Annotated in this window: 47 protein-coding genes and 1 pseudogene (1 of these 48 running past the window's edge); 17 read left to right on the top strand and 31 right to left on the bottom strand. The window is 58.2% G+C overall.

Annotated features, from left to right (window positions below):
- Both envZ and ompR read right to left on the bottom strand, forming a co-directional pair.
- Positions 1-312, bottom strand: the 5' end (the start) of a protein-coding gene (gene envZ / locus ABLU73_RS24765) for a two-component system sensor histidine kinase EnvZ (RefSeq protein ID WP_004202158.1). 1,044 nt of this gene lie to the left of the window's left edge; 312 of the gene's 1,356 nt are visible here — the first part of the coding sequence; the start codon lies at positions 310-312; the stop codon falls past the left edge of the window.
- Entirely contained in the window at positions 309-1,028 is a 720-nt protein-coding gene (gene ompR / locus ABLU73_RS24760; protein WP_001157751.1) for a two-component system response regulator OmpR, read from the bottom strand. Before ompR ends, envZ begins: the two co-directional genes overlap by 4 nt.
- A gap of 227 nt (positions 1,029-1,255) precedes the next feature.
- On the opposite strand from ompR, the gene greB reads away from it, so the two are divergent.
- From greB to feoC, 5 genes are all read left to right on the top strand, one after another.
- Positions 1,256-1,729 carry a transcription elongation factor GreB gene (gene greB, locus ABLU73_RS24755; protein ID WP_002920503.1) on the top strand — a complete coding sequence of 158 codons (474 nt, stop codon included), beginning with the start codon at positions 1,256-1,258 and terminating at the stop codon, positions 1,727-1,729.
- Positions 1,730-1,829: 100 nt separating this feature from the next.
- Positions 1,830-4,160, top strand: a complete 2,331-nt coding sequence (locus ABLU73_RS24750; protein ID WP_165708065.1) for a Tex family protein — start codon at positions 1,830-1,832, stop codon at positions 4,158-4,160.
- A gap of 412 nt (positions 4,161-4,572) precedes the next feature.
- The gene (gene feoA / locus ABLU73_RS24745) at positions 4,573-4,800 is read left to right on the top strand and encodes a ferrous iron transporter A (protein ID WP_004202154.1); all 228 of its coding nucleotides are present in this window, start codon (positions 4,573-4,575) and stop codon (positions 4,798-4,800) included.
- Positions 4,801-4,828: 28 nt separating this feature from the next.
- Positions 4,829-7,147 carry a Fe(2+) transporter permease subunit FeoB gene (gene feoB, locus ABLU73_RS24740; protein WP_348850479.1) on the top strand — a complete coding sequence of 773 codons (2,319 nt, stop codon included), beginning with the start codon at positions 4,829-4,831 and terminating at the stop codon, positions 7,145-7,147.
- Between the two features lie 9 nt (positions 7,148-7,156).
- Positions 7,157-7,396 carry a [Fe-S]-dependent transcriptional repressor FeoC gene (feoC, locus tag ABLU73_RS24735; protein WP_004202151.1) on the top strand — a complete coding sequence of 80 codons (240 nt, stop codon included), beginning with the start codon at positions 7,157-7,159 and terminating at the stop codon, positions 7,394-7,396.
- Positions 7,397-7,483: 87 nt separating this feature from the next.
- Here the strand turns inward: feoC and ABLU73_RS24730 are convergent, their stop codons facing one another.
- Together ABLU73_RS24730 and bioH are read right to left on the bottom strand one after the other, a co-directional pair.
- The gene (locus ABLU73_RS24730) at positions 7,484-7,753 is read right to left on the bottom strand and encodes a YdgH/BhsA/McbA-like domain containing protein (RefSeq protein ID WP_004202149.1); all 270 of its coding nucleotides are present in this window, start codon (positions 7,751-7,753) and stop codon (positions 7,484-7,486) included.
- A 120-nt stretch (positions 7,754-7,873) separates the two neighbouring features.
- Positions 7,874-8,647 (bottom strand): pimeloyl-ACP methyl ester esterase BioH, encoded by a 774-nt coding sequence (bioH, locus tag ABLU73_RS24725; RefSeq protein WP_017899964.1) that lies wholly within the window; start codon positions 8,645-8,647, stop codon positions 7,874-7,876.
- 39 nt (positions 8,648-8,686) lie between these two features.
- Between bioH and gntX the strand changes: the two genes are divergently transcribed.
- The 3 genes from gntX (at position 8,687) to gntT (ending at position 11,648) form a co-directional block, all read left to right on the top strand.
- A complete protein-coding gene (gene gntX, locus ABLU73_RS24720; RefSeq protein WP_048295667.1) occupies positions 8,687-9,361 on the top strand; it encodes a DNA utilization protein GntX in 675 nt (224 codons plus the stop codon).
- 58 nt (positions 9,362-9,419) lie between these two features.
- Positions 9,420-9,995 (top strand): Fe-S biogenesis protein NfuA, encoded by a 576-nt coding sequence (gene nfuA / locus ABLU73_RS24715; RefSeq protein ID WP_004202143.1) that lies wholly within the window; start codon positions 9,420-9,422, stop codon positions 9,993-9,995.
- Positions 9,996-10,331: 336 nt separating this feature from the next.
- Positions 10,332-11,648, top strand: coding sequence for a gluconate transporter (gene gntT / locus ABLU73_RS24710; protein WP_004202142.1), 1,317 nt, complete (start codon positions 10,332-10,334; stop codon positions 11,646-11,648).
- Between the two features lie 102 nt (positions 11,649-11,750).
- Here the strand turns inward: gntT and malQ are convergent, their stop codons facing one another.
- Positions 11,751-13,844 (bottom strand): 4-alpha-glucanotransferase, encoded by a 2,094-nt coding sequence (malQ, locus tag ABLU73_RS24705; protein ID WP_043522588.1) that lies wholly within the window; start codon positions 13,842-13,844, stop codon positions 11,751-11,753.
- Positions 13,845-13,854: 10 nt separating this feature from the next.
- On the bottom strand, positions 13,855-16,245 hold the full coding sequence (malP, locus tag ABLU73_RS24700) for a maltodextrin phosphorylase (RefSeq protein ID WP_004202140.1): 2,391 nt from the start codon (positions 16,243-16,245) through the stop codon (positions 13,855-13,857).
- Positions 16,246-16,869: 624 nt separating this feature from the next.
- Between malP and malT the strand changes: the two genes are divergently transcribed.
- Positions 16,870-19,575, top strand: coding sequence for an HTH-type transcriptional regulator MalT (malT, locus tag ABLU73_RS24695; RefSeq protein WP_004202139.1), 2,706 nt, complete (start codon positions 16,870-16,872; stop codon positions 19,573-19,575).
- Positions 19,576-19,590: 15 nt separating this feature from the next.
- Here malT and ABLU73_RS24690 read toward each other — a convergent pair whose 3' ends face one another.
- Genes ABLU73_RS24690 through glpE form a run of 3 tightly spaced genes read right to left on the bottom strand, consistent with a single transcriptional unit; the run spans position 19,591 to position 21,609 of the window.
- Positions 19,591-20,349, bottom strand: a complete 759-nt coding sequence (locus ABLU73_RS24690; protein ID WP_002920548.1) for a DeoR/GlpR family transcriptional regulator — start codon at positions 20,347-20,349, stop codon at positions 19,591-19,593.
- Between the two features lie 49 nt (positions 20,350-20,398).
- Positions 20,399-21,229 carry a rhomboid family intramembrane serine protease GlpG gene (gene glpG / locus ABLU73_RS24685; protein WP_017899968.1) on the bottom strand — a complete coding sequence of 277 codons (831 nt, stop codon included), beginning with the start codon at positions 21,227-21,229 and terminating at the stop codon, positions 20,399-20,401.
- Positions 21,230-21,279: 50 nt separating this feature from the next.
- Positions 21,280-21,609 (bottom strand): thiosulfate sulfurtransferase GlpE, encoded by a 330-nt coding sequence (glpE, locus tag ABLU73_RS24680; RefSeq protein ID WP_004202138.1) that lies wholly within the window; start codon positions 21,607-21,609, stop codon positions 21,280-21,282.
- 204 nt (positions 21,610-21,813) lie between these two features.
- Here glpE and glpD point away from each other — a divergent pair, with 204 nt between their 5' ends.
- Positions 21,814-23,322 (top strand): glycerol-3-phosphate dehydrogenase, encoded by a 1,509-nt coding sequence (gene glpD / locus ABLU73_RS24675; protein WP_004202136.1) that lies wholly within the window; start codon positions 21,814-21,816, stop codon positions 23,320-23,322.
- Between the two features lie 89 nt (positions 23,323-23,411).
- Here glpD and glgP read toward each other — a convergent pair whose 3' ends face one another.
- From glgP to asd, 6 genes are all read right to left on the bottom strand, one after another.
- A complete protein-coding gene (glgP, locus tag ABLU73_RS24670; protein WP_004202135.1) occupies positions 23,412-25,859 on the bottom strand; it encodes a glycogen phosphorylase in 2,448 nt (815 codons plus the stop codon).
- A 17-nt stretch (positions 25,860-25,876) separates the two neighbouring features.
- Positions 25,877-27,310, bottom strand: coding sequence for a glycogen synthase GlgA (glgA, locus tag ABLU73_RS24665; RefSeq protein ID WP_004202133.1), 1,434 nt, complete (start codon positions 27,308-27,310; stop codon positions 25,877-25,879).
- The gene (gene glgC / locus ABLU73_RS24660) at positions 27,310-28,605 is read right to left on the bottom strand and encodes a glucose-1-phosphate adenylyltransferase (protein WP_002920566.1); all 1,296 of its coding nucleotides are present in this window, start codon (positions 28,603-28,605) and stop codon (positions 27,310-27,312) included. The genes glgA and glgC overlap by 1 nt, the downstream gene beginning before the upstream one ends.
- A 79-nt stretch (positions 28,606-28,684) precedes the next feature.
- Positions 28,685-30,661 (bottom strand): glycogen debranching protein GlgX, encoded by a 1,977-nt coding sequence (glgX, locus tag ABLU73_RS24655; RefSeq protein ID WP_243813804.1) that lies wholly within the window; start codon positions 30,659-30,661, stop codon positions 28,685-28,687.
- Positions 30,658-32,844 carry a 1,4-alpha-glucan branching enzyme gene (glgB, locus tag ABLU73_RS24650; RefSeq protein WP_017899970.1) on the bottom strand — a complete coding sequence of 729 codons (2,187 nt, stop codon included), beginning with the start codon at positions 32,842-32,844 and terminating at the stop codon, positions 30,658-30,660. The genes glgX and glgB overlap by 4 nt, the downstream gene beginning before the upstream one ends.
- Before the next feature lie 237 nt (positions 32,845-33,081).
- Positions 33,082-34,188, bottom strand: coding sequence for an aspartate-semialdehyde dehydrogenase (gene asd, locus ABLU73_RS24645; RefSeq protein WP_049093784.1), 1,107 nt, complete (start codon positions 34,186-34,188; stop codon positions 33,082-33,084).
- Between the two features lie 103 nt (positions 34,189-34,291).
- Between asd and ABLU73_RS24640 the strand changes: the two are divergent.
- Positions 34,292-34,654: pseudogene (locus ABLU73_RS24640) on the top strand (hypothetical protein).
- On the opposite strand, the gene gntU reads toward ABLU73_RS24640, so the two are convergent.
- The 5 genes from gntU to ABLU73_RS24615 all read right to left on the bottom strand — a co-directional run bounded on the left by gntU (position 34,651) and on the right by ABLU73_RS24615 (position 39,791).
- Positions 34,651-35,991, bottom strand: a complete 1,341-nt coding sequence (gntU, locus tag ABLU73_RS24635; RefSeq protein ID WP_004202127.1) for a gluconate transporter — start codon at positions 35,989-35,991, stop codon at positions 34,651-34,653. The pseudogene ABLU73_RS24640 and the gene gntU sit on opposite strands and share 4 nt — an antisense overlap.
- Positions 35,991-36,521, bottom strand: coding sequence for a gluconokinase (gene gntK, locus ABLU73_RS24630; protein WP_004202126.1), 531 nt, complete (start codon positions 36,519-36,521; stop codon positions 35,991-35,993). Before gntK ends, gntU begins: the two co-directional genes overlap by 1 nt.
- 180 nt (positions 36,522-36,701) lie before the next feature.
- The gene (gene gntR / locus ABLU73_RS24625; protein WP_002920777.1) at positions 36,702-37,697 is read right to left on the bottom strand and encodes a gluconate operon transcriptional repressor GntR; all 996 of its coding nucleotides are present in this window, start codon (positions 37,695-37,697) and stop codon (positions 36,702-36,704) included.
- Between the two features lie 239 nt (positions 37,698-37,936).
- Positions 37,937-38,632 carry a pirin family protein gene (locus ABLU73_RS24620; protein WP_002920779.1) on the bottom strand — a complete coding sequence of 232 codons (696 nt, stop codon included), beginning with the start codon at positions 38,630-38,632 and terminating at the stop codon, positions 37,937-37,939.
- A 121-nt stretch (positions 38,633-38,753) separates the two neighbouring features.
- Positions 38,754-39,791: an oxidoreductase gene (locus ABLU73_RS24615; RefSeq protein ID WP_049004487.1), complete on the bottom strand. Its 1,038-nt coding sequence runs from the start codon at positions 39,789-39,791 to the stop codon at positions 38,754-38,756.
- Positions 39,792-40,055: 264 nt separating this feature from the next.
- On the opposite strand from ABLU73_RS24615, the gene ABLU73_RS24610 reads away from it, so the two are divergent.
- Together ABLU73_RS24610 and yhhY are read left to right on the top strand one after the other, a co-directional pair.
- Entirely contained in the window at positions 40,056-40,697 is a 642-nt protein-coding gene (locus tag ABLU73_RS24610) for a polymer-forming cytoskeletal protein (protein ID WP_160125030.1), read from the top strand.
- Positions 40,698-40,936: 239 nt separating this feature from the next.
- Entirely contained in the window at positions 40,937-41,413 is a 477-nt protein-coding gene (gene yhhY, locus ABLU73_RS24605) for an N-acetyltransferase (protein ID WP_074195325.1), read from the top strand.
- An 89-nt stretch (positions 41,414-41,502) separates the two neighbouring features.
- Here the strand turns inward: yhhY and ggt are convergent, their stop codons facing one another.
- A complete protein-coding gene (gene ggt, locus ABLU73_RS24600) occupies positions 41,503-43,248 on the bottom strand; it encodes a gamma-glutamyltransferase (protein ID WP_348850478.1) in 1,746 nt (581 codons plus the stop codon).
- Between the two features lie 123 nt (positions 43,249-43,371).
- Between ggt and ABLU73_RS24595 the strand changes: the two genes are divergently transcribed.
- Positions 43,372-43,692, top strand: a complete 321-nt coding sequence (locus ABLU73_RS24595; RefSeq protein WP_004202118.1) for a DUF2756 family protein — start codon at positions 43,372-43,374, stop codon at positions 43,690-43,692.
- 24 nt (positions 43,693-43,716) lie between these two features.
- Here the strand turns inward: ABLU73_RS24595 and ugpQ are convergent, their stop codons facing one another.
- The 10 genes from ugpQ to livK form a co-directional block, all read right to left on the bottom strand.
- The gene (gene ugpQ / locus ABLU73_RS24590) at positions 43,717-44,457 is read right to left on the bottom strand and encodes a glycerophosphodiester phosphodiesterase (RefSeq protein ID WP_049093789.1); all 741 of its coding nucleotides are present in this window, start codon (positions 44,455-44,457) and stop codon (positions 43,717-43,719) included.
- Entirely contained in the window at positions 44,454-45,524 is a 1,071-nt protein-coding gene (locus ABLU73_RS24585) for a sn-glycerol-3-phosphate import ATP-binding protein UgpC (RefSeq protein WP_017899977.1), read from the bottom strand. The genes ugpQ and ABLU73_RS24585 overlap by 4 nt, the downstream gene beginning before the upstream one ends.
- 1 nt (position 45,525) lies before the next feature.
- Positions 45,526-46,371 (bottom strand): sn-glycerol-3-phosphate ABC transporter permease UgpE, encoded by an 846-nt coding sequence (gene ugpE / locus ABLU73_RS24580; protein WP_004202115.1) that lies wholly within the window; start codon positions 46,369-46,371, stop codon positions 45,526-45,528.
- The gene (gene ugpA, locus ABLU73_RS24575) at positions 46,368-47,255 is read right to left on the bottom strand and encodes a sn-glycerol-3-phosphate ABC transporter permease UgpA (protein ID WP_004202113.1); all 888 of its coding nucleotides are present in this window, start codon (positions 47,253-47,255) and stop codon (positions 46,368-46,370) included. The genes ugpE and ugpA overlap by 4 nt, the downstream gene beginning before the upstream one ends.
- A 106-nt stretch (positions 47,256-47,361) precedes the next feature.
- On the bottom strand, positions 47,362-48,678 hold the full coding sequence (gene ugpB / locus ABLU73_RS24570) for a sn-glycerol-3-phosphate ABC transporter substrate-binding protein UgpB (RefSeq protein WP_004174008.1): 1,317 nt from the start codon (positions 48,676-48,678) through the stop codon (positions 47,362-47,364).
- Positions 48,679-48,949: 271 nt separating this feature from the next.
- Entirely contained in the window at positions 48,950-49,663 is a 714-nt protein-coding gene (gene livF, locus ABLU73_RS24565; protein WP_004145133.1) for a high-affinity branched-chain amino acid ABC transporter ATP-binding protein LivF, read from the bottom strand.
- Position 49,664: 1 nt separating this feature from the next.
- The gene (gene livG / locus ABLU73_RS24560) at positions 49,665-50,432 is read right to left on the bottom strand and encodes a high-affinity branched-chain amino acid ABC transporter ATP-binding protein LivG (RefSeq protein ID WP_002920803.1); all 768 of its coding nucleotides are present in this window, start codon (positions 50,430-50,432) and stop codon (positions 49,665-49,667) included.
- Positions 50,429-51,706 (bottom strand): branched chain amino acid ABC transporter permease LivM, encoded by a 1,278-nt coding sequence (livM, locus tag ABLU73_RS24555; protein WP_004202111.1) that lies wholly within the window; start codon positions 51,704-51,706, stop codon positions 50,429-50,431. The genes livG and livM overlap by 4 nt, the downstream gene beginning before the upstream one ends.
- A complete protein-coding gene (gene livH, locus ABLU73_RS24550) occupies positions 51,703-52,629 on the bottom strand; it encodes a high-affinity branched-chain amino acid ABC transporter permease LivH (RefSeq protein WP_002920807.1) in 927 nt (308 codons plus the stop codon). The genes livM and livH overlap by 4 nt, the downstream gene beginning before the upstream one ends.
- A gap of 61 nt (positions 52,630-52,690) precedes the next feature.
- Positions 52,691-53,800, bottom strand: coding sequence for a high-affinity branched-chain amino acid ABC transporter substrate-binding protein LivK (gene livK, locus ABLU73_RS24545; RefSeq protein WP_002920808.1), 1,110 nt, complete (start codon positions 53,798-53,800; stop codon positions 52,691-52,693).
- 423 nt (positions 53,801-54,223) lie between these two features.
- Between livK and panM the strand changes: the two genes are divergently transcribed.
- The 3 genes from panM to ABLU73_RS24530 all read left to right on the top strand — a co-directional run bounded on the left by panM (position 54,224) and on the right by ABLU73_RS24530 (position 57,511).
- Entirely contained in the window at positions 54,224-54,607 is a 384-nt protein-coding gene (gene panM, locus ABLU73_RS24540; RefSeq protein WP_048295678.1) for an aspartate 1-decarboxylase autocleavage activator PanM, read from the top strand.
- Positions 54,608-54,919: 312 nt separating this feature from the next.
- Positions 54,920-55,462: a LemA family protein gene (locus ABLU73_RS24535; protein WP_043522571.1), complete on the top strand. Its 543-nt coding sequence runs from the start codon at positions 54,920-54,922 to the stop codon at positions 55,460-55,462.
- A gap of 3 nt (positions 55,463-55,465) precedes the next feature.
- Positions 55,466-57,511, top strand: coding sequence for a DUF2207 domain-containing protein (locus ABLU73_RS24530; protein ID WP_043522569.1), 2,046 nt, complete (start codon positions 55,466-55,468; stop codon positions 57,509-57,511).
- Positions 57,512-57,671: the final 160 nt, after the last annotated feature.

Raw genomic sequence — 57,671 nt, 5'->3', positions numbered from 1 at the left:
ATGCTGCGCCCAGCGCAGGCCTGCGTCTTCCGCCGCTTCATTGGAATAGAGCGAAATCCCCAGCTCGCGATAAATTTCACGGCGAAACGCCGGGGGCACCACCAGCTGGGTGCCATCCTCCAGCTGCAGCTTATCAGTCATCAGCATACGCACTTCGTAGGCCAATACTTTATTAAACTGCTGGAGACTTGGCAGGATCGCGAAATTCAGTACTACCAGATAGGTCGTCACCAGGCTGACGAACAGCAAGGTGACGATCAGGAGCAGCGTGCGAGCAAAGGAGCTGCGCGGCGAAAAGCGCACGCGTTTCATGCCTTAGAACCGTCCGGGACGAAGACGTAGCCCAGACCCCAGACGGTCTGGATATAGCGCGGATGCGCCGGGTCCTCTTCCACCATGCGGCGCAGGCGGGAGATCTGTACGTCGATGGAACGCTCCATCGCAGAGTATTCGCGGCCGCGAGCGAGGTTCATTAACTTATCGCGCGACAGCGGCTCACGAGGATGGCTTACCAGCGCCTTCAGGACCGCAAACTCGCCGCTGGTCAACGGCATCGGCTCGTCTTCACGGAACATCTCGCGGGTGCCCAGGTTCAGTTTGAATTTACCAAAGGCGATAACCGCCTCTTCCTGCGACGGCGCGCCCGGCAGCTCGTTCGCCTGACGGCGCAGCACCGCCCGGATGCGGGCCAGCAGTTCACGCGGGTTGAACGGCTTCGGAATGTAGTCGTCGGCCCCGATCTCCAGGCCCACGATACGATCAACCTCTTCGCCTTTCGCCGTCACCATAATGATCGGCATCGGGTTGCTCTGGCTGCGCAGACGGCGGCAAATCGAGAGACCATCTTCCCCAGGCAGCATCAGATCCAGCACCATCAGGTGGAAGGATTCGCGGGTTAACAGACGATCCATCTGTTCGGCGTTCGCCACGCTACGAACCTGGAAGCCCTGCTCGGTCAGATAACGTTCGAGCAGCGCACGCAGGCGCATGTCGTCATCCACAACCAGAATCTTATAATTCTCTTGCATTGTTTGTACTCCCAAAGGTTCACTGCAATAGTCAGTGCGTATTCTCAAAAAAGCCCGGCGCGCTCACCAGCTAAATCTGGTATATATTCCAGGCTAAATTGTTACAAAGCATATTTAACAGCAGGTTAAGTATACATTTAATCATAAGACACAGTATTTATCCTGTCGGTATTATTACGCGCTACAAATTGTGCGCAACGACAGACTGTCAGAAGGTTGAACTCACGATGAAAACGCCGCTGATCACCCGCGAGGGATATGAAAAACTGAAGCAGGAGATGGACTACCTGTGGCGCCAGGAGCGCCCGGAAGTGACCAAAAAGGTAACCTGGGCCGCCAGCCTTGGCGACCGCAGCGAGAACGCGGATTACCAGTACAACAAAAAGCGCCTGCGCGAGATCGATCGCCGGGTCCGCTATCTGACCAAATGTCTGGAACAGTTAAAGATCGTCGATTACTCCCCACAGCAGGAGGGCAAAGTCTTCTTCGGCGCCTGGGTAGAGATTGAAAACGATGAAGGCGATATCAAGCGCTTTCGCATCGTCGGTTACGATGAAATTTTTGGCCGCAAAGACTATATCTCCATCGACTCGCCGATGGCGCGCGCACTGTTAAAAAAAGAGGTTGGCGATCTGGCCATCGTCAACACGCCGGCGGGCGAAGCCAGCTGGTATGTCAACGAGATCGAATACGTTAAATAGACAAGAACTTTCCGAGAGACGCCCGGCGCGACTGGCATTTTCAGCCGTCAGTCCGTATAACTAGTCCCTGATTTTTGACCCTAAAGATGAATTAAAAGCCATGATGAATGATTCGCTCTGCCGCATTATTGCGGGTGAACTTCAGGCCAGAGCCGAACAGGTAGAAGCTGCCGTTCGCCTGCTTGATGAAGGGAACACCGTGCCGTTTATTGCACGTTATCGTAAAGAAGTCACCGGAGGTCTGGATGACACGCAGCTGCGTAATCTGGAAACCCGCCTCGGCTATCTGCGCGAACTGGAAGACCGTCGTCAGGCGATCCTCAAATCCATCGCTGAACAGGGCAAACTGACCGACGCGCTGGAAAAAGCCATCAACACCACGCTCAGCAAAACTGAACTGGAAGATCTCTACCTGCCGTATAAACCGAAGCGCCGCACCCGCGGGCAAATCGCTATCGAAGCGGGGCTGGAGCCGCTGGCTGACCTGCTGTGGAACGAACCGTCCCACGATCCGGAAACGGAAGCCGCAAAATATATTGATGCCGATAAAGGCGTGGCCGACAGCAAAGCGGCGCTGGATGGCGCGCGCTATATCCTGATGGAGCGTTTTGCCGAAGACGCCGCGCTGCTGGCGAAGGTCCGTGACTATCTGTGGAAAAACGCCCACCTGGTCTCCACCGTCGTCAGCGGCAAAGAAGAGGAAGGCGCCAAATTCCGCGACTACTTCGATCACCATGAACCGATCGCCACCGTGCCGTCGCATCGCGCGCTGGCGATGTTCCGCGGTCGCAACGAAGGCGTCCTGCAGCTCTCTTTAAACGCTGACCCGCAGTTTGACGAGCCGCCGAAAGAGAGCCACTGCGAGCAGATTATTATCGACCATCTGGGCCTGCGCCTGAATAACGCCCCGGCGGACAGCTGGCGTAAAGGCGTCGTCAGTTGGACCTGGCGGATCAAAGTCCTGATGCATCTCGAAACCGAGCTGATGGGTACCGTGCGCGAGCGCGCCGAAGACGAAGCTATTAACGTCTTCGCCCGCAACCTGCACGACCTGCTGATGGCTGCGCCCGCCGGGCTGCGCGCTACCATGGGCCTTGACCCGGGCCTGCGCACCGGGGTGAAAGTGGCCGTGGTTGACGGTACCGGCAAACTGGTGGCCACCGATACCATCTACCCCCACACCGGCCAGGCGGCTAAAGCGGCGATTGTCGTGGCGGCGCTGTGCGAGAAGCACAACGTCGAGCTGGTGGCGATCGGCAACGGCACCGCCTCGCGTGAAACCGAGCGTTTCTTCCTCGACGTGCAGAAACAGTTCCCGAAGGTCACCGCCCAGAAGGTGATCGTCAGCGAAGCCGGGGCTTCCGTTTACTCCGCCTCCGAGCTGGCGGCGCAGGAGTTCCCTGACCTCGACGTGTCGCTGCGCGGCGCGGTCTCCATTGCCCGCCGTCTGCAGGATCCCCTGGCCGAGCTGGTGAAAATCGACCCGAAATCCATTGGCGTCGGCCAGTATCAGCACGATGTCAGCCAGACCCAGCTGGCGCGTAAGCTGGACGCGGTGGTGGAAGACTGCGTGAACGCCGTTGGCGTTGACCTGAACACCGCCTCCGTGCCGCTGCTGACCCGCGTGGCCGGCCTGACCCGCATGATGGCGCAGAACATCGTCGCCTGGCGCGACGAGAACGGCCAGTTCCAGAACCGCCAGCAGCTGCTGAAGGTCAGCCGCCTGGGGCCGAAAGCCTTTGAACAGTGCGCCGGCTTCCTGCGTATCAACCACGGCGACAACCCGCTGGATGCCTCCACCGTTCACCCGGAAGCCTACCCGGTGGTCGAACGCATTCTGGCCGCTACCCAGCAGGCGCTGAAAGATCTGATGGGCAATAGCAGTGCGCTGCGCCACCTGAAGGCCGTGGATTTCACCGATGAGAAGTTCGGCGTACCGACCGTGACCGACATCATCAAAGAGCTGGAAAAACCGGGCCGCGACCCGCGTCCGGAGTTTAAGACAGCGAAGTTCGCAGACGGCGTAGAGACCATGAACGATCTGCTGCCGGGGATGATTCTGGAAGGGGCCGTCACCAACGTCACCAACTTCGGCGCATTTGTCGATATCGGCGTCCATCAGGACGGACTGGTCCACATCTCGTCGCTTTCTGACAAGTTTGTTGAAGATCCGCACACCGTGGTGAAAGCGGGCGACATCGTGAAGGTCAAGGTCATGGAAGTCGATCTGCCGCGTAAGCGTATCGCCCTGACCATGCGTCTCGACGAGCAGCCGGGCGACAGCAACGCCCGCCGCGGCGGCGGTCAGGATCGCCCGCAGGGCAACCGCCCGGCCGCGAAAGCCGCCAAACCTCGCGGTCGCGAAGCGCAGCCTGCCGGCAACAGCGCGATGATGGATGCCCTCGCGGCGGCGATGGGTAAAAAACGCTAATCCCACCCTGCCCCTTTTCAGGGGCAGTTTTCTTTTCATGACCAGGCCATCGCCATCACGCGCAAAACAGGTTCAGTTGTTTCTGATAACCTGTTTTTATTCCACGCCTGAAGACAGCGAAATTAATATTTTCATTTCGTTAACTTAAGAAACCTTAATTAAACATTAGATCGCCGAAATAATATTTCGTGCATTTTCGATCACAGACAGATTTTGCGGCACATCAATAAAAAAGTGATTTCCGCTTTAAAAATAGCGTTGATCGCATCATATGTATTGATGATAAAAACCATTCTCATTATCATCACTTTCAGAATGATTTTTTCTTTTTTCGTTGGCTATGGTATCCGGCGCGGTGACATCCCGACGCCCGGTCAATTCATCTTCGGTTAGCGATAGACAAGTAGGCCCTATGCAATTCACACCTGATAGTGCGTGGAAAATCATTGGATTCTCCCGCGATATTAGCCCAGCATACCGTCAGAAATTGCTCTCCCTCGGCATGCTGCCCGGATCCTCTTTTCATGTGGTGCGCGTGGCGCCGCTCGGCGATCCTGTTCATATTGAAACCCGACGCGTCAGTCTGGTATTACGCAAAAAAGATCTCGCCTTAATCGAACTGGAAGCGGTTGCACAATAACGGCTGGCCCGGCACAAGAGTCTGAAATATGAAAAAATTAACCGTTGGTTTAATTGGTAATCCTAATTCCGGCAAGACCACTTTATTTAATCAACTGACCGGCGCCCGCCAGCGCGTGGGCAACTGGGCCGGGGTCACCGTTGAGCGTAAAGAGGGCGTGTTCGCCACCACTGACCACCAGGTCACGCTGGTTGACCTCCCCGGGACCTACTCTCTGACCACCATCTCTTCGCAGACCTCGCTGGACGAGCAGATCGCCTGCCACTACATCCTCAGCGGCGAGGCCGACATGCTGATTAACGTGGTCGACGCCTCCAACCTCGAGCGAAACCTCTATTTGACGCTGCAGCTGCTTGAGCTGGGGATCCCCTGCGTCGTGGCGCTGAACATGCTGGATATTGCCGAAAAGCAGCAGGTGCGTATCGATATCGATGCCCTCGCCGCGCGCCTCGGCTGCCCGGTCATTCCGCTGGTTTCGACCCGCGGACGCGGGATCGAAGCGCTGAAGATTGCCCTCGACCGTCATCAGGCGAACAGCGATATTGAGCTGGTCCATTATCCGCAGCCGCTGCTGCGCGAAGCTGACCTGCTGGCGCAGCAGATGTCAGCGCAGATCCCGGTCAAGCAACGGCGCTGGCTCGGTCTGCAGATGCTGGAGGGCGACATCTACAGCCGGGCCTATGCCGGCGACGCCGCCGATAAACTGGATATCACCCTGGCGAATCTTAGCGACGAGATCGACGACCCGGCGCTGCATATCGCTGACGCGCGCTATCAGACCATCGCCGCCATTTGCGACGCCGTCAGCAACACCCTGACCGCCGAGCCAAGCCGCTTTACCGCGGCGATGGACAAGGTGATCCTCAACCGCTTCCTCGGGTTGCCGATTTTTCTCTTTGTCATGTATCTGATGTTCCTGCTGGCGATCAACATCGGCGGCGCGCTGCAGCCGATTTTTGACGCCGGCTCGGTCGCGGTCTTTATTCACGGTATTCAATGGCTGGGCTACACCCTGCACTTCCCGGAGTGGCTGACCGTGTTCCTCGCCCAGGGGATCGGCGGCGGTATCAACACCGTGCTGCCGCTGGTGCCGCAGATCGGCATGATGTATCTGTTCCTCTCTTTCCTTGAGGACTCCGGCTACATGGCGCGCGCCGCCTTTGTCATGGACCGCCTGATGCAAGCCCTCGGCCTGCCGGGAAAATCCTTTGTCCCGTTGATTGTCGGTTTCGGCTGTAACGTGCCGTCGGTGATGGGCGCCCGCACCCTCGACGCCCCGCGCGAACGTCTGATGACCATTATGATGGCGCCGTTTATGTCCTGCGGCGCGCGGCTGGCGATCTTCGCCGTCTTCGCGGCCGCGTTCTTTGGTCAGAACGGCGCGCTGGCGGTCTTCTCGCTCTACGTGCTGGGCATTGTGATGGCCATTCTCACCGGCCTGATGCTGAAGCACACCATTATGCGCGGCGAAGCCTCGCCGTTCGTGATGGAGCTGCCGGTGTACCACGTCCCGCATATCAAGAGCCTGATTATCCAGACCTGGCAGCGCCTGAAAGGCTTTGTGCTGCGCGCCGGGAAGGTGATCGTCATTGTCAGCATCTTCCTCAGCGCGCTGAACAGCTTCTCGCTGAGCGGTAAGGTCGTCGACAACATCAACGACTCCGCGCTGGCCTCGGTGAGCCGGGTCATTACTCCGGTGTTTAAACCGATCGGCGTACATGAAGATAACTGGCAGGCCACCGTGGGCCTGTTTACCGGCGCGATGGCGAAGGAGGTGGTGGTCGGTACGCTGAACACCCTCTATACCGCCGAAGATATCCAGAACGAGGAGTTCAATCCGCAGACCTTCAGCCTCGGCGAAGAACTGCTGGCGGCCGTCGACGAGACATGGCAGGGACTGAAAGACACCTTCAGCCTCAGCGTCCTGGCCAACCCCATCGAAGCCAGCAAAGGCGATGGCGAAATGGCCACCGGCGCGATGGGCGTGATGGGCAGTAAATTTGGCAGCGCCGCGGCGGCTTACAGCTACCTGATCTTCGTTCTGCTCTACATCCCCTGCATCTCGGTGATGGGCGCCATCGCCCGCGAATCGAGCCGCGGCTGGATGACCTTCTCCATTCTGTGGGGACTGAATATCGCCTATTCGCTCTCGACGCTCTACTACCAGACCGTCAGCTTTAGCGACCATCCGCGCTACAGCCTGGCGTGTATCCTGGCGGTGGTATTGTTCAACGTGGTGCTCTTCGGTCTGCTGCGTCGGGCGCGCAGCCGGGTTGACGTCTCGCTGCTGGCCACCCGTAAAACGCCGACCTCCTGCTGTTCCAGCCCGGCTGGCGATTGCCACTAAGGAGGAGCGGTGGCGTCGTTAATGGAAGTCCGCGATATGCTGGCCCTGCAGGGCCGCATGGAGGCGAAACAGCTCAGCGCCCGCCTGCGGACGCCTCAGCCGCTGATTGACGCCATGCTCGAACGCATGGAAGCCATGGGCAAGGTGGTACGGATCAGCGAAACGAGCGAGGGTTGCCTCTCCGGCAGCTGTAAAAGCTGTCCTGAAGGGAAAGCGGCGTGCCAGCAGGAGTGGTGGGCGCTGCGATGAAGGGAGTAAGGCCAGCCAGCGCCATGGGGTAAAACGAGTGTGACAGCAGAGAAAAACGGGCCAACAGGCCCGTTTTTTATGACTGGATTATTTATACACGTCAGCGTTAGCGTGAACGGTTTTTTCGTTTTTCTGCCCGGCAATCACCACAAAGTATTTTCCACCCAGCTCATCAGCTTTTTTCGACAGATCGCGTCGGGCGTCCATCGGCGAGGTCGTCCTTGAGGTCGTGATGCTGCCGACCTTGGTCAGATTCATCTTCGCCACGTCCTCTTTTTGGATCTCTTTCGCTGCGAATGCGCCAAAAGACAGACAGCCAATCACCAGAGATGCAACCATTCCTGTAACAAGTTTCATAGCCTCTACTCTCCATTAGGTTGTTATTGTAGGTCACGGTGGCGGAATGAAATAATCAACCACCGTAACAACCTAAGTATTGCTGTGAATGGCCCTTTTACCATGGCGCGGCAAAAAAAATTACTCCAGCCGTTTTTTCAGCGCCATCAGCGGCTCGCAAAAGGCCGCGGGATGGGAAACAAACGGCGCATGCGCTGCCTTGTCAAAGAGAATTGACTCGCTTTCCGGCCATAGCTTATCCAGCAGCGGGACAATCTTGCGCGGCACCAACCCGTCCAGTCGACCGTACAGCCGCAGAAACGGCATCGGCAGCCCGACCAGCGCCTGGCGCAGATCGACGGTTCTGAGGATCTCCAGACCGCCGTTCAGCGCCTCAGCGGAAGGCATCGGCAGCGAGAGCACCGCCTGCTTTAACGCCCGCGCATCCTGACGGGCGCTCTCCGTGCCCATGGTTTGCAGTGCGAGGAACCGCTCGACGGTGCGCTGGAAATCCTCGCTCAGCTGCTGCTGAAATCCGGCCAGCACCTCCGGCTTGATGCCGGGCCAGTCCTCATGAGCCGCGAAACAGGGGGAAGAGGCAACCGTTACCAGCGCCTGCACCCGTTGCGGACGCATAATCGCGACCTGGCTGGCCACCAGCCCGCCCAGGCTCCAGCCCAGCCACACCGCCTGAGGCGGAGCCTGCTCCAGCACCCGCTGCGCCATCGCCTCCAGCGACATCGCCCCAAACCCGCCGCTACGGCCATAGCCAGGCAGGTCCACCAGGTGAAGGGTAAAATGCGAAGCCAGCTGCGGCGTGATGCAATCCCAGACCTGAGCGTTCAGTCCCCAACCGTGCAGCAGCACAAGATGACAATCACCTTCGCCGATTGTTTGCCACCAGATGTCGTTCATCCGTTACCGTTCTCTTTTTTACTGGACAGAAGGCCAAATATGCTAACAGCACACAGCTTATGCTGGCTATGCCAAATGCCGCTGGCGGTCGCCCGCTGGGGGATCTGCTCTCGCTGCAGCCGCGCCCTGCTCGCCTGCCCCCCGCTCTGCCCGCAGTGCGGCCTGCCGGCGGCAATGTCCCGGCATCCCTGCGGCCGCTGCCTGCAAAAGCCGCCGCCCTGGCATCGAATGGTGGCGGTCAATGACTATCGTTCGCCGCTGAGCGACCTGGTGCGGCAGCTGAAGTTTCACCATCGTCCGGAACTGGGCCCCGCCCTGGCGCGCCTGCTGCTGCTGCGCCTTAAACAGCGCGACGATTTGCCGCCGGTAGACGCGCTGGTCGGCGTGCCGCTGTGGCATCGCCGCCGCTGGCGCCGGGGTTATAATCAGTGCGATGAGCTGTGCCGACCGTTGGCCCGCTGGCGTGGGTGCGTCTGGCGTCGCGACGGCCTGACGCGCCAGCGAGCGGGCGCCGTGCAGCATTCGCTCAATGCCCGCCTGCGCAGGCAGAACCTGAAAAATGCCTTTCAGCTTGAATTTGCCGTCCAGGGACTCCATATCGCTCTGGTGGATGATGTCGTCACGACCGGCAGCACCGTCGCCGAGATATCCCGCCTGCTTTTGCGAAACGGCGCCGCGACGGTTCAGGTATGGTGTATATGCCGTACCTTGTAGACCCCCGCTGATGGGCGTATTATAACCCAGTAAAATAGTCAACTATTAGGCCAACGCTATGATCCGTATTTCCGATGCTGCACAAGCGCACTTTGCCAAACTGCTGGCAAATCAGGAAGAAGGGACGCAAATTCGCGTATTTGTGATTAATCCCGGCACCCCAAACGCTGAGTGCGGCGTATCCTACTGCCCACCGGATGCGGTGGAAGACACCGACACGGCGCTGAAATTTGAACAGCTGACCGCCTATGTCGATGAGCTCAGCGCGCCCTATCTGGAAGACGCTGAAATTGATTTTGTCACCGACCAGCTTGGCTCGCAGCTGACCCTGAAAGCGCCGAACGCCAAAATGCGCAAAGTCGCTGACGATGCCCCGCTGATGGAGCGCGTCGAGTACCTGCTGCAGTCGCAGATTAACCCGCAGCTGGCCGGCCACGGCGGTCGCGTGTCGCTGATGGAGATCACCGACGACGGTCTGGCTATCCTGCAGTTCGGCGGCGGATGCAATGGCTGCTCGATGGTCGACGTAACCCTGAAAGAAGGTATTGAAAAACAGCTGCTGAACGAGTTTCCGGAGCTGAAAGGGGTTCGCGATCTGACCGAGCACCAGCGCGGCGAGCACTCCTACTACTAAGCCTTTCCTCCGGCGGCACCCTGTCGCCGGCTCTCCTTGCTCCTTTCTGTGTTACCGCGCAACATCTCCCACTAAACGACCGGCAAAAACCGGGGAAAGAGTATGACTTAAGTCTCATATTTAACATTTTCCCCGGTCAGGTGATTCTCAACCCTCACATGTTACCCGTATCATCCACTTCAGGCACCACCGGCAAAAAAATAGCCAGCTATCCTTTCTCTGGGTAAGGATAATGCAAGCGTTTACGGTGCCAGACTATTTTGCTCCCTGACGGAGCGGATGCTCTACAGGTTCAAACTTTGACGTTACCCATAACAAATTAAGGCCAGGTAAATCATGCCATTAGTCATCGTTGCTATCGGGGTTGCCCTGTTATTGCTGTTAATGATCCGTTTCAAAATGAACGGCTTCATTGCGCTGGTTCTGGTGGCGCTCGCCGTCGGATTAATGCAGGGTATGCCACTGGATAAAGTGATCGTTTCCATCAAAAATGGCGTTGGCGGCACCCTTGGCAGCCTCGCGCTGATCATGGGCTTCGGCGCTATGCTCGGTAAGCTGCTGGCAGACTGCGGCGGCGCTCAGCGTATCGCCACCACGCTTATCAATAAGTTCGGTAAGAAGCATATTCAATGGGCGGTGGTCCTGACCGGCTTCACCGTCGGTTTCGCCCTGTTCTATGAAGTGGGCTTCGTACTGATGCTGCCGCTGGTGTTTACCATCGCCGCCTCGGCCCGTATTCCGCTGCTGTACGTCGGCGTACCGATGGCCGCCGCGCTCTCCGTCACCCATGGCTTCCTGCCGCCGCACCCGGGTCCGACCGCGATCGCCACCATCTTCCACGCCGATATGGGTAAAACGCTGCTCTACGGCACCATTCTGGCTATCCCGACGGTTATTCTCGCCGGCCCGGTTTTCGCCCGTTTCCTGAAAGGCATTGATAAGCCGATCCCGGAAGGCCTGCATAACCCGAAAGTGTTCACTGAAGAAGAGATGCCTGGCTTTGGCGTCAGCGTCTGGACCTCGCTGGTTCCGGTGATCCTGATGGCGATGCGCGCCGTGGCCGAGATGATCCTGCCGAAGGGCCACGCCTTCCTGCCGATTGCCGAATTCTTCGGCGACCCGGTCATGGCCACCCTGATTGCGGTACTGATCGCCCTGTTCACCTTCGGTTTGAACCGCGGCCGCTCCATGGAGCAGATCAACGACACCCTGACCTCTTCTATTAAAATCATCGCCATGATGCTGTTGATCATCGGCGGCGGCGGCGCCTTCAAACAGGTGCTGGTGGATAGCGGCATGGATAAATACATCGCTTCTATCATGCACGAATCGAATATGTCTCCGCTGTTTATGGCATGGTCCATCGCCGCGGTACTGCGTATCGCGCTGGGTTCGGCGACCGTTGCCGCCATCACCGCGGGCGGGATCGCCGCGCCGCTGATCGCCACCACCGGTGTCAGCCCGGAGCTGATGGTTATCGCGGTCGGCTCCGGCAGCGTTATCTTCTCCCACGTGAACGATCCGGGCTTCTGGCTGTTCAAAGAGTACTTTAACCTGACCATCGGCGAGACCATCAGGTCCTGGTCGGTACTGGAAACCATTATCTCTGTCTGCGGCCTGGTAGGCTGTCTGCTGCTGGGGATGGTGGTGTAAGGCCACTCCCGCTACAGAAAAAGGCCGGTCCGCATGATGCGGACCGGCCTTTTTTATCGGACATCCTCTTCGCCGCGCAGAGGAGCGCGCGGCGGGGTGTCATCAGGAGGCGGCTTTTTTGCTCGCCGCCTTGCGCCGTTTATCCAGATCCTTAATCAGCTTATTGACCTGTTCATCGGCAAACATCTGCTCAAGGGTGACGGAAAGCTTCCGGCGCCAGTTCGGGTACTCGGTGCTGGTGCCCGGAATATTGACCGGCGACGCCATCTCCAGCCAGTCTTCCGGCTGCAGGCCCAGCAGGGCGCTGTTGCTGTCGGCAATATAACGTTGCATCCCCCGGTTGAGGATCCCCGTCATGCTCATCAGGGAGGCCTTATGACCGGCACGCTTGGGCAGACAGCCGTACTTATGCAGCGCATCCAGCAGCCCTTGTTTCGCCAGCTCACGGTCCTGGTACAGCCCGCGCAGCACCACCTCATCAGGATAGAGACCCAGCGCTTTACCTAACGTCAGATCGCCGCTTTCCCAGTAGCCGCGGAGGGTGGGCAGGTCGTGCGTCGTCGCCACAGCCATTGATTGCTCCGGGTACAGCGCAGGCGCGCGGAACGTTTTCTCTGCATCGCTCTCAAAATAGAGCACCTTATAAGAATAGACGCCGCTGTTGCGTAACTTGCTGACGATCTCCACCGGTACCGTGCCCAGATCTTCGCCGATCACCATGCAGCGATGACGCTGGCTTTCCAGCGCCAGAAGCGACAGCAGATCGTCGACGGGATACTGAACGTAAGCGCCATGGTCGGCGGTTTCACCATAGGGGATCCACCACAGACGCAGCACCGACATCACGTGATCGATGCGCAACGCGCCGCAGTTCTGCATATTGGCGCGCAGCAGGTCGATAAACGGCTCATAGGCGCGAGCGGCAATAATATGCGGATCCATCGGCGGCAGGCCCCAGTTCTGGCCCAGCGGACCCAGAATATCCGGCGGCGCGCCCACGGACGCTTTCAGGCAGTACAGCTCACGGTCGCACCAGGTCTCCGAGCCGCCTTCGGCGACGCCCACCGCCAGATCGCGGTAGAGGCCGATCGGCATCCCATCGCGCTGGCTGGTTTCCCAGCAGGCGGCAAACTGGCTCCAGGCCAGCCACTGCAGCCAGAGATAGAAACTGACGTCGTCCTCATGCTCGACGCAGAAGGCTTTCACCTCCGGGCTGTCGATATCCTGAAAGGCCTTCGGCCAGGCCGGCCAGCCCCAACGCAGCGGGTCCTGTTGAACCTGCCAGGCGTGCAGCGCATCGAAAGCGGCCTGCCAGTAAAGGCTTTCCCCTTCACGCAGAACAAACTCGCGGAACGCCGTCATCTGCTCATCTTCACGACGAGAGAATCGTTGCCACGCCATACGCAGCGCGGTCATTTTCAGCGTGGTGACCGCGGTATAGTCCACATCATCCGTTTGCCGCGCCGCCTGCAAGGCCTGCTGCGTCGCTGCGGACTGCCACCACGCCTGCGCCTCTTCGCTACGCTGGAAATCGTCAACCGCATTGACGTCGATGTAGATAACGTTCAGCCAGCGACGTGAAGACGGGCTATAGGGGCTGGCGCTCTCCGGGTTCGCCGGATAGAGGGCATGGATCGGGTTGAGACCAATAAACGACCCGCCGCGGCGGGCGATTTCCGGCAGCATGGCGCGCAGATCGCCAAAATCGCCGATCCCCCAGTTTTTCTCCGAACGCAGGGTATACAGCTGCACGCAGGTGCCCCACAGCTTTTTCCCCTCTTTCAGCGGCTGCGGCTCATAGCAGCGAGCCGGAGCGACGATGGTCCGGCAGTGCCAGCGCTCCCCCTCCTGGGTGAGCGTAAGGGAGTGATACCCCTCCGGCAGTTTGGCCGGCAGCGGCAGCGTCTCGCCGCCGCGGGTTTTACCCTGATACTGCTTACCGTCCTCAGTGGTCAGGATCCACTGATACTCACCGCGTCCTGCCACCGGCAGCGACATTTTTTTGCCGTGGGTGAAGATCTTCACGTTCGGCAGCGGGTTAACCGCCACTTTCGTGGCGGCGGTTGAGCGATGCATCGCATCCAGTAGACGCTGTTTGGTGACAGCCGCGATAGACTGCGGCTTGCCGTGCGCGTTGATATAGCTGGGGCTGATGCCCGCCGCCAGCGCGGCATTATCGAGGCGTTTACTCTCCATAGGCCTTCCTTTAGCGTTTCGCCTGCCAGATACGTTGCTGATAATCGCGGATCGAGCGGTCGGAGCTGAACATGCCGCAGCGCGCGGTGTTGAGAATTGTCGCGCGGGTCCAGGCCTCCTGGTCGCGATACAGCTCATCTACCCGTTTTTGCGCCGCCACGTAGGCTTCGAAATCGGCCAGCACCAGATACGGGTCGCCGCCCTGCAGCAGGCTGTGCAGCATCTGGTCGAAGGCATGCTTGTCGCCGTTGCTATAGGTGCCGTTCTCCAGCTCCTTAAGCACCGCATCAAGCAGTTTGTCTTTTTTACGCCATTTCAGCGGATCGTAGCCTTTCGCTTTCAGGGCTTTCACTTCTTCTACCGTGTGGCCGAAGATAAAGATGTTCTCTTCACCGACCTGCTCGGCGATTTCCACGTTGGCGCCATCCAGCGTCCCGACGGTCAGCGCGCCATTCAGCGCCAGTTTCATGTTGCCGGTGCCAGAGGCTTCTTTGCCCGCGGTGGAGATCTGCTCGGAGATATCTGCCGCCGGGATCAGTTTTTCCGCAGCCGAAACACAGTAGTCCGGCAGGAAGACCACTTTCAGCTTATCGCCGACTTTCGGGTCGTTGTTGATCGCTTCCGCTACCTTGTTGATGGCGAAAATAATGTTCTTCGCCAGATAGTAGCCCGGCGCCGCTTTCGCGCCGAACAGGAAGACGCGCGGTACGCGATCGGCCTGCGGGTTTTCGCGGATCTCTTTGTACAGCGCAAGGATATGCAGCAGGTTGAGGTGCTGACGCTTGTACTCGTGCAGACGTTTGATCTGAATGTCGAAAATCGCCTGCGGGTTGATCTCAATCCCGGTACGCTGCTTCACAAACTCGGCCAGATGAACTTTGTTGGCCTGCTTAATATCGCGATAGGTCTGACGGAATGCCGCATCGTCAGCGTATTTTTCCAGATTGATCAGCTGGTCAAGGTCATTGGCCCACTCTTTTTTCAGCGTCTCATCCAGCAGCGTGGCCAGCGCCGGGTTGCACTGCTTGATCCAGCGGCGCGGTGTGATGCCGTTGGTCACGTTATGGAATTTGTTCGGCCACAGCTGGTTATATTCCGGGAACAGATCTTTCACCACCAGGTCCGAGTGCAGCGCCGCTACGCCGTTGACGGCAAAACCGCCCACCACGCACATGTTGGCCATCCGCACCTGCTTGTTATGCACCACCGCCAGTTTCGCCCAGACCTGCTTATCGCCCGGCCAGGTTTTGTCCACCAGCAGTTTAAAGCGGTCGTTAATCTCTTTAATGATCTGCATATGGCGCGGCAGCAGCGCTTTCACCAGCTTCTCATCCCAGCACTCCAGCGCTTCCGGCATCAGGGTATGGTTGGTGTAAGCAAAGGTTTTACTGGTGATCGCCCAGGCGTCATCCCAGCTCAGCTGGTGCTCGTCGATCAGCACGCGCAGCAGCTCCGGGATGGCGATGGTCGGGTGCGTATCGTTCAGCTGGATCACTTCGTAATCCGCCAGCTCGGCCAGCTTGCGGCCTGCCAGATGATGACGACGCAGGATATCGGCCACTGAGCAGGCACACTGGAAGTACTGCTGCATCAGGCGCAGTTTTTTACCGGCCTGATGGTTGTCATTCGGGTACAGCACCTTGGTCAGTTTTTCCGCGTCGATGCCCTGCTGCTCGGCGCGCAGGAAATCGCCGTCGTTGAATTTGGTCAGGTTAAACGGATGAGCATGTTTGGCCTGCCACAGACGCAGCGGCTGGGCGACGTTGTTGCGATAGCCTAGCACCGGCAGGTCCCAGGCTTCGCCGGTAATGACGAACGCCGGCTGCCACTCGCCGTTTTTACTGACTTTGCCGCCGATACCGACCTGGACATCCAGCGCGTCGTTATGGCGGAACCACGGGTAGCTGCTGCGGCCCCAGTCGTCCGGAGCTTCCTTCTGCTGGCCGTCGTCAAAGGACTGGCGGAACAGACCATACTGGTAATTGAGGCCGTAACCGGTCGCCGACTGCCCCACGGTCGCCATGGAGTCGAGGAAGCAGGCTGCCAGACGGCCCAGGCCGCCGTTACCCAGCGCCGGGTCGGTCTCTTCTTCCAGCAGATCGGTGAGGTTGACGTCATAGCCTTTCAGCGCGTCGCTCACGCCCTCGTACCAGCCCAGGTTGAGCAGGTTGTTGCCGGTCAGGCGGCCAATCAGAAACTCCATCGAGATGTAGTTAACGTGACGCTGTCCTTGCGCTGGTTTTGCCACCGGCTGCGCCGACAGAAGTTCCGCCAGCGCTCCGCTGACGGCGCGCCACCATTGACGCTGCGTCATCTCGGAAGCGGACTGTAAACCAAAACGCTGCCACTGACGCGTCAGTGCAGCCTGAAACTGAGCTTTGTTAAATGAAGTCTGTGACATAATGAGATCCGGGTCCTTTACTAAAACGATGGCGCTAGTGTGCCGACCTCCCGATTCATCGTCCTCATCCCGACGGGGATTAGACAGGGAGGAGTGCCGGGGATGAGCGAAAAGTGTGATCCTGACCACTATAGTGTGGGTGAGAAGGCCAAAATATGCTGTAAAAATCACCGCAGTATGACAGTCGAGATGCCATTTCTGCCGACCAAAAATTTGTTACAGGCCAATACGCGGCAAAAATTTTCCCGCCCTTCGCAGGGTTATTAAAAAAATAAATAGAGACCTCCGGGAAAATAAGCACATTTCATCACATTAACCCGCAAAAAAGATTACTTCTAAGAAATCACTGACAATAATTTAATAAAAACAAACAACTACTTCAGACATAAATTTAATCTCTCCCCGCTCCGCTCACCACCGGCTAAAAACCGCTGACGACGAGTCCTGCCTGCGATTTTTCCCCATTCGCAACCAATGTCGAAATTTGTGACATAGAGCAAATTCAAGAGCATAAACTTCGGACATAACTTGCAATAAATTTCATAATCACCGACCTTATTAGATATTAATTACGAAGCGCAAAAAAAATCGCAACCTCTCTCTTGCACAGCGAAATGTAGAACTATGTTGATTCCGTCCAAATTAAGTCGTCCGGTCCGCCTTGAACACACCGTGGTTCGTGAGCGTTTACTGGCGAAACTTTCCGGCGCGAACAATTATCGTCTCGTGCTGATCACCAGTCCTGCCGGGTACGGTAAAACAACGCTCATTTCTCAGTGGGCCGCAGGTAAAAACGATCTTGGGTGGTTTTCGCTGGACGAAGGCGACAACCAGCAGGAGCGTTTTGCCAGTTATCTGATCGCGGCGATCCAGCAGGCCACCGGCAACCACTGCGCGGCCAGTGAAGCGATGGTGCAAAAGCGCCAGTACGCCAGCCTCTCCTCTCTTTTTGCGCAGCTGTTTATTGAACTCGCCGACTGGCAGCGCCCGCTGTACCTCGTCATTGATGATTACCATCTGATCAATAATCCGGTGATCCATGACGCGATGCGCTTTTTCCTCCGCCATCAGCCGGAGAATATGACCCTCGTGGTCCTGTCGCGGAATCTGCCGCAGCTGGGGATTGCCAACCTGCGCGTCCGCGATCAGCTGCTGGAGATTGGCAGCCAGCAGCTGGCCTTTACCCACCAGGAAGCGAAACAATTTTTCGACTGCCGTCTGACGTCGCCTATCGAAGCCGACGACAGCAGCCGGCTGTGCGACGACGTCGCCGGGTGGGCCACCGCGCTGCAGCTCATCGCCCTCTCCGCCCGCCAGAATAACTCCTCCGCCCAACACTCCGCCCGCCGACTCGCCGGGATTAACGCCAGCCATCTGTCGGATTATCTGGTGGATGAAGTGCTGGATAACGTCGACGCCCGCACGCGCAACTTTTTGCTGAAGAGTTCGCTGCTGCGCTCAATGAACGACGCGTTAATCGTTCGCGTCACCGGCGAAGAGAATGGCCAGATGCAGCTGGAGGAGATCGAACGTCAGGGGCTGTTCCTGCAGCGGATGGATGATTCCGGCGAATGGTTCCGCTATCACCCGCTGTTTGGCAGTTTCCTGCGCCAGCGCTGTCAGTGGGAGCTGGCGGTTGAACTGCCGGAGATCCACCGCGCCGCGGCGGAAAGCTGGATGGCGCAAGGCTTCCCCAGCGAGGCTATCCACCATGCGCTGGCGGCCGGCGATGCCAAAATGCTGCGCGATATCTTGCTCAATCACGCCTGGGGCATGTTTAACCATAGCGAACTGGGCCTGCTGGAGCAGTCGCTGTCGGCGCTGCCCTGGTCAAATCTGCTGGAAAATCCGCGCCTGATCCTGCTGCAGGCCTGGCTGATGCAGAGCCAGCATCGCTACAGCGAAGTCAACACCCTGCTGGCGCGCGCCGAGCAGGAGATGAGCGTCGAAATGGATACCGCGATGCATGGCGATTTCAACGCCCTGCGCGCGCAGGTGGCGATTAACGACGGCGACCAGGACGAGGCGGAACGTCTGTCGATGGTGGCCCTGGAAGAGCTGCCGCTGGCCAACTATTACAGCCGCATCGTCGCCACCTCGGTACATGGCGAAGTCCTCCACTGTAAGGGTAAACTGACCAAATCTCTCGCCGTGATGCAGCAGACCGAACAGATGGCCCGCCGTCACGACGTGTGGCATTACGCCCTGTGGAGCATCATTCAGCAAAGCGAAATTCTGTTCGCCCAGGGCTTCCTGCAGGCCGCCTGGGAGAGCCAGGAGAAAGCCTTCCAGCTGGTACGCGAACAGCATCTTGAGCAGCTGCCGATGCATGAGTTCCTGTTGCGCATCCGCTCTCAGCTGCTGTGGGCATGGGCGCGCCTCGACGAAGCTGAAGCCTGCGCCCGTCAGGGGATGGAGGTCCTCTCAACTTATCAACCACAGCAGCAGCTACAGTGCCTGGCGCTCATGGTGCAATGCTCGCTGGCGCGCGGCGATCTGGATAATGCCCGCAGCCACCTGAACCGACTGGAGAACCTGCTCGGTAATGGTCACTATCACAGCGACTGGGTCTCCAACGCCGACAAGGTGCGGGTGATCTACTGGCAGATGACCGGCGATAAAACCGCGGCGGCCAACTGGCTGCGCCAGACGCCGAAGCCGGAATTCGCCAATAACCACTTCCTGCAGAGCCAATGGCGCAATATTGCCCGCGCGCAGATCCTGCTGGGCGATTTCGAACCCGCGGAAATGGTGCTGGAAGAGCTGAACGAAAATGCGCGTTCGCTGCGTTTGATGAGCGATCTCAACCGCAACCTGCTGCTGCTCAACCAGCTGTACTGGCAGGCAGGACGCAAGAGCGAAGCGCAGAAAGCCCTGCTGGAAGCCCTGACGCTCGCCAACCGCACCGGCTTTATCAACCACTTTGTGATTGAGGGCGAGGCGATGGCCCAGCAGCTGCGCCAGCTGATCCAGCTGAACACCCTGCCGGAGCTGGAGCAACACCGCGCCCAGCGTATTCTGCGCGACATTAACCAACATCATCGCCACAAATTCGCCCACTTTGACGAAGGGTTCGTCGAGCGGCTGCTGAATCACCCGGAGGTGCCGGAGCTTATCCGCACCAGCCCGCTGACCCAGCGCGAATGGCAGGTGCTTGGCTTAATCTATTCCGGCTACAGCAACGAGCAGATTGCCGGCGAGCTTGACGTGGCGGCCACCACCATCAAGACCCACATTCGCAATCTGTATCAGAAACTGGGCGTCGCCCACCGTCAGGACGCGGTGCAGCATGCCCAGCAGTTGCTTAAGATGATGGGATACGGCGTCTGACGACGCCGTTGCCGTTTAGCACAGCTCGAGCTGGAGGTTGTTATCGGTAATGACCTTCAGCACGCCCGCCGGGGGCAGCACGTCGGTATAGACCGCATCGACCATGCTGATGCTTCCCATGTTGACCATCGCGTTACGGCCAAACTTAGTATGGTCCACCACCAGCATCACGTGGCGTGAATTCTCAATGATCGCGCGCTTGGTGCGCACTTCATGATAATCAAACTCCAGCAGCGAGCCATCGCTGTCGACGCCGCTGATGCCGAGAATGCCGAAGTCGAGACGGAACTGCGAGATAAAATCGAGGGTAGCTTCTCCGATGATCCCGCCGTCGCGGCTGCGCAGTTCGCCGCCGGCAAGAATAATGCGGAAGTCCTCTTTCACCATCAGCGTGTTGGCGACGTTAAGGTTATTGGTCACAATCCGCAGATCGTTGTGATCGAGCAGGGCGTGCGCCACCGCTTCCGGCGTGGTGCCGATATCGATAAACAGCGTCGCCCCGTCCGGGATCTCGCTGGCCACCCGCCGGGCGATACGCTCTTTCTCCGCCGTCTGGGTCGCTTTGCGATCGTGCCAGGAGGTGTTCACCGAGCTGGAGGGCAGCGCCGCGCCGCCGTGGTGGCGGAGGATCATTTTCTGTTCGGCTAAATCGTTCAGGTCGCGGCGGATGGTCTGCGGGCTGACCGCAAACTGCTCAACCAGCTCTTCCGTGCTGACGTAACCCTGTTTTTTTACCAGCTCGATAATGGCGTCATGACGTTGTGTTTGTTTCATGAAATATCCCTGGAAAAATGTCGCCTACCCGACCCCTGTCGGTAAGTCTTTATGCGCGTTTTCGCCCATGCAAGGTATCGACAAACGCCATCGCCAGACCGGTCGCCAGACCAGCCACGTGCGCGCCGTTGGCGATCGCCATGCCGAAAACATCAAACCAGCCAGCAATTAACCACACTAAAGAGAAGAGTATTAACCCGCGCTGCAGATAAATACCGCTCTGCGGATCGCGCTCGCCCCGCAGCCAGACATATCCCATCAGCGCGTAGACCACGCCCGACAGGCCGCCAAACCACGGGCCGCTAAACTGGTGCTGCACAAAGCCGCTCAGCAGGGCGCTGATGACGGTGATCACCACCAGCTTGCCGCTGCCGATGCGCTTTTCCACCGCGCCGCCGAGATACCACCACCATAGCAGGTTGAAGAGAATATGCATCAGCGAGAAATGCATGAAAGCATGGCTGAAATAGCGCCAGGCTTCGAACTGCAGCGAAGGATCGTAGGGCCAGGCCAGCCAAATCATCACCGGCTGATCGCCCACCAGATTTTGCAGGATGAACACCGCGATGCAGATTAGCAGAATCGCCCAGGTGAACGGGCCGGCGTTATGCCGCAGCGTGGCAAAGAAAGGAAAGCGCTGATAGCGCAACCCGCTATTGGTCTGTCCGGACTGCCAGCTCGCCGCCAGATAGCGCGGGTCCGCCGGGTTTTCGAGAAAACGCGCCAGCTCAGCCCTGACGCGCCCGGCCTGGCTCTCATCAGCCAACCAGACGTCGCTCTGGGTGTGCTGCTGGATAGTCAGGATAATCCCCTGCGTCGCCATATAATCGACAAACGCCTGGGCCACGCGCGGGTTGGCAAAAGAGGTAATCATTAACATGCAGCGAATCGCTTATTCCACACAAAGGGAGATAGTATACCTGCCAGTCGTTAAAACGTCCCGTGCGCCACTTCCGCCGGGAAATGGCGATGCCAGGCGTCGAACCCGCCGTCAACGCTGTAGACCTTATCAAACCCCTGCTGCAGCAGATATTGCGCGGCGCCCTTGCTGCTGTTGCCGTGATAGCACATCACCATCACCGCCGTGTCAAAGTCGTGGTCACGCATAAACGCGCCCAGCGTATCGTTGGTCAGATGAAACGCGCCCGGCGTATGGCCCATCGCATAGCTTTGCGGATCGCGGATATCGACCAAAACCGCCGTCTGCTGATGCAGTTTCTGGTGCGCTTCTTCAACGTTGATACATTCAAACTGTTCCATGGTTCTCTTCTCTTACTCGTCATGACGGGCGATGGCCGGCCCAATTTTACCCTGTAGTGTACCGTCAGGCGGTAAAGAAACGCCAATATGTTACACCCATCACTCCAAAATGTTTTTTTGATGTTACCAAAAGCGCGTTTGTTTGCTATAGTGAGCGATATCGAGCATTTGTGAGCTTAAACGAAAGTGTGAGAGGGTAAGAACGTGGAAACCAAAGATCTGATTGTGATAGGCGGAGGCATCAACGGTGCCGGTATCGCGGCAGATGCCGCCGGGCGTGGTTTATCCGTACTGATGCTGGAAGCGCGCGATCTCGCCTGCGCCACCTCCAGCGCCAGTTCCAAACTGATCCACGGCGGGCTACGCTACCTCGAACACTATGAGTTCCGCCTGGTCAGCGAAGCGCTGGCCGAACGCGAAGTGCTGTTAAAAATGGCCCCGCATATCGCCTTCCCGATGCGCTTTCGTCTCCCGCATCGCCCGCATCTGCGTCCGGCATGGATGATCCGTATCGGCTTGTTTATGTACGATCATCTGGGCAAACGCACCAGCCTGCCGGGATCCACCGGCTTGCGTTTTGGCGCAGAATCGGTACTTAAGCCGGAAATTGTGCGCGGTTTCGAATATTCCGACTGCTGGGTCGACGATGCCCGCCTGGTGCTGGCCAACGCGCAGATGGTCGTCCGCAAAGGCGGCGAAGTACGCACCCGCACTCGCGCCATCTCGGCAAAACGAGAGAATGGCCTGTGGGTGGTGGAAGCGGAAGATATTGATAGCGGCGAGAAGTTTACCTGGAAGGCGCGCGGTCTGGTCAATGCCACCGGTCCATGGGTCAAACAGTTCTTCGACGAAGGGATGCATCTGCGCTCGCCTTACGGTATCCGCCTGATTAAGGGCAGCCACATCGTGGTGCCGCGGGTACATACCCAGAAGCAGGCCTACATTCTGCAAAACGAAGATAAACGTATTGTGTTTGTTATCCCGTGGATGGATGAGTTCTCGATCATCGGCACGACGGACGTCGAGTATAAGGGCGATCCGAAAGCGGTGGCCATTGATGATAAAGAGATTAACTACCTGCTGAACGTCTATAACGCGCACTTTAAAAAGACCCTCAGCCGGGACGATATCGTCTGGACCTACTCCGGCGTCCGTCCGCTGTGCGACGACGAGTCGGATTCGCCGCAGGCGATCACCCGCGACTACACGCTGGATATTCACGATGAGAACGGCCAGGCGCCGCTGCTCTCTGTCTTCGGCGGGAAGCTGACCACCTATCGCAAACTGGCAGAGCACGCGCTGGAAAAACTGACCCCCTATTACAAAGGGATCGGCCCGGCATGGACCAAAACCGCGGTGCTCCCCGGCGGCGATATTGGCGGCGACCGCGACGACTACGCGGCAAAACTGCGCCGTCGCTTCCCGTTCATCAGCGAATCACTGGCCCGCCATTATGCCCGCACCTACGGGAGCAACAGCGAGTGGATCCTGAAGGAAGCCAGCGCCCTGAGCGATCTGGGAGAAGATTTTGGCCATGAGTTTTATGAAGCCGAGCTGAAGTATCTGGTTGAGCATGAATGGGTGCGCAGCCTGGATGACGCTATCTGGCGCCGTACCAAACAGGGCATGTGGCTGAATGGCGAGCAGCAGGCGCGCATCAGCGAATGGCTGGCGCAGCATGCGGGAAAGTCTGAGCTGTCGTTAGCGTCGTAACGCTGCCCGGCGGAAACGCCTGAGGCCAGGTTCAACCGCAATAATGAAACAACGGGGCCAAATGGCCCCGTTGTGTTGCGTTGACTGGCTTACAGCCTTACCGGGTCGATATGCCAGATATATTTCGCGTACTCCTGGATCGTCCGGTCGGAAGAGAAGTAGCCCATGTTGGCAATATTCAGCATCGCCTTATAGGCCCACTCTTCCGGATGTTGATACAGCTCGTCGACGCGATCCTGGCAGTCCACATAGCTGCGATAGTCCGCCAGCACCTGGTAGTGGTCGCCAAAGTTAATCAGCGAATCCAGCAGGTCGCGGTAGCGCCCCGGTTCTGACGGGCTGAAAACGCCGGTACCGATCTGCGTCAGCGCCTGGTGAAGCTCTTCATCCTGTTCGTAGTATTCGCGTGGTTTATAGCCGCTGCGACGCAGCTCCTCCACCTCTTCCGCGGTGTTACCAAAGATAAAGATATTCTCTTCGCCCACGTGCTCCTGCATCTCCACGTTCGCCCCGTCGAGGGTGCCGATAGTCAGCGCGCCGTTAAGGGCAAACTTCATATTACTGGTGCCGGAAGCTTCCGTGCCTGCGAGGGAGATCTGTTCCGACAGGTCTGCTGCCGGAATGATCAGCTGCGCCAGGCTGACGCTGTAGTTGGGGATAAAGACCACCTTCAGCTTGTCGCCAATCTGCGGATCGTTATTGATTACCGCTGCCACATCGTTGATCAGGTGAATAATATGCTTGGCCATGTAGTAGGCTGAAGCCGCCTTACCGGCGAAAATATTCACCCGCGGCACCCACTCGGCCTGCGGATCGGCTTTGATCCGGTTATAGCGGGTAATAACGTGCAGCACATTCATCAGCTGGCGTTTGTACTCGTGAATGCGTTTGATCTGCACATCAAACAGCGCCTTCGGATTCACCACCACATTGAGCTGCTGCGCAATATAGCTGGCCAGCCGCTGTTTGTTTTCCAGTTTAGCCTGACGCACTGCCTGGTTGACCGTCGGATAGTCGATATGCTGCTTCAGCTCGTCAAGCTGGCTCAGATCGGTCCGCCAGGTGCGGCCGATATGCTCATCCAGCACTTTCGACAGCGGCGGGTTGGCCAGCGCCAGCCAGCGGCGCGGCGTGACGCCGTTGGTCACGTTGGTAAAGCGCATCGGGAAAATTTTAGCGAATTCGGCAAACAGCGACTCCACCATCAACCGGGAATGGAGCTCCGACACCCCGTTGACTTTGTGGCTGACCACCACCGCCAGCCAGGCCATCCGCACGCGACGGCCGTTGGACTCGTCAATGATCGAGGTACGGCTGAGCAGCGCGGTATCGTTGGGATACTGCTCCTGCAGAGTCTTGAGAAAGTAGTCGTTAATCTCAAAGATAATCTGCAGATGGCGCGGGAGAATTTTACCCAGCATATCCACCGGCCAGGTCTCGAGCGCTTCGCTCATCAGGGTATGGTTGGTATAGGAGAAGACCTGGCAGGTCACCTCGAACGCCTCGTCCCAGCTGAATTTATGCTCATCGATAAGCAGGCGCATCAGCTCCGGTATCGATAGCACCGGGTGGGTATCATTCAGGTGAATGGCAATTTTGTCCGCCAGGTTGTCATAGGTCTTATGCAACATGTAATGGCGGCTCAGGATATCCTGCACCGTGGCCGAGACGAGGAAATACTCCTGGCGCAGGCGCAGCTCGCGGCCGGAGTAGGTTGAGTCGTCCGGATAGAGCACGCGGGAGACGTTTTCGGAGTGGTTCTTATCCTCTACCGCGGCGAAATAGTCACCCTGGTTGAACTTACCGAGGTTTATTTCGCTACTGGCCTGTGCGCTCCATAGACGCAGCGTGTTGGTGGCGTCAGTGTCAAAGCCGGGGATAATCTGGTCGTAGGCTTCAGCGATGATCTCTTCCGTCTCAATCCAACGGGTTTTCTTCCCCTCCTGCTGAATGCGGCCGCCGAAGCGCACTTTATAGCGGGTATTGTGGCGCTCAAACTCCCACGGGTTACCGTACTCCAGCCAATAGTCAGGGGACTCTTTTTGCCGGCCATCGACGATATTCTGTTTAAACATCCCGTAGTCGTAGCGGATCCCATAGCCGCGTCCCGGCAGGCCTAGCGCCGCCAGGGAGTCAAGGAAGCAGGCCGCCAGGCGGCCCAGACCGCCGTTGCCAAGCCCGGGGTCGTTCTCTTCATCGATCAGCTCTTCGAGATCGAGCCCCATCTCCGCCAGCGCGCTGCTCACATCGTCATAGATGCCGAGCGACAGCAGGGCATTCGAGAGGGTACGGCCGATCAGGAACTCCATCGACAGATAGTATACCTGGCGCACTTCCTGCGAGAGCTGCGCGCGGTTGGAGCGCAACCAGCGCTCCACCATGCGATCGCGAACGGCAAACAGCGTGGCGTTAAGCCATTCATGCTTGTTGGCGATGGCCGGATCTTTACCGATGATAAACATCAGCTTATAGGCAATAGAATGCTTTAACGCCTCAACGCTCAGCGTCGGTGATGCATAGCTAAAGGGTACATTCATAACAATGACTCCAGTGGTTACATCAAGCGTTGATAAAGTTCGCGATAGGAGTTCGCGGCAACCTGCCAGCTAAAATCCATATTCATCGCCTGACGCTGCACATAGCGCCAGAGCGATGGGCGCGACCAGAGGACAAAGGCGCGACGAATAGCGCGCAGCAGTGACAGCGCATTGCTGTCCTCAAAGACAAAACCTGTCGCCAGACCATCGGCAAGGTTCTCCAGCGAACTGTCTGAGACCGTGTCCGCCAGACCGCCGGTGCGGCGCACCAGCGGCAGCGTACCGTACTTAAGACCGTACAGCTGGGTCAGGCCGCAGGGTTCAAAGCGGCTCGGGACCAGAATGACGTCGGCGCCCCCCATAATGCGGTGGGAGAAGGCCTCATGGTAGCCAATCTGCACGCCCACTTTGCCTGGATGTTCGGCGGCGGCGGCGAGGAACCCTTCCTGCAGCACCGGATCGCCAGCGCCCAGCAGCGCCAGCTGGCCGCCCTGCTCAAGCAGGCCCGGCAGCGCTTCGAGCACCAGATCCAGCCCTTTCTGGCTGGTGAGACGGCTGACGACAGCAAACAGCGGCGCTTTATCATCGACCTTCAGGCCCATGGCGATCTGCAGCTGACGCTTGTTCTCCGCCTTCTCCTCCAGCGTGTCGCGATCGTAGCGCATCGGCAGCAGGAGGTCGTTTTGCGGGCTCCAGATACCGTCGTCAACGCCGTTGAGAATTCCCGACAGCCGTCCTTCATGATGGCGCTGACGCAGCAGCCCCTCCATGCCGTAGGCGTACTGCGGCTCGGTGATCTCGCGCGCGTAGGTCGGGCTCACCGCCGTAATATGATCGGCGTAGTAAAGACCGGCCTTCAGAAACGAGATCTGGCCGTTAAACTCGAGGCCATGCATGTTGTAAAACGACCACGGCAGTTCGATATCATTCATATGCCAGGAGTAAAACATCCCCTGGTACGCCAGGTTATGCACGGTAAAGACCGATTTAGCCGGGCGGCCGCGCGCCGCCAGGTAGGCCGGCGTCAGGCCGGCGTGCCAGTCGTGGGCATGGACCACATCCGGTCGCCAGAATGGATCCAGTCCGCTGGCCATTTCGCTTCCCACCCAGCCCAGTAGCGCAAAGCGCAGAACGTTGTCGGTATAAGCGTGCTGGTTGGTATCGTGGTAAGGGCTCCCCGGCCGGTCATAGAGATGCGGGGCGTCTATCAGATAGATCCCCACGCCGTTAAAGTGGCCGTACAGCAGCGTGATCCGCCCGGCGAACGTATCCCGGCGGGTCACCACCTGGGCATCCACCACGCCGCGGCGGATATCAGGAAACGCCGGCAACAGCACACGCGTATCGATACCCTCCGCGATTTGCGCCGCCGGCAGCGCGCCGATGACGTCCGCCAGACCGCCCGTCTTTAACAGCGGGAACATCTCAGAACATACATGTAAGACCTGCATTAGCGCTCCTGTTTGTGCCCCAATTTCCGCAGCATGTCGCGGGTCACCAGCACGATACCTTCCTCTGAGCGATAGAAGCGGCGTGCATCCTCTTCCGCGTTCTCACCAATCACCATACCTTCCGGGATGACGCAGGCGCGGTCAATCACGCAGCGACGCAGGCGGCATGAGCGCCCCACCCAGACATCTGGCAACAAGACTGCCGAATCAATGTTACAGAATGAGTTCACCCGCACGCGCGGGAACAGCACCGACTGCACCACCACCGACCCGGAGATAATGCACCCCCCGGAAACCAGCGAGTTCAGGGTCATGCCGTGGCTACCGGAGCGGTCCTGCACGAACTTCGCCGGCGGCAGCGATTCCATATGGGTACGGATCGGCCAGTTCTGGTCGTACATATCCAGCTCCGGCGTGACTGACGCCAGATCGAGGTTGGCCTTCCAGTAGGCTTCCAGCGTCCCCACGTCGCGCCAGTACGGCTCGGCGTTCGGGTCGGACTGCACGCAGGAGAGCGGGAAAGGATGTGCATAAGCCATGCCAGCTTCAGTGATCTTCGGAATGATGTCTTTGCCGAAATCATGGCTGGAGTTCTCGTTGCGATCGTCTTCTTCCAGCAGCTCATAAAGATAGGCGGCGTCAAAGACATAAATGCCCATGCTGGCCAGCGATTTGGTCGGGTCGGTCGGCATCGCCGGCGGGTTGGCGGGTTTCTCGACAAACTCAATGATCTTTTCGTTTTCGTCGACCGCCATGACGCCGAAGGCGGATGCCTCTTCAATGGGCACCGGCATGCAGGCCACGGTGCAACGCGCCCCTTTTTCGACATGGTCGATCAGCATGCGCGAGTAGTCCTGCTTATAAATATGGTCGCCCGCGAGGATCACCACGTACTCGGCCTTGTAGCGGCTGATGATATCCAGGTTCTGCGTCACCGCATCCGCCGTGCCGCGATACCAGTTTTCGCCGTGTACGCGCTGTTGAGCCGGCAGCAGATCGACAAACTCGTTCATCTCTTCGCTGAAGAAAGACCAGCCGCGCTGGATGTGCTGCACCAGCGTATGCGACTGATACTGGGTAATAACGCCGATGCGGCGGATCCCTGAGTTAATGCAGTTAGATAATGCGAAATCGATAATACGGAACTTGCCGCCGAAGTGAACGGCAGGTTTCGCACGCTTAATGGTGAGATCCTTAAGCCGGGTGCCACGGCCGCCCGCGAGGATCAACGCCACGGATTTGATGGGTAATTGACGCGCCAGCATCAGCGGATCGTTTTTTTCAAGCCTAACCATGATTAACTCCTTTTTACACCCCCGCTTTCCTGCTCATCCCGCCGCGCCGCCGCCACGGGTTTACCGGAAGCTTCAGGGCTTACGACCTTTGAAATACGCACACTCCGTGCGCGGGCCCATGCCAGACAGCCATGATGACCGGATTATCCTCTCCGGCGAATGGAGGAACGGCGCGCCATTCCCCCTCGGGTAAAACCATATCGACCACCTCTGCGGTGGCGTTCAGCGTGAGCAGCCAGCGATCCGACAACTGGATTTGCATACACGCTGCCCCCTGCTGCCACTCCCCGGCAGTCAGCGGCTGGGCATTGCGATTAAGCCAACGGACGCTACCATCCCCCTCCTGCCACCAGCGGTTGCGGGTGAGCGCCGGAATGCGCCGGCGCAGGTGGATCAGCGCCGCGGTAAAGGCGGTTAATCCCGGGTTCGCCTGGCGCCAGTCCAGCCACGTCAGGGCATTGTCCTGGCAGTAAGCATTATTGTTGCCGTGCTGGCTGTGGCCTTGCTCATCGCCCGCCAGCAGCATCGGCGTCCCTTGAGCCAGCAGCAGCGTCGTCAGCAGCGCATGCACGCTGGCGCGTCGCCGTTCAACCACCGCAAAATTAGCTTCTAATCCTTCTATACCATGATTGTTGCTGTAGTTATTGTTAGTCCCATCGCGATTCTCCTCCCCGTTTGCCTCATTGTGTTTCTGATTGAAACAAACGCAGTCGCGCAGCGTGAATCCATCGTGGGCCGTCACCAGGTTGACCGTCGCCGATGGCGGCTTGCCATCACGGGCAAAGAGATCGCTGGAGGCCGCGAAGCGTTGCGCGAAATCCCCCAGGGAGACGTTTTGCTGCAGCCAGAAGCGGCGGGCGCTATCGCGAAAATGGTCGTTCCACTCGGCGAACAGCGGGGGAAAATTGCCCACCTGGTAGCCCCCCGGGCCGATATCCCAGGGTTCGGCGATCAGTTTCACCTGCGACAGCACGCTGTCGTGGCGGATAGCCTCGAACAGTGGCGCATCCTGGCGGAATTCCGGTGTCCGCCCCATCACTGAGGCGAGATCGAAGCGAAAACCGTCGACATGGCACTCATCCACCCAGAAGCGCAAACACTGGCGCGCCAGTTCCACTACCCCCGGGTGGCTGAGATTGAGCGTATTCCCGCACCCGGTCCAGTTGTGATAATCACCATCTTCCCTTACCCAATAATAGCTACGGTTGTCGATTCCGCGCAGGGAGACGGTGGGACCTTCAAGATCGATTTCCGCGCTATGGTTGAGCACGATATCCAGTATCACTTCGATACCGGCGGCGTGCAGCGCCTTAACCGCATCGCGAAACTCATCCAGGGCGCGCGTCGGGTCGCTGGCATAGCGCGGATCCAGCGCGAACCATGCCAGCGGGTTGTAGCCCCAGTAGTTGCTCAACCCCATCCGCTGCAGTCGCGGCTCGCTGGCGAACTGCGCCACCGGCAACAGCTCAAGGGCGCTAATGCCCAGCGATTTGAAGTAAGCGATCATTACCGGGTGGCCCAGCGCCTTATAAGTTCCGCGAATGGCTTCCGGCAGCTGCGGATTAAGCAGGGTGAGCCCTTTCACGTGCGCTTCATAAATCACCGTTTCCCCCCACGGGGTACGCGGCGGTTGATCGCCCAGCCAGTCGTAATGCAGATCCACGACCTGCGATTTTGGCGCTATCGCGGCGCTGTCGCGATGATCCGGCTGCCACATTCCGCCGTGCAGGCGTTCGTCGTCCGGCAGCTCGCCTTCCACCCGGTGCGCGCAGGGATCGAGCAGCAGCTTGGCCGGGTTAAAGCGGTGTCCCTGCGCCGGATCCCAGGGACCATGCACCCGGTAGCCGTAACGCAGGCCCGGCCCGACGGCAGCCAGCCAGCCGTGCCAGATGTCGCCGCTGCGCGCCGGGAGATCGAAGCGTTGCTCGTTGCCCTGCTCGTCGAACACGCACAGCTCCACCCGCTCCGCGTGGGCGGAGAAGAGGGCGAAGTTCACCCCTTTGCCGTCATAGCTGGCGCCCAACGGCGCAGGTTTGCCTGCCGCGAGGGTGGTCATTGCGCCTCCCGGACCAGCCAGATCGTCGCCAGCGGCGGCAGGGTCAGGGACAGCGAATGTTCGCGACCGTGGCTGGGGATAGCATCGCTTTCCACCACGCCGCCGTTGCCCTGGTTGCTGCCGTGATAGTGCATTGAGTCGGTATTCAACGCCTCGCGCCAGCGGCCCGGCTGGTTGATGCCGAAGCGGTAGTCATGGCGCGGTACCGGCGTGAAGTTGCTGGCGACGATAATCTCGTTCCCGGCCCGGTCGCGGCGCACAAAGACAAACACCGAGCGCTCATGGTCGTCGACCACCAGCCATTCGAAGCCGTACGGGTCGAAATCCAGCTCGTGCAGCGCCTTATGGTGGCGATAGGTATGGTTCAGGTCGCGCACCAGCCGCTGAACGCCGTGGTGCCAGTTGTCGCCGCCCTCCAGCAGATGCCAGTCGAGGCTGCCGTCGTGGTTCCACTCGCGGCCCTGAGCGAACTCATTGCCCATAAACAGCAGCTTTTTCCCCGGGAAGGCGAACAGCCAGCCGTAGTAGGCGCGCAGGTTAGCGAACTTCTGCCAGGCATCCCCCGGCATGCGGTCGAGAATCGATTTTTTGCCGTGCACCACTTCATCGTGGGAGAGCGGCAGCACAAAGTTCTCGGTGTAGTTGTAGAGCATGCCGAAGGTCATTTTGTCGTGATGGTAGCGGCGATGCACCGGATCGAGCTTCATGTAATCCAGGGTGTCATGCATCCAGCCGAGGTTCCATTTGAACCAGAAACCGAGGCCGCCGCCGGCTGGCGGACGGGTTACCCCGGCGAAATCGGTGGACTCTTCCGCCATGGTGACCGCGCCCGGCGTCTGTTCGCCAAGGATGCGGTTGGTGTTGCGCAGAAACTCAATGGCTTCCAGATTTTCCCGGCCGCCGTATTCGTTAGGGATCCACTCCCCCGCCTTGCGGCTGTAGTCGCGATAGATCATCGAGGCCACCGCGTCGACGCGCAGCGCATCGATGCCGAAGCGTTCGATCCAGTACAGCGCGTTACCCACCAGGTAGTTGCTGACTTCCCGACGTCCGTAGTTGTAGATCAGGGTATTCCAGTCCTGGTGATATCCCTCGCGCGGATCGCTGTGCTCATACAGCGAAGTGCCGTCAAACGAGGCAAGGGCAAAATCATCCGCCGGAAAGTGGCCGGGCACCCAGTCAAGAATGACGTTCAGCCCGGCGGCGTGCGCGGCGTTGATAAAGTAACGGAAATCGTCACGAGTGCCGAAACGGCGGGTCGGTGCATAGAGGCCGGTAGGTTGATAGCCCCAGCTGCCGTCGAACGGGTGTTCGTTAACCGGCAGCAGCTCGAGATGGGTGAAGCCCATCCATTTCGCGTAGGGGACCAGCTGGTCGGCCAGCTCGCGGTAGCTCAGCCAGAAATTATTGTCGGTATGGCGGCGCCAGGAGCCGAGATGCACTTCATAGATAGAGATCGGGGCATCAAACTGGTTCGCCGCTCTGCGGTCCGCCGGCTGTTCCACTTTGGGCGGCAAGTCGCAGATAAGCGAGGCGCTTTCCGGACGCATTTGCGACTCAAAGGCATAAGGATCGGCTTTGACCCGCAGGTGGCCGTGGGCGTCAATCAGTTCGAATTTATACAGCTGGCCATTGTGCGCGCCGGGAACGAACAGCTCCCAGATCCCGGACTCTTTGCGGAATCGCATCGGGTGGCGTCGGCCGTCCCAGTAGTTAAACTGCCCCACCACCGAGACGCGGCGGGCGTTCGGCGCCCACACCGAGAAACGGGTGCCGGTAACGCCGTCCATGGTGGCGGCATGCGCGCCCAGCGTTTCGTAAGGGCGCAGGTGGGTCCCTTCCGACAGCAGCCAGACGTCAAGATCCTGCAGCAGCGGACCAAAGCGATAAGGGTCATCAATCAGATTCTGCTGTCCGTGCCAGGTGACGGCCAGCTGATAGCGAAAGGCGTTTTTACGCCGCGGCAGAACGCCGCTGAAAAAACCACGCGAGTCGAGGCATTCGAGCTTGCCGACTTTGCGTCCGGTTTTTGGTTCAATAACCCACACATCGGTGGCATCGGGTAATAATGCGCGCACTTCCAGCCCGGCGTCGGTACGGTGCATGCCGAGCACGGAAAAAGGGTCCGCGAAATGACCGGCGATTAGCGCATTAATCACGTCTCTATCGATATGATTAGACATGCTTTCATCCTGTTGTAAGTGTCGCTCATTCCTGTAACTGGCGACTTTTTTGACCTGAACGGCGCAGCGCTTTTTGCATCCTTCTGCTCCGTCCCACCTTCAGGTAAGGAATTCCTTACTTAAAGCATAGCCAAGGCTGAGTTACCTCCGTGGGGAAAAATCTAACATCCGCGTTTACTCCTTGTATTACGCAAAAAAAAAGGGGGCTCGAAGACCCCCTTTCTGTTCATCCTGCGCTTACGCCAGCTGGCGAAGCATCCGGCGCAGCGGCTCGGCGGCGCCCCACAGCAGCTGGTCGCCAACGGTAAAGGCCGACAGGTATTCCGGTCCCATATTCAGTTTACGCAGGCGTCCGACAGGGGTGGTCAGGGTGCCAGTCACCGCGGCTGGGGTCAGCTCGCGCATGGTAATGTCGCGATCGTTCGGTACCACTTTGGCCCACGGGTTGTGCGCGGCCAGTAGCTCCTCAACGGTCGGGATAGAGACATCTTTTTTCAGCTTGATGGTGAACGCCTGGCTGTGGCAGCGCAGCGCGCCAACGCGGACGCACAGGCCGTCTACAGGGATAACGGACGAGGTGGCGAGGATCTTGTTGGTCTCCGCCTGGCCTTTCCACTCTTCGCGGCTCTGGCCGTTATCCAGTTGTTTGTCGATCCACGGGATCAGGCTGCCCGCCAGCGGAACGCCGAAGTTATCCACCGGCAGCTCGCCGCTGCGGGTCAGCGACGTCACTTTGCGCTCGATATCCAGAATGGCGGAAGCCGGGTCCGCCAGCTCTGTCGCGACGTGGTTGTGCAGCTGGCCCATCTGGCTCAGCAGTTCGCGCATATGACGCGCGCCGCCGCCGGAGGCCGCCTGGTATGTCGCCACGCTGACCCACTCCACCAGATCCTGGGCAAACAGGCCGCCGAGGGACATCAGCATCAGGCTGACGGTACAGTTGCCACCGACAAAGGTTTTTACGCCGTTGTTCAGGCCGGCGGTGATCACGTCCTGGTTAACCGGGTCGAGGATAATGATCGCATCGTCCTTCATGCGCAGCGAAGAGGCCGCGTCAATCCAGTAACCCTGCCAGCCGCTTTCGCGCAGCTTCGGGTAAATCTCGTTGGTGTAATCGCCGCCCTGGCACGTGACAATAATGTCCAGTGCCTTCAGCGCGTCCAGATCGAACGCATCCTGAAGCGTGCCACCGGTGCTACCGCCGAATGACGGCGCTGGCTGTCCCAGCTGGGAGGTAGAGAAGAACACCGGGCGAATGGCGTCGAAATCGCGCTCTTCAACCATGCGTTGCATGAGAACAGAGCCGACCATTCCGCGCCAGCCGATAAAACCAACATTTTTCATAACGTATTCCTGCGAGGTGTGTGCTGTTTGTGCCTGACCAGTTTCCAACTGGATTATCCCTCACCTTACAAAATGCAGCTAAAGTCGCAAGTGAAATTAATCAATGATTGCTGAACAATCAGAAAAGCAACTTATCCTGCGCATTGTCCACCGTCGCTGGTAGTCGTCAAAAGCGCAATGATTATCGGGGAAATCACCCAGGGAATGGAACATTTTCCGTTGCGATTTTATTGATCCTGATTATGGATTAAGCACGAAATCGGCTGATTTTCCCCTTGCCAAAAAGAAGCAACAAACCCAGGTGCAGCAAGGCTTGCCGAAGGATACGAGTATCGTCGTAGCGCTAATAAGGGCGAGGAGCCGGAAGAGAAAAGAGGGAAAAAGCGCGGCTTATTGCCGGGAAGCCAGGGTAAACGGCGTTACCCTGGCTTTTGGCCTCCCGCGAGCGGGTGACGAACAGACTTAGCTCAGAAGCTGGAAGGCAATCATGCCGACAATCGCCCCGGTGGTGCCGAGGATGGTTTCCATCATCGTCCAGGTTTTCAGCGTCTGGGCTTCGGTGGCGCCGGTAAATTTACCGAACAACCAGAAGCCGGCGTCGTTCACGTGGCTCACCACAATCGAGCCTCCGGCGATACAGATAGATAATGCCGCCATCTGCGCGCCGCTGTAGTTCAGCTGCTCAATCACCGGCATCACCAGGCCGACAGCCGTCAGGCACGCCACGGTGGCAGATCCCTGGATGATACGCACCGCCGCCGCCAGCACGAAGCAGGTAATGGCGATCGGCAGCCCCATGCCGGTCAGCGCTTCACCAAGCGCCGGGCCGACGCCGGAGTCAACCAGCACCTGCTTGAAGACGCCGCCAGCCCCGATCACCAGCAGGATAATTCCCGCCGGCTGCAGCGCATGGCCGCAGATCTCCATTACCCGGTCTTTCGCCATCCCCTGACGTACCGCCAGGCCGTAGATCGCCACCAGGCAGGCCACCAGGATCGCGGTGAACGGGTGACCGATAAATTCGAACCATTCGTAAGCGGTAGACCCCACCGGCACAAAGCGCGCGGCGATGGTTTTCAGGCCTACCAGCACCAGCGGTAGCAGGATCAGCGACAGGCTGAAGCCGAAGGAGGGCATTTTGCCTTCGCCGAGATGCGGCTCGGTCACGTCGTCAGGAATATGCAGCTCAACGTAGCGGCTGATGAAGTTGCCCCACAGCGGCCCGGCGATAATCATCCCCGGAATTGCCGCGCACAGGCCAATCAGGATCATCCAGCCAAAGTCGGCGTGCATTTGCGACGCCAGCAGCATCGGCGCCGGTCCCGGCAGCAGGAACGCTGCGGCGGCGGCCACCCCGGCAAACAGCGGGATCACCAGCTTCACGAGGTTAGTGCCGGTATGGCGCGCCATCGAGAAGGCGACGCTGATCAGTAGTACGATCGCCACTTCGAAAAACAGCGGCAGCGCGCAGATGAGGCCGGCGAGACCAATCGCATAGTGCGCGCGATTGTGGCCGAAGGATTTGAGCATCTTGACGGCAATCTGATCGACCGCCCCCGTTTCATGCAGGATCTTACCGAACATCGCGCCCAGCGCGACGACGATCGCCAGGAAGCCCAGCGTACCGCCCATCCCCTTCTCCATCGTCGCCGCGATTTTATCCAGCGGCATGCCGGAGAAGAGACCTGCACCAATAGAAACCACCATCAAAGCCACGAAGGCGTGCATCCGCGCCTTCATGACTAAAAACAGCAGCAGCAATACCGAGCCGACAGCTGTTAAAACAAGCGTTAAAGTACTCACTAGTGACTGCCTTTGTTGATCACCTCAATGGTGCTGGCCACCACGCCTTCCAGCGGCTGGTCGATATCGACGATAAGCACATCGCTCTCGTCGGCGCCTGGTTCCTGCAGCGTTTCAAACTGCGTCACCAACATTTGGGTTTTGAAGAAGTGCCCTTTACGCGCCTTCAGACGGTTTTCGATCACCTCGAAGTCGCCTTTCAGGTAGATGAAGGAGAGGTTCGGGTTGCCCTTGCGCAGAATGTCGCGATAGCTCTTCTTCAGCGCCGAGCAGACGATCAGCGACACCTTATTGGTACGCTGCATGGCAAACGCGGCGTCATTTAACGCCTGCAGCCACGGGGTACGGTCGTCATCGTTGAGCGGCTCACCGGAAGCCATCTTGGTGATATTGCTGCGCGGATGCAGAAAGTCGCCGTCGAGAAACGCGGCATGCAGCTGATGCGCCACTTCGCTGGCGACAGCGGATTTTCCGCTGCCGGAAACGCCCATCAGAACGTAGACGTGGTGATCATGATTAGTCGTGCTCAAAGCATCCTCCCACCGGACAGGTACGCCGCGCCGTGGCTGACTCATTGAGCGCGAAGGCGGCATATCGGTTAATTGTTACGGGTAACTGTTATCGGTAACATTGTCATGCCGGACCTGTGGAGAAGCAATATCCATTCGTGCCAGATGTGAATATGTGTGATCTACTTCAAACTTGTCAGTTTAAATTGATCCGCCCGGTGACAATGTGAAACCTAAATCTAACATCTTAGGGGTAATCGCTTCGCCACGAATGCGCGCCAGCAGACGTTCGGCGCCGATGCGCCCCATCCGCTCACGCGGAGTCAGGACGCTGGCCAGCCGCGGCTCCATCACCTGGCCGATATCGTGGCCGTGGAAACCGGCAATTGCCATATCATCGGGGATCTTCAGCCCCAGGCGCTGGCACTCAAAGGCCGCGCCGACCGCGAGGTCATCGTTGGTGCAAAAGATGCCGTCAAGCTGCGGGTATTCGCGACGCGCCTGGCGCATCAGCTCAATCCCGGATGAATAGGACGAGGACTGCTCCACCATCACGCTGTAGGGCGTCATGCCGGCGTCGAGCATCGCCTGCTCGTACCCCTTCTGTTTGATGATAGTACGTTCATCAAGACGCGCCCCCAGATAGGCGACGTGGCGGTGGCCGCGGGCGATGATCGCCGCGGTCATCTGCCGGGCAGCTTCAAAGTTATCAAACCCGACCGCAATATCGAGGCATGGCGACCGGCTGTCCATCAGCTCCACCACCGGAATGCCGGCGACTTCAATCATCTTCAGGGTGCGGGGCGTATGGGTGCGTTCGGTGAGGATCAGGCCGTCAATGTTCCAGGAGAGCATTGATTCGAGGCGTTTCTCTTCCATTTCCGGCTTGTAGCCGTAGTGCGCCAGCATGGTTTGATAGCCGAAGGCGTCGGTGACGCTTTCAATACCGCGCAGCACTTCCGAGAACACCTGGTTGGTTAACGATGGCAGCAGCACGCCAATCGCGCGGCTGGTGGCGTTGGAGAGAATGTCAGGGGCGCGATTGGGAATATAACCCAGTTCATCGAGAGCAACGGCAATCTTGCCACGCAGCGCTTCGGAGACCTGCTCCGGGTTGCGTAAATAGCGACTGACCGTCATTTTGGTCACGCCGACAAGATCGGCTACATCCTGAAGTACGGGTCTTTTCTTTTTCATCGTCCTGACTGTGATCAACGGGGAAACATTTTCTCAGTTTATCACGGACAAAGCGCAACCTTCCCTCATGTTAGGGAAGGTTGCGCAATTTATTTATACCCATCATAGTTCAAGTTGCATGCACGTTGGCTTTCCTCGCTCACCCCAGTCACTTACTTATGTAAGCTCCTGGGGATTCGCTGCGTCGCCGCCTTCCTGCAACTCGAATTATTTTGGGTATAGACTACCTCAGATAACTATCAAACCGGCGGCAGATCGAACAGCAGGATTTCGCTATCGCTGTCGGCATGAACCGAAATCGCCTGCTCATCCCAGATGGCCAGACCATCGCTGGTGGTAGCTTTGGTACCGTTAATGGTCACTTCGCCTTTGACGACCTGGATCCAGACGCGGCGTTCCGCAGCAATCTGGTGAACCGACTGCTCATCTTTCAGCAGCGCCCAGCGATACAGTTCCATATCCTGGTACACCTTCAGCGAGCCATCTCGCGCATCCGGCGACAGCACCAGCTGTTTGCCCTGGGCGGCGTCGAAGCGGCGCTGCTCGTAGCGCGGGGTAATGCCGGTTTCTTCCGGAATAATCCAGATCTGGTACAGACGCAGACGATCGGTTTTGCTCGGATTGTACTCAGAGTGACGCACCCCGGTACCCGCGCTCATGATCTGAAACTCGCCCGCCGGCACCTGCTCTTTGTTGCCCATGCTGTCCTGGTGCTCCACCGCCCCTTCCAGCACATAGGTCAGGATCTCCATGTCTTTGTGCGGGTGGGTACCGAAGCCCTGACCGGCGTCGATGACGTCATCGTTAATCACCCGCAGGGCGGAGAAGCCCATAAAGTTCGGGTCGTAATAGTTGGCGAAAGAGAAAGTATGCCAGGAATCCAGCCAGCCATGGTTAGCATGGCCACGTTCGTTCGCTTTGCGTAAGTAGATCATGTTGCACCCCCATATGTTTTCGATGGAGTCAGTGTGGACCCATTTCGCCAACGATCATAGAGGGTGAAAATTGACTCCTCTGTTCAAAAAATATGAACAAGCGCAGAGGAGCCGATTGGGCTTATTTCACCAGGGTAATAGTGGCCGGTGATGGCTGCTCAAAGCCGCGCTGCAGGATCTCCATATTGGTAAGAACGTCAGATTCCTTGACGTAATTTGGCTGGCCGTTGACGAGGGTATCGTACAGCGCGTCGTATACCCGGCCATAGTCGCCGCTCTCCAGCGGGACCGCTTCGCGCACTGTCTCCCCCGCGTCGTTGACATACACCAGCTCGCCGACGCTGTCATCCGCGCCAAAGCCCGGCTCGCCCGGCATGATATTGGCTTTCAGACTGGTTTCCTGCTGGTCGATACCATATTTCACAAACGAGCCTTTATGGCCGTGGACGATGAATTTCGGGTAGTCGATCTGCACCAGATGGCTGGTCTTAACGATAGCCTTCAGATCGCCGTAGAACAGCTGGGCCTCAAAGGTATCGTCCGGGTTAGCTTTGTTGCGCAGCGAGCGCAGATCGTAAGCAACATGGTCCGGGCGGCCGAACAGCGAAATAATCTGGTCCAGGGTATGTACGCCAAGGCCATAGAACTCGCCGTTTTGCGGACCGCCAGGGTTGGTCTCCGCCAGCGGGCGGTAGTTGTCAAAATGGCTTTCGATCTCCACCAGTTCGCCAAGCTTGCCGCTCTCAATCACCTTCTTGGTGGTCAGGAAGCAGGAATCGAAGCGGCGGTTCTGGTAGGGCGTCACCGTCAGGCCTTTGCTGTTCGCCAGCGCAAACAGGGTTTTGGCTTCCTCCAGCGTCGGGGTGAACGGCTTTTCCACCAGCACATTTTTCCCCGCCTCCAGCGCCTTTTTCGCATATTCAAAATGGCTGTCGGCATGGGTGCAGACCACCACCAGCCTGACCTGCGGGTCGTTTAATACTTCATCGAGATCGCTGGTGAAATGGATGTGGGAATACTGCGGCGCCTGCTCTTCGGGCTTCGCCCGACGGCGGTAGATGTGCGCCACCTGCCAGCGGTCCTGGCGGTGTAATACGTAAGGAAGATGGTAGCGGGTGGTGCTTTTGCCGAAGCCAATAAATGCGCAGTGCAGAGTCATAACGCTGTCCTTAGTGAATGAGCTACCTTCAACCATAGCGCAAGCCGGGACATGACTTCATCCTCTCAGTCCGTTTTCCGTGAAGATTCGTCAAAAAAATAGGTAGTGCACTACTTATACGTAATTATTAATAACTAATTGATTAATAAGTGATTAAATCACCATTTTCCGGCTAAACCTCTTGATCTCAATGGCGAAACTGCGGATAAGTGGAGGGCAAACCAGGACGTTGCTGATGACTAACGGAGTAGCCAGCCGCTGCTAATGGACAAACAGTATCTCGCCTTAAACGGCGCCCTTTTTTTCTGGCTTCTCGCGCTGATCGCCTGGTCTGTCGATGCGATCGTGCCGGCGCGCCTGGCGGCCGCCTGCGCGCTGGTCGCCTTCCTCCTCTATAGCCAACGGAACAAGATTAACCCAATGTTTATTAAGAAAAATAAAACGGAACCCCAGACTTCAGAAGTGGTCACGCCTCCGGCAAATAACCCAGAATCCCCAACGGTCGCCAGTAAAAAACAAGAGACCACGGTCATCGCCAGCGGGGTGCATTTCGTTGGCAATATTGTCGCCAGCGGCCATGTCTACATTCACGGCCAGCTTACCGGCAACATTGAGGCTAAAGAACATCTGATTAAGGTGATGCGTGAAGGCCAGGTGGAGGGCAACATCAGCTGCCGGGAGCTGATTATTGACGGCAAGGTGCAGGGCCAGTGTCGCGGCGACAGTATCACCATTGAGGAGCATGGCAATTTGGATGGCACCCTCACCTATCGCTCGCTGGCGATTAAAAAGGGCGGCCTGTTCACCGGCAGCGCCGAGGTGCTGGCCGCGGCGGAAAGCAAAAGTCATCTCATCGGCCTGGTTGCGGAAGACGGCGTGACGTCCGCCAGGCCGCAAAGCGCCTGAGATTGCAGCAAAAAAAAAGCCAGCACCCGGCTGGCTAAAGTAATACTGGAAGCAATGTGAGCAATGTCGTGCTTTCAGGCTTTCCGCAGGGGTCTTCCTGAATGCAGGACAATAATAATCATTCTCATTCGCACTTGTCTATCTTTTTTTGCAAAAAACAACATTGACTCCCCGGCTGCCGTCAGAGATGGTGAAGGGGAATCAACCACCAAAAAGAGGATAAGGGAATGAGTGACATAGTGATACGCCATGCCGAACCGCGCGATGCTGAACCTTTACGTATGCTGATGGCGCACCCGGAGGTCTATCATGACACGCTACAGATCCCTTACCCCGCCATGGAAGCCTGGCAGGAGAAGCTACAGCCCAAACCCCATACCTTCCATCTGGTAGCGACGCTGGACGATCGGGTTACCGGGCATCTGTCGCTCCATGTCGAGCCGCGCCCTCGCCGCAGCCACGTTGCGACCTTTGGTATGGCGGTTTCAGCAGGCCATCAGGGCCGCGGTATCGGCAGCGCCCTGATGCGCGAGATGATCGACCTGTGCGATAACTGGCTGCGCGTTGACCGCATCGAGTTGACGGTGTTCGCCGATAACGAGCCAGCGATTGCGGCGTACAAAAAACACGGTTTTGAGATCGAAGGCACCGGCAAGCGTTACGCGCTGCGCAACGGTGAGTATGTGGATGCGTATTATATGGCGAGAATGAAGTAGCTTATTGCCGGGTGGCGGCTTCGCCTTACCCGGCCTATGTTCGTGCCGTGGTTGGCCCGGTAAGCGCAACAGCGCCACCGGGCAACATATCAATACCCCGCCGTTAAATCATCCGGCGAACGCGGATCGGAGGCACCATACAGCATCCCGTCCGGCCCCACCATAATGCTCTGGGTACTGCCCATCGCCTCTTTCAGCGCCACTTTCTGCCCCTTCGCCTCCAGCAGCTTCAGGGTATCCGGGCTAAAGCCTTTCTCCACCCGCAGCTCATCCGGCAGCCATTGATGGTGAAAACGCGGGGCGTTGGTGGCTTCTGCGACGTTCATCCCGAAATCGATGGTATTGACCACCATCTGCAGTACGGTGGTGATGATCCGGCTGCCCCCGGGACTGCCCGTCACCAGCCAGGTTTTGCCGTCTTTCACCACAATGGTCGGCGACATCGACGACAGCGGGCGTTTTTTCGGCTCCACCGCATTGGCGTCGCCGCCCACCAGGCCATAGACGTTAGGCACGCCGGGCTTCGCCGAGAAATCATCCATCTGGTTATTCAGCAGAATGCCGGAGTCGCCGGCCACAATGCCGGTACCGAAGGTGGTATTCAGCGTATAGGTCACCGCCACCGCATTGCCCTCTTTATCCACCACCGAGAAATGGGTGGTCTGGTTGCTTTCATAGGGCGCCAGTTTGCCCGGGCGGATCTGGCTGGAAGGCTTCGCCTTATTGACGTCGATCTCAGCGGCGATCGCTTTGGCGTAGGCTTTGCTGGTCAGCGCCTGCCACGGCACTTTGACGAAGTCAGGATCGCCGAGATATTCAGAGCGGTCGGCATAGGCGTGTTTCTCCGCCTCCGCCATCACCTGCATGGCGTCGGCGCTGCCAAAGCCATATTTCTGCAGATCGAAGTTTTCGAGGATATTGAGGATCTGCACGATGTGGATCCCGCCGGAAGACGGCGGCGGCATGGAATAAACCTCATACCCGCGATATTCGCCGCTAATCGGCGTGCGCTCCACCGCTTTATAGTTAGCGAGGTCAGCTTTGGTGATAAGCCCGCCGTGCTTTTTCATCTCCTCAGCAATCTGGTCGGCGATAGCGCCTTTATAGAAGGCATCCGGACCGTGCTCGGCAATCAGCTCGAGGCTTTTCCCCAGGTTCTTCTGTACCAGCCGGTCGCCCTTCTTTAGCGGCTCGCCGTTCTTCCAGAAGATCGCTTTGCTGTTTTCGTGCTGCGGGATCACTTCGCTGCCGTAGGTCTTCAGATCGTCCGCCAACGCATCGTTAACGATAAAGCCCTCTTCCGCCAGCTTAATCGCCGGGCGGATCACTTTGTTCAGCGGCATGGTGCCGTATTTTTCCAGGGCAAGAGAGAAACCGGCGACGCTGCCTGGCGTGCCGGAGGCGAGATGCGAGGTGAGCGATTTTTTACTGTCCGGGTTACCCTGATCGTCAAGGAACATGTCGCGCGTAGCCTGCTCCGGCGCCATTTCGCGGAAATCGATGGCCGTGATCTTGCCGTCTTTCGTACGCAGCAGCATAAAACCGCCGCCGCCGATATTCCCGGCCTGCGGATGGGTGACCGCCAGCGCGTAGCCGACCGCCACCGCCGCATCGACGGCGTTGCCGCCCTGGCGCAGAATGTCCACACCGACGCGGGTGGCCAGGGCATCCACCGAGGCCACCATCCCCTGTCGGGCGCGAACCGGGTGGAACACATCCTCCTCTACGCCATAAGAGACCGGCGGCGGCGGTGGCGGACTGGCGGCAACGGTAAAACTCCCGCCCGCCAGCAACGCAGCGATGACCACCTGACGCCAGATTGTTGTTTTTATCATTGTCTTACTCCTGATAGGTAGGTTTCATTCCCCGCTTAAGCCTGGTTGATAACTCCTAAAAAATCATTGTTATGGCGGATTCGAGGTACACTTAAGTGATCCCACACACGGGAGGAGAAAACCATGAAAGCGATGTTATTTCTGGCGGCGCTGATGCCGCTCGGCGTTTTAGCCCAGCCAATCAATATTGATAACAACCCCAATCAGCCGGGTTACGTGGTCCCCAGCCAGCAGCGCATGCAAAATGAGATGAAGGTGCAGCAACAGCAGCAGCAGAGCATGCTGAAGCAGAATCTGAACAATCAGACTCGCTCCCAGCAGCAGCATCTGCAAAACCAGCTGCAGACCAATCAGCAGCGTGCCGCACAGGGCGGGAATATCAATCCGCCGCAGCAGGTACTGCCGAACAATAATGGAGGGATGCTGCGGCAGACCAACCCGTAAAGGCCAGCCGCCGCGCAGTGGATATTAAGGCTGGAAATCCGGCCCGATGACGTCAATGGCATCGGTGCAGATGCAGTCTACGCCCCAGCGCAGCAGCTCGGCGGCGCGCTGGGGTTTGTTAACGGTATACACCAGGATATGCAGGCCGGCCTGTTTCAGGCTTGCCACCCGCCCGGCGTCCAGCAGCTTGTGGTTGAGGTGAATGGACACGCAGCCCAGCCGGGTGGTCAACTCCCGCCAGTCATCGCGCCACTCATCCAGCAGCAGCCCGCGCGGCAGCTCGGGAGCGGCATCCTGCGCCGCCTCCAGGGCATCGATTTCAAACGACGACAGCAGCGGCGCGGTCATTCCCGCCCACAGCTCCCGTGCCGCCAGGGCCACCACGTTGCCGGTCTGCGGCCCAAGGCCAGTGGTCGGTTTAATTTCGATATTCGCCATCATGCCGTGACGGCGGCAGCGCTCCGCCACCTGGGAGAGCAGCGGCAGCGGCTCGCCCTTAAATTCACGGCTGAACCAGCTGCCAGCATCGACCTTCAGCAGATCGTCCCATGGCAGCTCCCCCGCCACGCCCCAGCCGTTGCTGGTGCGTTCGAGATTATCGTCATGCAGCAGAAAGATCTGCCCGTCCTTTGACAGCTTGGCGTCAAATTCAATCATCGTATGCCCGTAGCGGGCGCCAACATCGATAGCCGCCAGGGTGTTCTCCGGCGCCAGTTTACCGCCGCCGCGATGGGCGACGATACGGGGATAAGGCCAGTTACTCATGCGCGTTGTCCTGTTTCACCATCAAAGAGGTGCAGATGTTCCAAAGGCAGATGCAGCCATAGCGTGCTGCCTGCCGCCGGACGCTGCTGGTGCGGCAGTCTGACCACCAGCTTCTGTTCGCCCCAGCGCCCGTGGGCGAGGTTATCGGCACCTAAAATTTCCAGGGTGTCCATCAGCAGCGGAATGCCACCTTGCGCCTGCGAGCTTAAGATAAAATGCTCCGGGCGGATACCGAGCGTCATTTTACGCCCGGCGTGGCGCCGATGCTCATGATTCGTCGGCAGCTGCATGCCGCCCGCCAGCTCAAAGCGACCGCCGTCATCGCTGATGCGCCCTTCCAGCAGGTTCATGGCCGGGCTGCCGATAAAGCTCGCCACAAAGCGGCTGGCCGGTTTCTCATATACTTCGACCGGGGTGCCGATCTGCTCGGCAACGCCTTTGTTCATCACCATCACCCGCTGGGCGAGGGTCATCGCCTCCACCTGGTCATGGGTAACGTACAGCGAGGTGGTTTTCAGGCGGCGATGCAGCTGCTGCAGCTCAAGACGCATCTGCACGCGCAGCTTGGCGTCGAGGTTTGACAACGGTTCGTCGAAGAGGAATACCGCCGGGTCGCGCACGATGGCGCGGCCCATCGCCACGCGCTGGCGCTGGCCGCCGGAGAGCTCGCGCGGGCGGCGCTTGAGCAGGCCGTCCAGCTCAAGAATACGCGCCGCCTCCTGCACCCGGTCGGCGATCAATCCCTTACCCATGCCGCGGATCTTCAGCCCCCACGCCATGTTCTCTTCCACGCTCATATGCGGATAAAGGGCATAGTTCTGGAACACCATGGCGATACCGCGATCCTTCGGCTCCATCTCGGTCACCCGCTTGCGGTCGATCCAGATATCGCCGCTGGTCACCCGCTCCAGTCCGGCGACCATCCGCAGCAGCGTAGATTTCCCGCAGCCCGACGGGCCGACCATAACGATAAATTCCCCGTCCGCCACGTCCAGCGTCAGCGGTTGAATCACCTGGGTTTTGCCATCCCAGCTTTTGCTTACTGCCTGTAGTTTTAAACCAGCCATTTTATTTCTCACTATCGACCAGGCCACGCACAAACGCGCGCTGCATGGCTAAAACGATGACAACCGGCGGGATCAGGGTCAGCAGCATCGCCGCCATCACCTGATTCCACTGGGTAGTACCTTCGCCGGTGGCGATCATGCCTTTGATGCCGGCGACGGCGGTGCCAAGATTCACATCCTGAATAATCAGCAACGGCCACAGATACTGGTTCCAGCCGTAGATAAAGGTGATGACGAACAGCGCCGCGAGGTTGGTTTTCGACAGCGGCAGCACGATGTCGCGAAAAAAGCGCATCGGCGAAGCGCCATCGATACGCGCCGCTTCAATCAGCTCGTCCGGCAGGGTCATAAAGAACTGGCGGAACAGGAAGGTGGCGGTGGCCGAGGCCATTAGCGGCAGCGTAAGCCCGGCATAGCTGTCGAGCATGTTGAGATTGGCGATCACTTCCACCGTCGGGAAAATACGCACCTCGACCGGCAGCATGAGGGTGATAAAGATCAGCCAGAAGAACAGGTTACGCAGCGGAAAGCGGAACCATACGATGGCGAACGCCGAAAGCATCGACACCACGATTTTGCCCACCGTAATGGCGAACGCCATGATGAAGCTGTTGAGCATCATCAGCCAGAACGGCGCGCTGTTGACGCCGACGCCGTTCACCCAGATGGTCTTCATGTTCTCCAGCAGATGTCCGCCGGGGATCAGCGTCATCGGCGTTTCGAACACCGATTGGTTATCCAGCGTCGCCGCCACGAAGGCAACATACAGCGGGAATAAAATGACGGCGATGCCCAAAATCAGCATGGTGTGGCTGAAAATCGTCAGCCCGCGACGGTTCTCAATCATTGGTAACGCACCTTACTTTCAACGTAACGGAACTGCACCACCGTCAGGATAATGACGAGGAACATCAGCACCACCGACTGCGCGGCGGAAGCGGAAAGATCGAGCCCGGCGAAACCTTCGCGATAGATTTTGTAAATCAGGGTGGTGGTCGCCTGCACCGGCCCGCCGGCGGTGGCAGCATCGATCACCGGGAAGGTGTCGAAGAAGGCGTAAACCAGGTTGACCACCAGCAGGAAGAAACTTACCGGCGCAATCAGCGGCAGCGCCAGCTTGAAGAAGCGGCGGATTGGTCCGGCGCCGTCGATGGCAGCGGCCTCAACCAGCGAACGCGGGATCGACTGCAGCGCGGCGAAGAAAAACAGGAAGTTGTAACTTATCTGCTTCCATACCGAGGCAAAGACCACCAGGAACATCGCCTGGCCGCTGTTCTGCGCGTGGTTCCAGTCGTAGCCCAGCTCGCCAAGGAAGTGAGTGATCAGCCCGCGCCCGGGGTTAAAGAGGAAGATCCACAGCACCGCCGCGACGGCGGGGGCCACGGCGTACGGCAGCAGCATCAGCGTTTGATAAAAGCGGCTGCCGCGCACCACATAGTCGACCAGCGCGGCAAAAAACAGCGAAATGAGCAGGCCGCTGACGGTCACCAGGGTGCTGAATTTTATGGTGGTCCAAAATGAGTCCAGATAGTACGGGTCATGGAACAGCGCAACGAAGTTATCCAGGCCGACGAACTGGCTGGAGAGGCCAAACGGGTCGACGCTCTGTAGCGAATACCACAGCGCTTCGCCCGCGGGCCAGATAAAGAAAATCAGCGTGATAATCAGCTGCGGCGCGACCAGCACGTAGGGCAGCCAGCGCGAGCGGAATACCGGACGGGATGATGACATGGAGATTGGGTTCCTGAACAATGCCGGGTGGCGGCTACGCCTTACCCGGCCTACATAGGGCACATCGTAGGCCCGGTAAGCGCAGCGCCACCGGGCAAGTTACAGATTACGATTTGGTCGCTTGTTCGAAGCGGCGCAGCAGCTGATTCCCACGCTGAACGGCGGAATCCAGCGCCTGTTGCGGGGTTTTCTTGCCGGTCCACACGCTCTCCAGCTCTTCATCGACGATGGTGCGGATTTGCGGCATGTTGCCCAGGCGCAGGCCTTTGGTGAACGGCAACGGCGGCTTGTTCAGCATCTGGCGGGTGGCGATATCGGCGCCCGGGTTCTTATCATAGAAGCCCTGCTGACGGGTCAGATCGTAGGCCGCGGTGGTGATCGGCAGATAGCCGGTTTTCTGGTGCCACTCGGCGGCGTTTTCCGGTTTGGTCAGGAAGTCGAGGAACTTCGCCACGCCGGTGTAGGTCTCTTTGTCTTTGCCCTGCATCACCCACAGGCTGGCCCCGCCAATGATAGCGTTCTGCGGCGCGCCTTTCACATCGGCATCGTAAGGCATCATGCCGACGCCGTAGTTAAATTTGGCGTACTGGCGGATATCGGCCAGCGAGCCGGACGAGGCAGTGGTAATGGCACAATCGCCGTTATAGAACTTTTCAGTGGACTCGTCTTTACGCCCGAAGTAGCTGAAATCGCCCTTCTTGTTCATCTCTTCGAGCAGCGCGATATGCTTCACCTGCTCCGGCTTATTGAACTCAAGAACCGCGTCGGTGCCGTCAAAGCCATTATTTTTCGTCGCCACCGGCAGACCATGCCAGGCGCTGAAGTTCTCGATCTGGATCCAGCCCTGCCAGCCGCTGGCGTAGCCGCACTTCATCCCGGCAGCTTTCAGCTTCGCGGTGTAGGCCGCCAGATCCTGCCAGGTCTTTGGCGGCTGCTCTGGATCTAAACCGGCTTTTTTGAAGGCGTCTTTATTGTAGTACAGCACCGGGGTGGAGCTGTTAAACGGCTGGGAGAGCAGATGGCCGGTTTTCGAATCGGTGTAATACCCGGCGACCGTCGGCACAAACTGCGATTCATCAAACTTGATGCCCGCCTCGCTAAACACCTGGTAGACCGGCTTAATGGCTTTCGACGCCATCATGGTGGCGGTGCCCACTTCATACACCTGCAGGATCGCCGGCGCGTTGCCGGTACGGAAGGCGGCGATACCGGCGCTCAGGCTCTGTTCATAGTTGCCCTTGTATACCGGAACGATTTTGTAATCAGGATTGGCCGCGTTAAAGCGTTGCGCCAGAGAATCCACTTCTTTACCCAGTTCGCCTTCCATTGAGTGCCAGAACGGGATGGTGGTAACCGCCAGGGCCTGACCGGCAAAAGCCAGGCTCAGCGCCAGTCCTAAAGCTGTATGTCGTAACGATATCATCGGTTATCTCTCTTGTTGTGCCGGATGCGCGATTTCACGCGTTTTATGCTCGCGGGGTAACATGACATGTTCGAATTACAGAAAAATAACTTTTTTATTACAAAAAAAAGATAGTAACGGGTCAGAGAGATGACAAGCCGATGAAAGGACGGGGGAAGTAAAGTGGGAGCTGAGACACGGATAATAGTTGTGCGATCGGCTCCCGGGGTCGGCGCAAGCGCCTCGCCCGGGCTACAAACCGGCGAACTGAACGACGCCGGGTTGCGATGAATTAACCGCCGAGATAGGCGCTACGCACCGCCTCGTTGGCCAGCAGCGCGTCGCCGGTATCCTCCAGCACCACGTGACCGTTCTCCAGCACGTAGCCGCGGTCGGCCAGCTTCAGCGCCTGGTTGGCGTTCTGCTCGACGAGGAAGATAGTCATCCCCTGCTCGCGCAGTTGCTCAATGGTATCGAAGATCTGCTGAATAATGATCGGCGCCAGCCCTAATGACGGTTCATCCAGCAGCAGCAGACGCGGCTGGCTCATCAGAGCGCGACCGATCGCCAGCATCTGCTGTTCGCCGCCGGACATGGTGCCGGCGCGCTGGATACGGCGCTCGTGCAGACGCGGAAACAGCTCATACACCCATTTGATGCGGGTCTGGAACTGATCGCGGTCGGCAAAAAAACCGCCCATCGCCAGGTTCTCTTCCACCGTCATACGCGAAAAGACGCGCCGCCCTTCCGGGACGATCGCCACCGCCTCACGCATGATCTTCGCCGTCTGCCAGTCGGTAATATCCTTACCGTCAAAGACAATGCGCCCGCTGGAGGCGCGCGGATCGCCGCACAGCGTGCCGAGCAGGGTGGTTTTCCCCGCGCCGTTGGCGCCGATAAGCGTCACAATCTCGCCCTGTTTGATATGCAGGCTGACGTTGTGCAGCGCCTGAATCTTGCCGTAGTGGGCGCTGACGTTGTCAAAAGTTAACATCGCGTTTTCCATCTTATGCCTCACCAAGGTATGCGCGGATCACGTCCGGGTTATTACGAATCTCTTCCGGCGTCCCGTTGGCCAGCGGTGTCCCCTGGTTCACGACGTAGATACGATCGGAAATGCCCATCACCAGCTTCATATCGTGTTCGATAAGCAGGATGGTGGTGTTGTGATGGTTACGCAGCTCGGCGATAAGCTCGTCCAGCTCTTTGGTCTCTTTCGGGTTCAGCCCCGCCGCGGGTTCATCGAGCATCAGAATTTCCGGCTGGGTCACCATGCAGCGGGCAATCTCCAGCCGGCGCTGGTCGCCATAGGCCAGGTTGCTGGCCTGGCGGTTAGCGTGCTCCAGCAGGCCGATACGCTCCAGCCAGGTGGCCGCGCGATCCAGCGCTTCGCTCTGCGCCCGACGGAAGGCCGGCGTTTTCAGCAGACCGGAGAAGAGTCCGGTTTTCAGCTGCTGATGTTGCGCCACCAGCAGGTTTTCAATCACCGTCATTTCGCGGAACAGACGCACGTGCTGGAAGGTCCGCACCACGCCCATCCGGGCAATCTGCTGGCCCGGCAGCCCTTCCAGATGCTGGTCGCGCAGCAGAATGGTGCCGCCGGTAGGCTTGTAGAAACCGGTCAGGCAGTTAAAGACCGTGGTCTTCCCGGCGCCGTTGGGGCCGATCAGCGAGACGATCTCGCGCTCTCTGAGCTCCAGCGACACATTGTTGACGGCCAGCAGACCGCCGAAACGCATCATCAGGCCGCTGACGGATAATAATGGCTGACTCATGCCTGCTCTCCTTTCGCCTGACCGTTTTTCAGCTTCAACTGCACGCGCGTCATTGGCAGAAGCCCCTGCGGACGCCAGATCATCATCAGCACCATCAGGCCGCCGAGCATTAACATGCTGTATTCGTTAAAGTCACGCATCAGCTCACGCGACACCACCAGCAGAATAGCCGCCAGGATCACCGCGAACTGCGAGCCCATCCCGCCCAGCACGACGATCGCCAGTACGAAGGCGGACTCGGCGAAGGTAAAGGATTCCGGACTGACGAAACCCTGGCGCGCGGCGAACAGCGTCCCGGCAAAGCCGGCAAACGCGGCGCTGATGGTAAAGGCGGTCAGCTTAATGCGCGTCGGGCTCAGGCCCAGCGAACGACAGGCGATTTCATCTTCACGCAGCGCTTCCCACGCCCGCCCCAGCGGCATCCGCAGCAGGCGGTTGATAACGAACAGGCTCAGCACCACCAGCAGCAGCGCCACCAGGTAGAGGAAAATCACCCGGTCGGAGGGATCGTATTTGACGCCGAAGAAGTTGCTGAAGGTATCCCAGCCGCCTTCGCGGGCGCTACGGCTAAATTCGAGGCCAAAGAAGGTCGGTTTCGGGATCTGGCTGATGCCGTTCGGCCCGCCGGTGATTTCGGTATTGTTGAGCAGCAGAATACGCACGATCTCGCCGAAGCCTAAGGTCACGATCGCCAGGTAGTCGCCGCGCAGACGCAGTACCGGGAAACCGAGCAGGAAGCCAGCCGCCGCGGAGACCAGGCCGGCCAGCGGCAGACAGGTCCAGAAACCAAGACCGTAATAGTGGTTCAGCAGCGCGAAAGTGTAGGCGCCGATGGCGTAGAACCCGCCGTAGCCCAGCACCAGCAGGCCGGAAAGCCCGACCACCACGTTCAGCCCGAGACCGAGGATGATATAGATCATCGTCAGGGTGGCGATATCCACCGTGCCGCGCGACACCATAAACGGCCAGGCCACGGCAATGACCAGCAGGGCGATCAGGAACAGCTTCTGCTTCACCGTTGAGCCGTCAATCGCCGGCATAATAAACTTCGGCCCGGAGACGTTCTTAACCGCTTTCTGGAACAGCGGCCGCAGCAGCTGGAAGAAAAAGACCACCGCGGTGCCGATGAAGATCCACTGCCAGCGAATATCGGCGGCGGTATCCACCACCAGCTTAGTGCCGTTCAGCTCCAGCTGCACGCCCATAAAGACGCCCGCCAGAATGAAGAACATCGCAGCAGAGAGCAGCGCCATTGCAATTTGCATCGGTTTCATACTTTTTCCACCTCCGGGCGGCCCAGAATGCCGGTCGGCATTACTAACAGCACCAGAATCAGCAGCGCGAAGGAAACCACGTCCTTATATTCAGTGCTGAGATAGGCAGAAGAGAGCGCTTCGGCAATCCCCAGGATCAGGCCGCCGATCATCGCGCCCGGAATACTGCCGATACCGCCGAGCACGGCGGCGGTGAAGGCCTTCATCCCGGCCATAAAGCCGATGTAGGGGTTAATCACGCCGTAGAACTGCCCCAGCAGCACGCCGGCCACCGCCGCCATCGCTGCGCCGATGACAAAGGTCAGGGCGATAACGCGGTCGGTGTTAATCCCGAGCAGGCTGGCCATTTTCAGGTCTTCGGCACAGGCACGGCAGGCGCGTCCCATCCGCGAGTAGCGAATGAACAGCGTCAGGGCCAGCATGGCGATAAAAGTTACCACCCAGATCACCAGCTGCATGGTGGTGATCGTCGCGGAGAAGCTGTCGCTGTGGCCGACGACCCACTGGCCGTTAAACAAGCTCGGCAGCGCCACGTCGCGGGAGCCCTGGGTCAGGCTGACGTAGTTCTGCAGGAAGATAGACATCCCGATAGCGGAGATCAGCGCAATCAGACGTTTGGAGTTACGCACCGGCCGATAGGCCACGCGCTCAATGCTCCAGCCGTAGGCGCTGGCAATCACAATGGCGCCCACGAAGCCGGCGGCGACCAGCAGCCAGCTGGTGTCGATGCCCATCATCATCAGCGCGGCGATGATCATGAAGGAGACATAGCTGCCAATCATATAGACCTCGCCGTGGGCGAAGTTGATCATGCCGATAATGCCGTACACCATCGTATAGCCGATGGCGATCAGCGCATAGGTACTGCCCAGCGTGACGCCGTTAAACATCTGCTGCAGAAAATAGAGAAACTGCTCGGACATAAGGTAACCTTTTTCAAACCGCCCGCGGTTCGCGGGCGGAGGGATAACTCATCTTCAGCGCTTATTTCGCCGCGCTCGAAGAGCCGTCGGCGTGCCACTGGAAGACACCAAACTCAAATCCCTTCAGATCGCCTTTTTCATCCCAGGTCAGCGGCCCAATCACGGTTTTCGCCCCGTGCGCTTTCAAATCTTTGATTAAATCCAGCGGCTGCTGGCTGCCGGTTCTGTCCATCGCCTGCGCCAGCGACTGAACCGCGGCGTAAGTGATCCAGACATACGGCCCGCTCGGATCTTTCTTCTCCGCTTTCAGCGCGTTGACGATGGCGCTGTTGGCAGGGTCCTGATCGTAGCGTTTTGGCATTGTCACCAGCATCCCTTCCGCCGCGGCGCCCGCGATATTGGACAGCGAGGCGTTGCCGACCCCTTCCGGCCCCATAAACACGGTTTTCAGCCCAACGGAGCGCGCCTGGCGCAGCATCTGACCCATTTCCGGGTAGTAACCGCCGTAGTAGACGAAGTCGATGTTCTCTTTCTTCAGGCGCGCCAGCAGGGCGGAAAAATCTTTTTCACCCGCGGTGATGCCGTCAAAGAAGACGATGTTGGCCCCGGCTTTTTTCAGGTTGTCCTGCACCGAACGCGCCAGCCCTTCGCCGTACTGCTGCTTGTCATGAATGATGGCGATACGCTGCGGTTTCACTTTCTCGACGATATATTTCGCCGCGGTCGGCCCCTGCGAGGAGTCGAGGCCGGCGGTACGCATGATGTACTGATAGCCGCGCTGGGTCAGCTCCGGGTTGGTCGCTCCCGGGGAGATCATCAGGATGCCTTCATCCTCATAGATATCGGAAGCCGGCTGGGTGGAAGAGGAGCACAGGTGGCCGATAACGTACTGAATACCGTCGTTGACGATTTTGTTGGCTACCGCGACCGCTTGCTTCGGATCGCAGGCGTCGTCGTATTCGACGGCCACCAGCTTGTCGCCCTTAATGCCGCCGCTGGCGTTGATGTCTTTAATCGCCTGACGCGCGCCATTGAACTCCATGTCGCCCCACTGGGCCACTGGGCCCGACATCGCGCCGACCACGGCGACCTTAATATCCTTGGCCATCGCCGCGTGCGACATCGCTAATGCGACAATGCCCGCGACGATGGTTTTCGCGTTCCTTTTCATGCTGCAGAACCCCGTTCGTGATGTGGTGTAAATGTTTTGTATTTTTATGGTTAAAAAGCATTCTGTGCTTTTATTAAACAACGCCATTTTTACCATTGAGTTTAATGGTTTAGCGCAGCTTTTCACTAAAAAACAGATTAAAATCTCTATTTTTCAGTCGATTAAGCAAAGATAATATTCTGTATTTTGCTGAAGATAAACAAAAAAAAGTCCATGCGGCAGCATAAAATAACGATACATAAGGCGGAATAAAACGCTGCACATTAGGTTAAAATTCTGCTTATTTTTCGATCCATGACGGATTGCGCTACCCCAACAACGCCAGGAAAACGAATCCCCTGATGTATGCGCAAAAAACAGCGCTCCGCCAGACAGCAATTTTGGGTACACTGGCGCCTCTGTTTTGCACTGGACTTGCCGCCCATGAAACTGACCATTATCCGTTTACAGCACTTCAGCGATCAGGATCGCATTGATCTGGGAAAAATCTGGCCGTCGCAGGATCTGTCGACGCTGACCCTTGATGAAAACCATCGTCTCTACGCCGCCCGCTTTAACGAGCGCCTGCTGGGCGCCGTGCGCGTTACCCTGCGCGGCGTTGAAGGTGAGCTCAGCGATCTGTGCGTGCGTGAAGTGACCCGCCGCCGCGGCGTCGGGCAATATTTAGTGGAAGAGACGTTGCGTGATAACCCGGCCATCAAAAGCTGGCGCGTCGCCGACCAAGGGGTGGAGGACCGCGGCGTGATGGCGGCCTTTATGCAGGCGCTCGGCTTTAGCGCCCAGCAGACCGGTTGGGAAAAGCATTAAGAAAAGCGTTCGTCAGGTAACACAGCGCTTGTTTGTTGCCTCCCGGCAACGGAATAAAGCCCAGCCGCGGGTGAACGGCTGGGCTTGTTTATTTCATACTGCGACGATAATGCCATGGTGCCCCGAACGTGAAACTGCGGATTGTCCTGTCAGATATCCGCCAGGACAAAGGCTCGCGTGATATTTCAGAATTTAATCTGCAAGCACAGTTTCTCCTGGCGTTTCACGTGCGGTAAGATTCGCTGACGCGTAAAATTGCGCAGAAAGTATTCAGCGCAACGCGATCATCAGCAGTCAACATGGAATAAACATATGGAAATGTATATCGGGCTGGCTATTGTCGCCGTGATCCTTATCTGGGCGATCTTCACCTATAACCGTTTTATCTCTCTACGCCGTTTCAAAGATGAAGCCTGGAGTGGCATTGCCGTCCAGCTCAAGCGCCGTCACGATCTGGCGCCCAATCTGTTCAGTCTGGTCAAACGCTATGCGCAGCACGAAAAAGAGCTGCTGGAAGAGATCGGCCGCCAGCGCAGCGTCCTGATCGGCAATCCCCGACAGGTGGCCGACAGCGAGCAGCAATATGCCGGAACGTTGAGTCGTATCTTCGCCCTGGCGGAAGCCTATCCGGAACTCAAAGCCAGCGAAAATTTCCTCTCGCTGCAGCAATCCCTTGGCGAAATAGAAGAACAGCTGCAAATGGCCCGCCGTTACTTCAACGCCACGGTCCGTGAGTTTAATATTCTGGTGGAGTCTTTCCCCAGCCTGCTGCTGGCCCGCCTGTTTAGCTTCAGGGCGGAACTGTTCTTTGAACTGGAGTCCCCTGAAGAAGCCAAATTGCCGCGGATGGAGTGACCTATGTCCACCTGGTCCATGCGGATACTGCGCAGTATTGGCCTGTTGCTGCTGCTGTTGAGCATCTCTGGCTTAGCCGTCAGCGACGATAACGCTATCACCGAGGCGTCGCCACTCCCGGCCAATGTCCGCCGGGTTCCCGCGTATGAACATATTCTCTTTTTCGATTCCCTGGCGCGTTTTCAGCCAAACGGCAGCATGGAGATGCGGGAAAATATCACCGTGCTGTCCCTCGGAAAGGAGATTCGTCGAGGCATTTTCCGCACGCTACCTCTCTCCTGGCACCGGCAGGACGGCAAAATTTTTAGCGTTGATTACGTCATCAAATCGGTCTCACGCAATGGACTCCCTGAACCCTACAGCCTCGATCGCACGACAAAAGCGCTGACCGTGCGCATTGGCAGCGCCGATCGCACCCTGAAGCCAGGTATTTATAACTATGAAATTCGCTATCAGGTTAGCAACCATTTCAGCCGCTTCCATGACTGGGATGAGCTGTACTGGAACGTGACGGGCAACGACTGGAGCTGGCCAATCGGGAAAGCCCGTTTCCAGCTTGTACTGCCTGACGCCGCCGGGCAGCTGAATGCGGATGGCAGAGATGCAAGGTTGCGCACCATTGATGTTTACACTGGTCGTCAGGGGGCGAAAGACCACCATGCGATCATCCTGCCTGATGGCAGCATACAAACTTCCCGCCCCCTTGCCACCGGCGAAGGGCTAACCGTGGTCTATACCTGGCCTCGAGATATTCTGGCAGGCGCCGCCGCGCCCGAAGCGGTCTGGCCGTTGGTCCATTTACTGGTGCCGACGCTGGCCACCAGTATTATCTGGCTTCCCCTGCTACTGCTTGTTGGCTACTACTGGCTGTGGTGGCGCAAAAACGTCATCGCGGCGGGGTTAAAAATGCCGCCGGTGACGCCGCTATTTTCGCTGCCCGCCGCGATGTCGCCAGGCTATCTGCGCTTTATTACGCAACGTAAGTATGATGATGTGGCATTCAGTAGCGATTTGCTGGGACTGGTTGCCAAACGAGCAATCAGATTAACGAGTAAAAAAAGCCAAACCAAAGGCGCGTGGTCTTCATCCCCTGTTGATGAGCAGTGGCTTTCCCGTCAGCCAGACGAAAAACATAAGCCGCTGAACCCCAATGAAAAGCAGTTGATGAGCCTGCTTTTCAGCGCTAAACGTAAGAACATCAATCTCAGTACGCCGCATCAAACGTTGATGCAAAACGCGCGCAGATGGCTGGAAAAATGTTGTGAAGAGCAGAAATCGCAGCTGTGCCGGACATGGGGTAAACCGCTGCGTCATTGTATTTATATTGCTCTGCTGATCCCGATCGTTTGCGGCATCGGATTTAGCCCGGCGGCGGCGGCGCTCACCGTTCCCTGTCTGCTGTTTGTATCGGTCGGCGGGGTGATGACGTATTTGTGCCTGAGGTTTTTACGCAATCCGATGAAAACCCTGCGTAGTTTGGGACCAGTGATGATCCTGATGGCGCTGGTATTTAGCCCTTTCGCCACCGTGGCGGGCGGTGTTTTCCTGCTTGGCATGCTACCCCTCACCCAACTTCCTGCCGGCTATCCTGGCGCCTTGTTAACCGCCATCGCACTGTGCGCGTTCGTCGCCTGGAAAACACCTCGCTATACGCAGAAGGGGTTAAACGATCTGGCCGTCGCCAAGGGCTTGAAGCTGTATATTAAAACCGCCGAAGAGAAGCGTTATCAGACACTTTATCCACCTGACCAGATGGTCGCTCACTTTGAAAGCCTGCTGCCGGTCGCTCTGGCGCTCGGCGTAGGAAAGACCCTGGCGAACACTTTTTCCCGATATTTAAGCAGCACCGGCGCGATGTCGGAAGTGTTAGCGCAGGCAGACTGGCAGGATATGCATCATTTCTACCAGAGCTGTCATTCCGCCGCCGGCGAGAAGCCGGTGCAGCGTTCAGAGGGTGACTCGTCAGGGTCGGGCTATAGCGGTTCCGGCTCTTCCGGTGGCGGATCGTCAGGCGGCGGTTCCGGTGGTGGTGGCGGCGGTGGCTGGTAAGAGAAGGCCGGATAGCATTTATCCGGCCAACACATCTGGGGCGTGAAAGGCGCCCCACCCATTTAACCCAGCATTTCGCGTGGCAAAAAGGCGTCAAGACCCGACATCCCCGGGAGCTTACATCAGTAAGTGACCGGGGTTGAGGGCCGCAGACAACGCA

Source organism: Klebsiella sp. GG_Kp175 (genome assembly GCF_040062325.1).
In the GTDB taxonomy this organism is placed as follows: Bacteria; Pseudomonadota; Gammaproteobacteria; order Enterobacterales; family Enterobacteriaceae; genus Klebsiella; species Klebsiella quasipneumoniae.
This window is presented reverse-complemented; position numbering and strand designations above follow the sequence as displayed.

Bases quoted from the DNA above. Each gene is read 5' to 3' on its own strand.
- livM (WP_004202111.1), bottom strand. From the start codon at position 51,706: ATGAAACCGATGCAAATTGCAATGGCGCTGCTCTCTGCTGCGATGTTC.
- glpG (WP_017899968.1), bottom strand. From the start codon at position 21,229: ATGTTAATGATTACCTCTTTTGCCAACCCGCGCGTGGCCCAGGCGTTT.
- glgP (WP_004202135.1), bottom strand. From the start codon at position 25,859: ATGAATGTACCCTTTAGCTATGCATCACCGACGCTGAGCGTTGAGGCG.
- panM (WP_048295678.1), top strand. From the start codon at position 54,224: ATGAAACTGACCATTATCCGTTTACAGCACTTCAGCGATCAGGATCGC.
- ugpB (WP_004174008.1), bottom strand. From the start codon at position 48,678: ATGATATCGTTACGACATACAGCTTTAGGACTGGCGCTGAGCCTGGCT.
- feoB (WP_348850479.1), top strand. From the start codon at position 4,829: ATGAAAAAATTAACCGTTGGTTTAATTGGTAATCCTAATTCCGGCAAG.
- malQ (WP_043522588.1), bottom strand. From the start codon at position 13,844: ATGGAGAGTAAACGCCTCGATAATGCCGCGCTGGCGGCGGGCATCAGC.
- feoA (WP_004202154.1), top strand. From the start codon at position 4,573: ATGCAATTCACACCTGATAGTGCGTGGAAAATCATTGGATTCTCCCGC.
- livH (WP_002920807.1), bottom strand. From the start codon at position 52,629: ATGTCCGAGCAGTTTCTCTATTTTCTGCAGCAGATGTTTAACGGCGTC.
- ABLU73_RS24530 (WP_043522569.1), top strand. From the start codon at position 55,466: ATGTCCACCTGGTCCATGCGGATACTGCGCAGTATTGGCCTGTTGCTG.
- greB (WP_002920503.1), top strand. From the start codon at position 1,256: ATGAAAACGCCGCTGATCACCCGCGAGGGATATGAAAAACTGAAGCAG.
- glpE (WP_004202138.1), bottom strand. From the start codon at position 21,609: ATGGAACAGTTTGAATGTATCAACGTTGAAGAAGCGCACCAGAAACTG.
- bioH (WP_017899964.1), bottom strand. From the start codon at position 8,647: ATGAACGACATCTGGTGGCAAACAATCGGCGAAGGTGATTGTCATCTT.
- glgX (WP_243813804.1), bottom strand. From the start codon at position 30,661: ATGACCACCCTCGCGGCAGGCAAACCTGCGCCGTTGGGCGCCAGCTAT.
- glgC (WP_002920566.1), bottom strand. From the start codon at position 28,605: ATGGTTAGGCTTGAAAAAAACGATCCGCTGATGCTGGCGCGTCAATTA.
- ugpQ (WP_049093789.1), bottom strand. From the start codon at position 44,457: ATGAGTAACTGGCCTTATCCCCGTATCGTCGCCCATCGCGGCGGCGGT.
- gntT (WP_004202142.1), top strand. From the start codon at position 10,332: ATGCCATTAGTCATCGTTGCTATCGGGGTTGCCCTGTTATTGCTGTTA.
- ABLU73_RS24535 (WP_043522571.1), top strand. From the start codon at position 54,920: ATGGAAATGTATATCGGGCTGGCTATTGTCGCCGTGATCCTTATCTGG.
- ABLU73_RS24610 (WP_160125030.1), top strand. From the start codon at position 40,056: ATGGACAAACAGTATCTCGCCTTAAACGGCGCCCTTTTTTTCTGGCTT.
- livK (WP_002920808.1), bottom strand. From the start codon at position 53,800: ATGAAAAGGAACGCGAAAACCATCGTCGCGGGCATTGTCGCATTAGCG.
- gntX (WP_048295667.1), top strand. From the start codon at position 8,687: ATGCTAACAGCACACAGCTTATGCTGGCTATGCCAAATGCCGCTGGCG.
- ABLU73_RS24750 (WP_165708065.1), top strand. From the start codon at position 1,830: ATGATGAATGATTCGCTCTGCCGCATTATTGCGGGTGAACTTCAGGCC.
- ugpE (WP_004202115.1), bottom strand. From the start codon at position 46,371: ATGATTGAGAACCGTCGCGGGCTGACGATTTTCAGCCACACCATGCTG.
- livG (WP_002920803.1), bottom strand. From the start codon at position 50,432: ATGAGTCAGCCATTATTATCCGTCAGCGGCCTGATGATGCGTTTCGGC.
- gntR (WP_002920777.1), bottom strand. From the start codon at position 37,697: ATGAAAAAGAAAAGACCCGTACTTCAGGATGTAGCCGATCTTGTCGGC.
- ABLU73_RS24620 (WP_002920779.1), bottom strand. From the start codon at position 38,632: ATGATCTACTTACGCAAAGCGAACGAACGTGGCCATGCTAACCATGGC.
- livF (WP_004145133.1), bottom strand. From the start codon at position 49,663: ATGGAAAACGCGATGTTAACTTTTGACAACGTCAGCGCCCACTACGGC.
- ABLU73_RS24615 (WP_049004487.1), bottom strand. From the start codon at position 39,791: ATGACTCTGCACTGCGCATTTATTGGCTTCGGCAAAAGCACCACCCGC.
- ABLU73_RS24690 (WP_002920548.1), bottom strand. From the start codon at position 20,349: ATGAAACAAACACAACGTCATGACGCCATTATCGAGCTGGTAAAAAAA.
- ugpA (WP_004202113.1), bottom strand. From the start codon at position 47,255: ATGTCATCATCCCGTCCGGTATTCCGCTCGCGCTGGCTGCCCTACGTG.
- ABLU73_RS24585 (WP_017899977.1), bottom strand. From the start codon at position 45,524: ATGGCTGGTTTAAAACTACAGGCAGTAAGCAAAAGCTGGGATGGCAAA.
- malP (WP_004202140.1), bottom strand. From the start codon at position 16,245: ATGTCACAGACTTCATTTAACAAAGCTCAGTTTCAGGCTGCACTGACG.
- ABLU73_RS24595 (WP_004202118.1), top strand. From the start codon at position 43,372: ATGAAAGCGATGTTATTTCTGGCGGCGCTGATGCCGCTCGGCGTTTTA.
- glgB (WP_017899970.1), bottom strand. From the start codon at position 32,844: ATGTCTAATCATATCGATAGAGACGTGATTAATGCGCTAATCGCCGGT.
- ompR (WP_001157751.1), bottom strand. From the start codon at position 1,028: ATGCAAGAGAATTATAAGATTCTGGTTGTGGATGACGACATGCGCCTG.
- ggt (WP_348850478.1), bottom strand. From the start codon at position 43,248: ATGATAAAAACAACAATCTGGCGTCAGGTGGTCATCGCTGCGTTGCTG.
- ABLU73_RS24730 (WP_004202149.1), bottom strand. From the start codon at position 7,753: ATGAAACTTGTTACAGGAATGGTTGCATCTCTGGTGATTGGCTGTCTG.
- asd (WP_049093784.1), bottom strand. From the start codon at position 34,188: ATGAAAAATGTTGGTTTTATCGGCTGGCGCGGAATGGTCGGCTCTGTT.
- malT (WP_004202139.1), top strand. From the start codon at position 16,870: ATGTTGATTCCGTCCAAATTAAGTCGTCCGGTCCGCCTTGAACACACC.
- glgA (WP_004202133.1), bottom strand. From the start codon at position 27,310: ATGCAGGTCTTACATGTATGTTCTGAGATGTTCCCGCTGTTAAAGACG.
- nfuA (WP_004202143.1), top strand. From the start codon at position 9,420: ATGATCCGTATTTCCGATGCTGCACAAGCGCACTTTGCCAAACTGCTG.